This is a genomic window from Candidatus Woesearchaeota archaeon, from assembly GCA_016180285.1.
Taxonomy (GTDB): Archaea; Nanobdellota; Nanobdellia; order Woesearchaeales; family JACPBO01; genus JACPBO01.
Map to the genome: position 1 here is coordinate 1 of JACPBO010000003.1, position 54,529 is coordinate 54,529.

At 37.7% G+C, this 54,529-nt stretch carries 55 protein-coding genes and 1 tRNA gene; 29 read left to right on the forward strand and 27 right to left on the reverse strand.

Annotated features, from left to right (window positions below; all coding sequences use genetic code 11):
• Positions 1-117: 117 nt before the first annotated feature.
• From HYU07_00565 to HYU07_00575, 3 genes are read right to left on the reverse strand one after another with little or no spacing between them, the layout of a single operon-like run.
• Positions 118-819 (reverse strand): hypothetical protein, encoded by a 702-nt coding sequence (locus HYU07_00565; GenBank protein MBI2128708.1) that lies wholly within the window; start codon positions 817-819, stop codon positions 118-120.
• The gene (locus HYU07_00570) at positions 820-1,368 is read right to left on the reverse strand and encodes a CBS domain-containing protein (protein MBI2128709.1); all 549 of its coding nucleotides are present in this window, start codon (positions 1,366-1,368) and stop codon (positions 820-822) included.
• A gap of 11 nt (positions 1,369-1,379) precedes the next feature.
• Positions 1,380-3,302, reverse strand: coding sequence for a nucleotidyltransferase domain-containing protein (locus HYU07_00575; GenBank protein MBI2128710.1), 1,923 nt, complete (start codon positions 3,300-3,302; stop codon positions 1,380-1,382).
• Positions 3,303-3,478: 176 nt separating this feature from the next.
• On the opposite strand from HYU07_00575, the gene HYU07_00580 reads away from it, so the two are divergent.
• Complete coding sequence (locus HYU07_00580) at positions 3,479-4,270, forward strand: hypothetical protein (protein ID MBI2128711.1); 792 nt, start codon at positions 3,479-3,481, stop codon at positions 4,268-4,270.
• Between the two features lie 11 nt (positions 4,271-4,281).
• Here the strand turns inward: HYU07_00580 and HYU07_00585 are convergent, their stop codons facing one another.
• A complete protein-coding gene (locus HYU07_00585; GenBank protein MBI2128712.1) occupies positions 4,282-4,632 on the reverse strand; it encodes a hypothetical protein in 351 nt (116 codons plus the stop codon).
• Positions 4,633-4,642: 10 nt separating this feature from the next.
• On the opposite strand from HYU07_00585, the gene HYU07_00590 reads away from it, so the two are divergent.
• Together HYU07_00590 and HYU07_00595 are read left to right on the forward strand one after the other, a co-directional pair.
• The gene (locus tag HYU07_00590; protein MBI2128713.1) at positions 4,643-4,855 is read left to right on the forward strand and encodes a hypothetical protein; all 213 of its coding nucleotides are present in this window, start codon (positions 4,643-4,645) and stop codon (positions 4,853-4,855) included.
• Positions 4,856-4,891: 36 nt separating this feature from the next.
• Entirely contained in the window at positions 4,892-5,083 is a 192-nt protein-coding gene (locus tag HYU07_00595) for a hypothetical protein (protein ID MBI2128714.1), read from the forward strand.
• Between the two features lie 118 nt (positions 5,084-5,201).
• Here HYU07_00595 and HYU07_00600 read toward each other — a convergent pair whose 3' ends face one another.
• The 11 genes from HYU07_00600 to HYU07_00650 form a co-directional block, all read right to left on the reverse strand.
• Positions 5,202-11,159: a fibronectin type III domain-containing protein gene (locus HYU07_00600; protein ID MBI2128715.1), complete on the reverse strand. Its 5,958-nt coding sequence runs from the start codon at positions 11,157-11,159 to the stop codon at positions 5,202-5,204.
• The gene (locus HYU07_00605; protein MBI2128716.1) at positions 11,156-13,186 is read right to left on the reverse strand and encodes a hypothetical protein; all 2,031 of its coding nucleotides are present in this window, start codon (positions 13,184-13,186) and stop codon (positions 11,156-11,158) included. Before HYU07_00605 ends, HYU07_00600 begins: the two co-directional genes overlap by 4 nt.
• A 13-nt stretch (positions 13,187-13,199) precedes the next feature.
• Complete coding sequence (locus HYU07_00610) at positions 13,200-13,949, reverse strand: hypothetical protein (protein ID MBI2128717.1); 750 nt, start codon at positions 13,947-13,949, stop codon at positions 13,200-13,202.
• Position 13,950: 1 nt separating this feature from the next.
• A complete protein-coding gene (locus HYU07_00615) occupies positions 13,951-14,571 on the reverse strand; it encodes a hypothetical protein (protein ID MBI2128718.1) in 621 nt (206 codons plus the stop codon).
• Positions 14,555-15,139 (reverse strand): hypothetical protein, encoded by a 585-nt coding sequence (locus HYU07_00620; protein ID MBI2128719.1) that lies wholly within the window; start codon positions 15,137-15,139, stop codon positions 14,555-14,557. The genes HYU07_00615 and HYU07_00620 overlap by 17 nt, the downstream gene beginning before the upstream one ends.
• Before the next feature lie 203 nt (positions 15,140-15,342).
• Positions 15,343-16,269 (reverse strand): nucleotidyl transferase AbiEii/AbiGii toxin family protein, encoded by a 927-nt coding sequence (locus HYU07_00625; protein ID MBI2128720.1) that lies wholly within the window; start codon positions 16,267-16,269, stop codon positions 15,343-15,345.
• 107 nt (positions 16,270-16,376) lie between these two features.
• On the reverse strand, positions 16,377-16,964 hold the full coding sequence (locus HYU07_00630) for a hypothetical protein (GenBank protein ID MBI2128721.1): 588 nt from the start codon (positions 16,962-16,964) through the stop codon (positions 16,377-16,379).
• 85 nt (positions 16,965-17,049) lie between these two features.
• Entirely contained in the window at positions 17,050-19,488 is a 2,439-nt protein-coding gene (locus tag HYU07_00635; protein ID MBI2128722.1) for a hypothetical protein, read from the reverse strand.
• Positions 19,485-20,627 carry a hypothetical protein gene (locus HYU07_00640; GenBank protein MBI2128723.1) on the reverse strand — a complete coding sequence of 381 codons (1,143 nt, stop codon included), beginning with the start codon at positions 20,625-20,627 and terminating at the stop codon, positions 19,485-19,487. The genes HYU07_00635 and HYU07_00640 overlap by 4 nt, the downstream gene beginning before the upstream one ends.
• Before the next feature lie 6 nt (positions 20,628-20,633).
• Positions 20,634-23,663, reverse strand: coding sequence for a hypothetical protein (locus tag HYU07_00645; GenBank protein ID MBI2128724.1), 3,030 nt, complete (start codon positions 23,661-23,663; stop codon positions 20,634-20,636).
• A gap of 8 nt (positions 23,664-23,671) precedes the next feature.
• A complete protein-coding gene (locus HYU07_00650; protein ID MBI2128725.1) occupies positions 23,672-25,804 on the reverse strand; it encodes a hypothetical protein in 2,133 nt (710 codons plus the stop codon).
• A 144-nt stretch (positions 25,805-25,948) separates the two neighbouring features.
• Between HYU07_00650 and HYU07_00655 the strand changes: the two genes are divergently transcribed.
• From HYU07_00655 to HYU07_00670, 4 genes are all read left to right on the forward strand, one after another.
• Complete coding sequence (locus HYU07_00655; protein ID MBI2128726.1) at positions 25,949-27,496, forward strand: IMP dehydrogenase; 1,548 nt, start codon at positions 25,949-25,951, stop codon at positions 27,494-27,496.
• 8 nt (positions 27,497-27,504) lie between these two features.
• Complete coding sequence (locus tag HYU07_00660) at positions 27,505-28,872, forward strand: adenylosuccinate synthetase (GenBank protein MBI2128727.1); 1,368 nt, start codon at positions 27,505-27,507, stop codon at positions 28,870-28,872.
• Positions 28,873-29,226: 354 nt separating this feature from the next.
• Positions 29,227-29,880, forward strand: coding sequence for a nucleotidyltransferase domain-containing protein (locus tag HYU07_00665; protein ID MBI2128728.1), 654 nt, complete (start codon positions 29,227-29,229; stop codon positions 29,878-29,880).
• Positions 29,877-30,380 (forward strand): DUF4416 family protein, encoded by a 504-nt coding sequence (locus HYU07_00670; GenBank protein MBI2128729.1) that lies wholly within the window; start codon positions 29,877-29,879, stop codon positions 30,378-30,380. The genes HYU07_00665 and HYU07_00670 overlap by 4 nt, the downstream gene beginning before the upstream one ends.
• On the opposite strand, the gene HYU07_00675 is transcribed toward HYU07_00670, so the two are convergent.
• On the reverse strand, positions 30,369-31,241 hold the full coding sequence (locus tag HYU07_00675) for a GGDEF domain-containing protein (protein ID MBI2128730.1): 873 nt from the start codon (positions 31,239-31,241) through the stop codon (positions 30,369-30,371). The genes HYU07_00670 and HYU07_00675 overlap by 12 nt on opposite strands.
• A gap of 110 nt (positions 31,242-31,351) precedes the next feature.
• Here HYU07_00675 and HYU07_00680 point away from each other — a divergent pair, with 110 nt between their 5' ends.
• The 5 genes from HYU07_00680 to tmk all read left to right on the forward strand — a co-directional run bounded on the left by HYU07_00680 (position 31,352) and on the right by tmk (position 35,491).
• A complete protein-coding gene (locus HYU07_00680) occupies positions 31,352-32,185 on the forward strand; it encodes a PHP domain-containing protein (GenBank protein MBI2128731.1) in 834 nt (277 codons plus the stop codon).
• Positions 32,186-32,244: 59 nt separating this feature from the next.
• Positions 32,245-33,360, forward strand: coding sequence for a hypothetical protein (locus HYU07_00685; protein MBI2128732.1), 1,116 nt, complete (start codon positions 32,245-32,247; stop codon positions 33,358-33,360).
• A tRNA-Arg gene (locus HYU07_00690) sits at positions 33,338-33,410 on the forward strand. Before HYU07_00685 ends, HYU07_00690 begins: the two co-directional genes overlap by 23 nt.
• Before the next feature lie 94 nt (positions 33,411-33,504).
• Positions 33,505-34,869 (forward strand): hypothetical protein, encoded by a 1,365-nt coding sequence (locus HYU07_00695; GenBank protein MBI2128733.1) that lies wholly within the window; start codon positions 33,505-33,507, stop codon positions 34,867-34,869.
• 1 nt (position 34,870) lies between these two features.
• Complete coding sequence (gene tmk / locus HYU07_00700) at positions 34,871-35,491, forward strand: dTMP kinase (GenBank protein MBI2128734.1); 621 nt, start codon at positions 34,871-34,873, stop codon at positions 35,489-35,491.
• Here the strand turns inward: tmk and HYU07_00705 are convergent.
• The 3 genes from HYU07_00705 to HYU07_00715 all read right to left on the reverse strand — a co-directional run bounded on the left by HYU07_00705 (position 35,485) and on the right by HYU07_00715 (position 37,606).
• Positions 35,485-36,126: an HD domain-containing protein gene (locus tag HYU07_00705; protein ID MBI2128735.1), complete on the reverse strand. Its 642-nt coding sequence runs from the start codon at positions 36,124-36,126 to the stop codon at positions 35,485-35,487. The two genes, tmk and HYU07_00705, sit on opposite strands and share 7 nt — an antisense overlap.
• A 98-nt stretch (positions 36,127-36,224) precedes the next feature.
• A complete protein-coding gene (locus HYU07_00710; protein MBI2128736.1) occupies positions 36,225-36,827 on the reverse strand; it encodes an SMI1/KNR4 family protein in 603 nt (200 codons plus the stop codon).
• Between the two features lie 65 nt (positions 36,828-36,892).
• A complete protein-coding gene (locus HYU07_00715; GenBank protein ID MBI2128737.1) occupies positions 36,893-37,606 on the reverse strand; it encodes a radical SAM protein in 714 nt (237 codons plus the stop codon).
• Positions 37,607-37,753: 147 nt separating this feature from the next.
• Between HYU07_00715 and HYU07_00720 the strand changes: the two genes are divergently transcribed.
• The gene (locus tag HYU07_00720; protein ID MBI2128738.1) at positions 37,754-38,050 is read left to right on the forward strand and encodes a hypothetical protein; all 297 of its coding nucleotides are present in this window, start codon (positions 37,754-37,756) and stop codon (positions 38,048-38,050) included.
• Positions 38,051-38,188: 138 nt separating this feature from the next.
• Here HYU07_00720 and dut read toward each other — a convergent pair whose 3' ends face one another.
• Positions 38,189-38,611, reverse strand: coding sequence for a dUTP diphosphatase (gene dut / locus HYU07_00725; protein MBI2128739.1), 423 nt, complete (start codon positions 38,609-38,611; stop codon positions 38,189-38,191).
• Positions 38,612-38,765: 154 nt separating this feature from the next.
• Between dut and HYU07_00730 the strand changes: the two genes are divergently transcribed.
• Positions 38,766-39,515: a slipin family protein gene (locus tag HYU07_00730; protein MBI2128740.1), complete on the forward strand. Its 750-nt coding sequence runs from the start codon at positions 38,766-38,768 to the stop codon at positions 39,513-39,515.
• A gap of 11 nt (positions 39,516-39,526) precedes the next feature.
• Positions 39,527-40,192, forward strand: a complete 666-nt coding sequence (locus tag HYU07_00735; GenBank protein ID MBI2128741.1) for a hypothetical protein — start codon at positions 39,527-39,529, stop codon at positions 40,190-40,192.
• A 13-nt stretch (positions 40,193-40,205) separates the two neighbouring features.
• Here HYU07_00735 and HYU07_00740 read toward each other — a convergent pair whose 3' ends face one another.
• Positions 40,206-40,403, reverse strand: a complete 198-nt coding sequence (locus HYU07_00740; GenBank protein ID MBI2128742.1) for a hypothetical protein — start codon at positions 40,401-40,403, stop codon at positions 40,206-40,208.
• Between the two features lie 54 nt (positions 40,404-40,457).
• Here HYU07_00740 and HYU07_00745 point away from each other — a divergent pair, with 54 nt between their 5' ends.
• Positions 40,458-40,718 (forward strand): winged helix-turn-helix transcriptional regulator, encoded by a 261-nt coding sequence (locus HYU07_00745; protein MBI2128743.1) that lies wholly within the window; start codon positions 40,458-40,460, stop codon positions 40,716-40,718.
• Between the two features lie 99 nt (positions 40,719-40,817).
• Entirely contained in the window at positions 40,818-41,504 is a 687-nt protein-coding gene (locus HYU07_00750; protein ID MBI2128744.1) for a hypothetical protein, read from the forward strand.
• 116 nt (positions 41,505-41,620) lie between these two features.
• Here HYU07_00750 and HYU07_00755 read toward each other — a convergent pair whose 3' ends face one another.
• Positions 41,621-42,109: a hypothetical protein gene (locus tag HYU07_00755; GenBank protein MBI2128745.1), complete on the reverse strand. Its 489-nt coding sequence runs from the start codon at positions 42,107-42,109 to the stop codon at positions 41,621-41,623.
• 2 nt (positions 42,110-42,111) lie between these two features.
• Positions 42,112-42,345: a hypothetical protein gene (locus HYU07_00760; GenBank protein ID MBI2128746.1), complete on the reverse strand. Its 234-nt coding sequence runs from the start codon at positions 42,343-42,345 to the stop codon at positions 42,112-42,114.
• A gap of 118 nt (positions 42,346-42,463) precedes the next feature.
• Between HYU07_00760 and HYU07_00765 the strand changes: the two genes are divergently transcribed.
• Both HYU07_00765 and HYU07_00770 read left to right on the forward strand, forming a co-directional pair.
• Complete coding sequence (locus HYU07_00765; protein MBI2128747.1) at positions 42,464-43,561, forward strand: peptide chain release factor aRF-1; 1,098 nt, start codon at positions 42,464-42,466, stop codon at positions 43,559-43,561.
• Position 43,562: 1 nt separating this feature from the next.
• Positions 43,563-44,225 (forward strand): hypothetical protein, encoded by a 663-nt coding sequence (locus tag HYU07_00770; protein MBI2128748.1) that lies wholly within the window; start codon positions 43,563-43,565, stop codon positions 44,223-44,225.
• A gap of 144 nt (positions 44,226-44,369) precedes the next feature.
• On the opposite strand, the gene HYU07_00775 is transcribed toward HYU07_00770, so the two are convergent.
• Positions 44,370-44,945 (reverse strand): hypothetical protein, encoded by a 576-nt coding sequence (locus HYU07_00775; GenBank protein MBI2128749.1) that lies wholly within the window; start codon positions 44,943-44,945, stop codon positions 44,370-44,372.
• 129 nt (positions 44,946-45,074) lie between these two features.
• Here HYU07_00775 and HYU07_00780 point away from each other — a divergent pair, with 129 nt between their 5' ends.
• Positions 45,075-45,818 (forward strand): hypothetical protein, encoded by a 744-nt coding sequence (locus tag HYU07_00780; protein ID MBI2128750.1) that lies wholly within the window; start codon positions 45,075-45,077, stop codon positions 45,816-45,818.
• A 187-nt stretch (positions 45,819-46,005) separates the two neighbouring features.
• Here the strand turns inward: HYU07_00780 and glnA are convergent, their stop codons facing one another.
• Genes glnA through amt form a run of 3 tightly spaced genes read right to left on the reverse strand, consistent with a single transcriptional unit; the run spans position 46,006 to position 49,246 of the window.
• Positions 46,006-47,496: a type I glutamate--ammonia ligase gene (glnA, locus tag HYU07_00785; GenBank protein MBI2128751.1), complete on the reverse strand. Its 1,491-nt coding sequence runs from the start codon at positions 47,494-47,496 to the stop codon at positions 46,006-46,008.
• Between the two features lie 14 nt (positions 47,497-47,510).
• Positions 47,511-47,897: a P-II family nitrogen regulator gene (locus HYU07_00790; protein MBI2128752.1), complete on the reverse strand. Its 387-nt coding sequence runs from the start codon at positions 47,895-47,897 to the stop codon at positions 47,511-47,513.
• An 11-nt stretch (positions 47,898-47,908) separates the two neighbouring features.
• Complete coding sequence (gene amt / locus HYU07_00795; GenBank protein ID MBI2128753.1) at positions 47,909-49,246, reverse strand: ammonium transporter; 1,338 nt, start codon at positions 49,244-49,246, stop codon at positions 47,909-47,911.
• A 144-nt stretch (positions 49,247-49,390) separates the two neighbouring features.
• Between amt and HYU07_00800 the strand changes: the two genes are divergently transcribed.
• The 9 genes from HYU07_00800 to HYU07_00840 all read left to right on the forward strand — a co-directional run bounded on the left by HYU07_00800 (position 49,391) and on the right by HYU07_00840 (position 54,494).
• Positions 49,391-49,849 carry an Lrp/AsnC family transcriptional regulator gene (locus HYU07_00800; GenBank protein MBI2128754.1) on the forward strand — a complete coding sequence of 153 codons (459 nt, stop codon included), beginning with the start codon at positions 49,391-49,393 and terminating at the stop codon, positions 49,847-49,849.
• A gap of 54 nt (positions 49,850-49,903) precedes the next feature.
• Positions 49,904-50,758, forward strand: a complete 855-nt coding sequence (locus HYU07_00805; protein ID MBI2128755.1) for a stage II sporulation protein M — start codon at positions 49,904-49,906, stop codon at positions 50,756-50,758.
• 79 nt (positions 50,759-50,837) lie between these two features.
• A complete protein-coding gene (locus tag HYU07_00810; protein MBI2128756.1) occupies positions 50,838-51,083 on the forward strand; it encodes a hypothetical protein in 246 nt (81 codons plus the stop codon).
• Positions 51,080-51,478 (forward strand): type II toxin-antitoxin system VapC family toxin, encoded by a 399-nt coding sequence (locus HYU07_00815; protein MBI2128757.1) that lies wholly within the window; start codon positions 51,080-51,082, stop codon positions 51,476-51,478. Before HYU07_00810 ends, HYU07_00815 begins: the two co-directional genes overlap by 4 nt.
• A 61-nt stretch (positions 51,479-51,539) precedes the next feature.
• Positions 51,540-51,938, forward strand: a complete 399-nt coding sequence (locus HYU07_00820) for a translation initiation factor IF-5A (protein MBI2128758.1) — start codon at positions 51,540-51,542, stop codon at positions 51,936-51,938.
• Positions 51,939-51,940: 2 nt separating this feature from the next.
• A complete protein-coding gene (locus HYU07_00825) occupies positions 51,941-52,102 on the forward strand; it encodes a 50S ribosomal protein L40e (GenBank protein MBI2128759.1) in 162 nt (53 codons plus the stop codon).
• Between the two features lie 2 nt (positions 52,103-52,104).
• Positions 52,105-53,316, forward strand: a complete 1,212-nt coding sequence (locus HYU07_00830; GenBank protein ID MBI2128760.1) for a site-2 protease family protein — start codon at positions 52,105-52,107, stop codon at positions 53,314-53,316.
• Positions 53,317-53,364: 48 nt separating this feature from the next.
• The gene (locus HYU07_00835; protein MBI2128761.1) at positions 53,365-53,724 is read left to right on the forward strand and encodes a hypothetical protein; all 360 of its coding nucleotides are present in this window, start codon (positions 53,365-53,367) and stop codon (positions 53,722-53,724) included.
• 74 nt (positions 53,725-53,798) lie between these two features.
• On the forward strand, positions 53,799-54,494 hold the full coding sequence (locus tag HYU07_00840; protein MBI2128762.1) for a TrmJ/YjtD family RNA methyltransferase: 696 nt from the start codon (positions 53,799-53,801) through the stop codon (positions 54,492-54,494).
• The last annotated feature ends 35 nt before the right edge of the window (positions 54,495-54,529 follow it).

Consider the following 54,529-nt stretch of genomic DNA (forward strand, 5'->3'; position numbering starts at 1 on the left):
CAGTTTCCAAGCACTAGAGGGAGCTAATTGTTTCTTTAATTTATTTTTTTACCATTTCAATAGAAATGGAGTCAACTCACAAGAGTTGACTTAACCCTAACTTATTTAATGCGCCGCTTAACCTACTTGAGCAACATTTGTTTTTTCAAGCTGATTCTTTGCCAATTCAACTCCTTTTTCAAGAGCTTCTTCTAGGCTTTTTGGAAGCCTTGCATTTGCTTTGCTGAATTCTTTCACCAGAATAATCTGAGGCTCATCTGGTGTGAAAGTTGAAATGAAATTTGAAATCTTTGCCTCATCAAGACAAAGATACTGAATAATAACTCCCTCCTTCGTTGACAAATAAAACTCTTTAATGTTCGTTCTTCCTGCATAAATTCCCTTATTTGCACTAAGCCCTCTCATATCAAGACTTTTGACTTCTAACTCCCCCATATTAATGTCACACCCCACCACTAATTCTCTCGCATAAACATTCTTGGCCCTTAACCCATACATCTTGAGCCCACCACTAATCCTGGCGCCGTTTATATTAACACTCTTTTTAACATATAATTTGAACATCTCTACTTCACAGACATTTGAAGATGAAAGCTCAAAAGCTCCATTGACTTTGGCTTTGCTCAAGTAAAGACCTTTGGCATTTAAGCCAGCCATCATAACAATTCCACCAACTTTTACTTCATTCATATAAATATCGCCATTAACCTTTGAACCTTCAGCTAAAACATCACCAAGAATCTTATGACCGCAAATAAAAACTCTATCGCATTCTTCAGGAAATGCAAGATTTGTTATATTATCGCAGAATATTTTCATTTAACTCTCTTCCTTACAATCCATGCACATCAGGACGCCGTCAAGATTAGTGACTTTATCAGCGTATTTGCCGCATATCTGGCAGATGCCTTCTGACGGCTTTCGCTTGCTTAATGGCTTTCTTTCCTCCTCCCTTAATTCAAATTTTTCAACCAGCAGATCAAACAGCTGCGGCTCTATCTTGAGTATGTCTTTCAATGTCAGCAACCCTATGAATTTCTTGCCGTCAATAACAGGCAAATGCCTTATATTCAAGTCCCTCATTTTAATTAATGCATCAAAAATATCTGCCTCGGGGCTTATTGATGTCATGTCTGTTTCCATATATGCTCCGACTTTTGATTTAGATGCGTCTATGCCTTTCGCAACAGCTTTTCTTACAATATCCTGCTCTGTTATTATGCCCTGCAGCTCTTCATTTTTTTTGATTAGCAAAGCGCCAACATGCTTTTCATCCATTATTTTAGCGCAATCCTGCAGGCTTGCTCCGGAACTGATTGTAATCGGGTTTTCCGTCATTGCATCGCAGACTTTAAAGCCGGTTTTCATTTAGTTCACCTTCAATAGTTCACCATAACTTCGACATCCTTTCCGAAAAAGGACTTAAGGCTTTCAAATAATGGCTCTTTTATAAAAACGCGCTGAGGAATTTTCTCATTCACAAGGGCTTTTTCCATTTCTTCGATTGAAGACTCTTTTGCTGCGCCTAAGCTGCCATCTTTGTTTATAGCTGCTTTTGTAATTTCTTTTTGTTCGGCATCTATGTCGTGAATAACATACGCCTCTTTTTCAAGCAGCAGAACTTCTCCGAACTTTGTCCCATGCTTCACCCTAACCCTTGCTTTTTCTATTTCCAGGCCGCGCTTTCTCTGGATGTATTCGATCAGGAATTTTATGAAGGAAGCAGAATCTTTCTTTACCTTTTCCACTTCCACTTTTGACAGCTTCTTTTCATCATAATCTTTCTTTGCTTTTATTATTTCATTCAGTATTCTTAAAAATTTTGCAGGAATCTTCCCTTCAGCTATAAGCTTGTCCTCAAACATGCTGACAATTTCAACATCCGCAACTTTTTCAACACCCTCTAATTTTAAAATGTCCCTTATCATTGTTACGGTTGTATCATAAATGCGAACCATATCCTCTTCTTCCTTTATCTTTTCTATCTGGCCGAACAGCTTTTTTATTCTTTTAAGATAGTCTTCTGCATTTGTCAGCAGCTCGTCAAGCTCTTTTCCTGTGAGTGATTTTTTTGTGCCATGCTCAAGCTCTTTTCTTACCTGAATGTTCTTTTCTAAAAGTTTAATATACTTCTCTTCAAGCATTTTTTCCTTGTCAACAAAGATTTCCTTCATCAATGCAGGAGTTTCCTTCGGAGTTGGAGGCGGAACGCCAAAAAGCATCAGCGCGGCCTGGCTCGGAGTGAGTATTGCATAATAAATGTCTTCCATTCCCAGATCCTGCAGCCTGAAATGCACCCTTTTCAGCATTTCTTCGCCTGATGACATGAACATATCAATTGCCTCTGCGCTTGGCTTTATCTTGCCCATTTTCAATAATTGCTTCCACGGCATAAAGATGCCCCTGTCATAGAATGGAACGCCGTCTCTAAGCAGAGTAAATATTATTGGATTTGCCTCTTTCAAGCTGTCCCAAAAGTCTGTCAGAATATAAACCTGGATGTTCAGCTTGTTTTTAACTCCAGTTATATCGCCTGCCTCGATTCCCATGCCAATTATTATAGCCCTTAATTTGTCTTTAAGCTCAGCCCTTGTCATGCGCTTTACATCAGTGTCATCAATTACAACCCAGACATCAATATCAGATGTTTTTGTTGCCCTTCCCTGCACTAATGAGCCTGCCAGAACATATGAAACAATGTAGCGCTCGAATTTTTTCAGCACCATTGATTTATGGATTTCAGCTATTTTTATTGCCGAAAGCATTCCAAGGTCATAAACAGGGGCAGACATTGCAATCAACTGCAGCAGATCATATTTCGCGTCATAGCAGCTCTGCCATAGCTCTGACAGAATCACTATTTCAGGAGCCAAAGACTTGTCGACATCCTCAGCCATTTTTGTTATTATTGCTGAAAGTTTTGATGCCAATTCCTGCTTCGACATCTTCTGGCTGTCAGAATCATCAACTAAAACGAGAACATTTATTTTTTCACCGCCTTCTTTTTTCTCTTCCTGCTTTTCGCTGGTTTTTTCTTCTGGATCGATTTCTTCTCCAGGCTGCGGCTGAGCAGGCTTTTCCTCGCCTTTCCTCTGCGGAGGCAGCAATGCAATCCCCATTATGTATTTATCAAACTTTTTAAGAATTTCTTTCTGGAATTTGTCAATCTTTTCCTTTATTTCCTTTATCTTTTCCTGGGCTTCTTTCGGCAGGTTTTCAGGGATCTTTAATGCCAGCTCATTGTCTGATTTTTGCTTTTCTTCAGAATTTTTTTTATTTTCCTTATATTCTTTCTTTGCCATTAAAAGTTCCACCCTTAATCACGAAATAATCGGGTAATGTTTATAAATATTGTGGTTTTATTGATTTTGGGATTTTCATAATTTTATCTGCATAAAAAACAAAACATATATATAGAAGTGATGACTTAGGAATGGTATTAATTAAATTTAAAAATAATGATAAAAGGTGATGAAAAATGGCTAAGAAAGCAAAAACTGTTGATGATATCATTGCGAATATCCAGGGTGTTGTTAATAAGCCATTCAAAGAAAGAATCAAGAAATTTGAAGAATTTCACGCTCCAGAAAAACAATATGATCTGCTTTTTGCACAGCATGCCGAATATGTAGTTATGGGCAAGCCATCTGATAGAAAGTCATTTCCTGGTGCATATGAAGAGGCTTATAAGAAATTGGACACGATGCTTGAAGAAGATTCTTCAAAGTTGAAAAAAGAAGGCGATATCAGAGCCATTCTGGAAGTTTATGTTGATAAATTCTTGGAAAGAGCCATGGGTGAGAAGTTTAAAGATACGCTAGAGCAAGCAAAGAAAGAAGGCCTTTCTGAAGAAGATATCAGGGATATGAAAGGAAGCTTATTCAGTCAATATCACCCAACAAGAGAAGGGATTGTGAACCCACTAAGTAAGGAGTTCATTAAACAATTTGTAGGAAAAACAAAATTAGAAGCAATAGAAGCATTAAAAGGTTTAGCCGAGAATAGTAAAAAGCTTTATGCAAGCTACTTGAATGACAGCGCTACTGAGGGGCTGATAAAGCAATACGATGTACTCGATTTAACAAAACACCTAAAGCCTAAATTTAAAGAAGCAGGTTTTAAGCCAAGGGAACACTATCTTAAAAAACGTGCACACGAATTAGAAGCGCATTATGAGGCCTTAATAAAAGGAGCCGGAGAACAACTTCAAAAATACGGCTATGAAAAAATAACAAAGAAAGAAAACGCAAAAGACGGGAATGCTCACTAGCAGCAGCCAGATTATTTTTCTTTTTCCATTTCATTCATTATTCTAATCGAAAAAATCCTCGATACTGTCAAATAAGGCAAAAATACTATTAAAAACAGGATAAGTGCCAATAAATAACCTATTGTAAAAGAATAGCTCAAGATCAAAAAAACTAAAAAACCAATAAAGATTAAAATAAAATAAGCGGAAAAAGCGTATTTTATTCTTTTAATGCTGATTATAAATATTTTTTGGAATAATTCCAGCAATCCGTATTTTTGAATAAGCGAATAAGCAATGATTATAAAATAAAAAACTGCTAAAAAAACAATCAAGGAAATAATGAGGGTTGTATTCTGCGGAACCGCCATTATTGATGTCATGCTGCGGCGTATGGAATCAAAAGACACTATCAAAATCAAAGAGGCAGCCAAGAATAAAATAAAGCTGATTAAAGAAAACTTCATAAAAAAATTAAAAAATCTTGCCTTGATCTTCAGCATTTTATTCGCAATAAGCCAGCTTATTGACTGCAGGATGCACCATGCGGTAAATAAAAATAAAGCAAAAATAAAAGCCGACTGCATAATTGCATTCAAATTCTGATTCACCAGTGCATTTTGGGTAGAGAAATCAGGCTGAATGACAGATCCTGGATTGACCGAGATCTGCTGGGCAATTGCAGAGTACTGGTTCAGTATCGGAAGGAGTATTTTCAGCGAGTCGAATATCTTTTTAACTGCAAATCCAAGCGCAGCAAAAGAAGAGAGCAAAAATAAAAGATCAAGAAAAACCGAGAGAATGAATAAGGGGATATTCTTTCTTATGGCTTGAAATGTTGCTTTAAAGCTTCTTGTTAAGATGGTTGTGAGGGTCATTGTTAACTTCGGTTTATATGTGTTAATTTTAGTTTACATAATTTTTTGTTAAAAATTTTGTGATATTTCATGGTTTAAGAAGTTTGTTGGCAGCAGGTTTGGCCAGAATCGCATTTACCATTATCGGCTAAGTCAGTTAATTGCGTAAATGAAGCAGGACATACTCCGCTACTTTCAGTTGAAAGGCAAACTCCTTTTTTAGCAGGATTGCTCTTATCACTGCATTCTTTTTCCCAGACATAAGCTGTGATTGTATTTTGAGAAGTGTAGGGATTATTTAAGGATCCACCAATAACATGGCCTTGCAACGTATATTTTCCTGCCAGTACAGGCACCCAGAGAAGGGTTTTAGCGCTCCATTCTTTTTTTGATATTGATGAGCTTTGTTCTAATTGTAACGAGTCGGATATTGGACCTTTTACTGACATATAAGCTGAAGCAGAATCTTCTGTTGTTGTTATCTTGGCATTTTTTGCGTCATTTTTCTTTACTAAAATTGTTCCTGTCTTGTCATCTACTGTGAATGAGTTTATTATTGTTGGCCCTGTTGTTGAAGCAGTCCCTTGAGCAGAAGGATTGCATATCACTTTGAAATTCAATGATTTTTCTTGAATTGCTCCATTATATGTTGTTTTTTGCTCGGAAGGAACATATTGCCCCGTTGTATCGTCTTTTTTATAATCATATAATGCAAATACAGCATTCCATGTCTGCTCTTTGTTGTCGCACGTGAAAGTGCTTGTGGTAGTCTGGCTTGTTTGAATATGAGAATAAAATACAGTTGATGCGTCATTAGTTGGTTCCGAGTTTATATTTATCACATTATTGCCGCAAGTTACTTTATTTGAGCTTTTTTCGTAAGTGCATTTATTTGTAGTTTTTGATGATGGTGTGAAAATTGCAGTAGGGGTTGAAAGGTATGTGCCGATTTTGTATTCGAATTTTTCATTATCATTTTTTCCTGTATGGTAAATCAATTCGAAAGTATCATCACAGGTCATAGACTTAACAGATATTGAATTTGAATATGTGACTCCTGTAGGCACACCAACATTCTCGCATGTTTTCGTTGTTGAAGTCGGCGTGCTTGTTCTTTCAAACATCTCTTTCGTTATCATAACATCAGGCAATGTAAATTGATGCTCTTTGCTTTCATAAAGCAGCTGCGGGGGTTGGTTTGATGCTGCAGTGCCGCTGCTCATTTCTGAAATCACAACACCATTCTGGTTTGTTACAGTCCATCTCAGTTGTTTTGTATAAGAACAGTATTTTAAGCCATCACTGCAATATTCGCTTTTGCGCTCTGAAGCATCTCTAGGCAATTGCTGCGCTATATTGACTGATATTCTAAGATTTTCATCTTTTTTGAAAGGCTCTGCCCTTGCAGAAGGAGCTGGGTTAAAATACGCCTCTCCTGTGTTTTGGCCGATGCTTAATCTGCACAGATAGCTTCCTGTTCCTATGTCAAAGCTGCAGAATACTGGCGGCTTTCCGCCTTCCTGCGTTATACTGCATTCCTGCTTGTCTGTTCTCTTTGCCCCTGTGTTGTCAGTCCATGCCCATTCAAGGACAGCAGTATCATACCTTACTTTTGATTCTGTTAATGGAACATAGGTATCGCTGTCGAGTATCTGGCCTGCTTTAAGCACTCCTGTGCCGCCTTCTGCAGCAACACCCATAGTCTGCTCTGCGCTTACGCAGTCGCACTTTCCTCCTTCGAAATCATTTGTATCGCAAGTATAGCCGCTTGAGCATTTCAGATAAACCCTGTATGTTAAAGGGGAGCCTGCAACCAATCCGATTCCAAGATGATAGCTCCATGTTGTTAATCCAGATGGGTTGCTTACAGGATTATAGGAAACAAATCTTCTTGTGCATGGATACAATATCGGCTGGCTCTGTATATTAACAGATATGTTTTCATTCAGCAAAGTATTCACATCAAGATTCCAGTCTCCTGTAAATGCAAATAAGCAAATGGCATGCACCAATTTTCTTTCAGCAAACATTGTGCGCCATATTGTTGAGCCGCCGTATCTGCCAGAGACTGACTTCTGGACAGCTGTTCCTGCAGATGTCAATGCTCCTAAAAATCCGCCAATGCCGCCTTCAATCCTTTTTCCAAATCCGTTGCTGTACTTCTTTGTAAAGCATTTTATAACATCATAGATAAGATCGCACACATACTGCGTCAATACAGCCTGGCACACTCCTGGATTTCCGTCTCCTGTCAATAAGATTGTGTTGAAGCATGTCCTTATGGCATCCATCATGGATCTGTAAAGCGACAGATAGCTCGTGATCCCCGGCAGGCAAACGCATTGAATTGACCTTAACAAGCCAGAGGTCGGATCAACAATGTATTTCTTGTCTGTTGTGCCAATGGCCGATAAAATCTTGTCAAAAACTTCTTGTGCATCTTTGTTAATATCGCCGTTTCCAGCTACACCAGGAATTTGCCTGGTTTCTGCAGCAACAAATACATAATCTTTTTTGAATTTTGTTAATTGGGCATTGTAGGAAGATTGTAGATTGTTTTTGTCTATTACATCAACATCTTTGATTTCATTGACAGGCCTTAAGGGCTTAAATTCTACATCCTGCGTGACCTTGCTCGGCTGTCCTACTTGAACTGCTCCTTGTTGTGCAGTAACGTACTTTGTGTTATAATAACCTCTTTCAACAACAACATCTGTTGTCTTTCCACTGCTATCTGTTTTTTCCGTTATTCTGTAGAATATCTCTTTTCCAAGTGCTTCTGTGTCTTTTGTATCTTGTGGCCCTAATTCTTTATAAGTCCTAAGTCCCTTTACAAATTCTTCTTTTGGTTTTCCTTGCGGATCGCAGAATCCTGCTACAGAATTAAAGATCTTTCTCGGAGTTGTGCAGACCTTTGTATCTTCCGGATGAACTAAGCAATATGATTCTTCTATTTCATTAAACCCGAACTTAGGATAAGCTCCGCATGCAGAATCCCATTCGCGCATGTATTCAAAGCCGCAGCATTTTGGATCATAAGGATGAAGCCCTTTGCAAGCTTGTTGATTCTGTTGATCAATATAATTATCATATATTGTTTTTACTGTGTCTTTGCCAACAGCACTTTTAACAAGCCCGCAGTCGGAATTTGATTTAACAAGGTTGGCTGCGCTGCTTATGGTTTCTTTTGTACCTAAATCTGTAGCACCAAATATATCTTTGCCCTCTTTAACTTTTCCCTCAACATAATTCTGCAACGTAGGCGCAGCAGGGCAGAAGATCCTGTCGCAGATCAAATGCATTGTCTGCTCCCAGCCCATTCTTCTTTGTATTGCATCGCTGCAGGATTTACAAGCCTGATTCTTATCTTGCTCTTTGGCGGGATCAAATGCCTGATCGCACTGCCCTTGTTCTGCAACTTTTTTCATCTCATTAGCGCCAATAATGCCGCCAAGTATTGTTCCTAAGCCTCCTGAATACTCGCAGTTCCACTTTTCATTGAACCAGTTAAAAAAGGAATATGCCCAGGATCCCATGCAGCCGTAAAACACCCATGTCTTGACCTGATTTAATGGCTTCAGTATCATATCTATCAATTCTATTGTTGTATTCAGCAGTTCAACAGATGAAGTTAAAAATGCCTTTGGAATCTTGTCTGAAGGCGCTCTTCTGTCAATATTGACAATCACGTCCCAGCACTGCTTTTGGGTTAATGTCTGCGTCTGAGTTAAAGCTCCCTGCGTTCCCCCAACTCCCGGTGAGATGCTGTAGCCAGGCAAATTAGGATCGTAAAACCTTATTGTGAGCAGCAAAGGGATCTTAATGCAGCCAAGACCAGGAACAGGGCATTCGTCTTTTCTATGGTCGCTTAAATTATTTTCTTTCTGAAGCGATGTGTTGGCTTTTATTATCGAATCAAGCCTTTTTATTTTGAGAATAACGTAGCCTGTTCTTTTGTCGCTGCTCCATATCGCCTGCGAACTCTGCAGCCAGTCTTCATCATATTTTTCCTTCTGCTCTGCGCTTAACGGCATTATTTCCACAGTCGGGTTGGCTATTATATTTCCATTCTGATAGCCGCCCTGCCACCCTATCTGCGAAGTTATCCCAATCTGCGACATTCCAATAAGCATCAGTTTTGGAGTAAGCATATCAGGGGTTGCTTCGCTTATGTTTACCTGCCACCATGCCCCAAATCCGCACTGCGTGTATTTTATATCACCCATTACTGGTGAGCTTTCCCTTCCAACAGAATCCTTTGCAGTTAATTTTATCTTGTTTATATAAGCAGGCGAGTATTCTCCGCTTAATCCTGTTGATGGCGTTCCGGCTATGCCTGTTGTTTCATACTCATTTAATGTGCCTTCTTTTGTCAGGCTGATATCAACGCTGAAAGTTCCGTCTGATTCTGTCGCTTTTTCATATGAAGGGGATGATCCATCATCATAGTTAAGGTAAACATAAACAGTTGCATTTTTGTTCACCTTTCCTCTTATCGTAACATCGGGGATGTAAGACGGGCTTAATGATCCAAGGTTATTTTCAACTATTACAGGGGGGTTAGGATCAAACAAAGTTGCATTCTCATAAGTTGTCGTATGCCCGATATTGTCAATTGCCTCAATCTTTATCCTGTTGCGGCCATTCTGCAAAGCAAGGCCAGTTGAAAAATTGCCGAGCACATTGTTCAGCATGGTTTGCGGCGTTATGATATCCAACTCAACCACAGTAGGAAGCTGAGTTATTGTGCTGCCGCCAGCCAAAGTTGTAATATAAATCATTGCTGACTTCTGGCCTTCATTCCCCGAAGCATCAACTGCGCTGGCTTGGTATGTGTATGTTTTGTTTGTGCTGACAAGAATATCTAAGAAATAATTTGAGAACGTTGTTGCTATTCTCCCAACATCTGACCTGTAAACAGCATATTTGCTCAAGTCAGTTACATTAACAGTATTCCATGCGATCTTTATAGAACTGGCAGTTACAATGCTTTGTGAAAGATTTTCCACAGCAGGCGGCGGGGTTGTGTCAAAGCTTTCTGGGCTGACATAGAATTTTATTGTTGAATTCTTGTCAACTGTGCCGTTAACCTTTAATGTCTGTACCGGAGAAACCTGAGGAATTGGCGCTATGTCCAGGAAAGGGTAAGTTAAATCAACAGTTATGTTATAGCTTGCATCATTCTCATTTCCTGCAGCATCTTTTGCATGCAGCCTTATTTTGTTCGGCGAAACAGCAGGATCAAGCACAACAGCAGGGAACAAGAATGTTCCATTGTAATCAGTTGTCAGGGCTCTTTTCAGCGCATCATTCTGATAGAGCTGCACAGTTGTATATGCTTCTGTACTTCCGCCTATGTCAATCTGCGAAGATCCATGCAGTGCAGGGATTGTAGCATTGATGAAAGGCGGAGTTGTGTCAGCAGACTGTGCGACAAAGCTGAGCAGAGATGAGTTCGCGCAGTTATTATAGGCATCGCATGAATTTGCAACATAGAAGTATTGCGTATTATTTGTCAAATCTGTCAATTGCACATTATGCTGAGTAAGCATTCCGCCTGCGCTTACTTCAGAGCCAAGGCCAGTTGTTCCGCCATAATATATCTTTGAAGTCGAAGCTTCGCTTGTTGTCCAGCTTATTGTCGCAGTTTTCTCTGTTGTTGAAACTAAAATAGCCGATATAACAGGCGCAACGATATCACCTACATTGGTATAGAAATAATAATTGTCCCCGCCTTTTGTTGCGCTGTCGCTTCCAGCTGCTGATGTTATGCTGTAGTAATATTTTGAATCAGGCAGCAAAGCAGGCAATGTTACAGCATGCTCTGTTACAAGAGCAGCATCTGAAACTGAGAATTCCCTGTAGGAATAATTGCCATATTTAACCATAGAGTCTGCAGCAGCATCTGTATCCCATAAAATATCAGCTGAGCTTGAAGTGAGGTTTTTCACCCTGATGTTTGATATTGTCAATGCATTTGCAGAATAGGCTGGAAGGAACATCATTAAGGCTATTAAAAACAGCGCAATGATTTCTTTTTTGTTTGCTTTCATTTCAATACAGGCACCAGCTGCGTTTGATATTCTGGCTTCTCCAAGTCGCCTATTAAATTTATCTGATCGTCATTAGTTACAGGCATTGGAACCTTTTCAATTACATTGAACTTGATTTTTGTCTTGCCTTCCAAGTCAAGCTCGCTGACTGTCCATGTTCCCTTATAGCCGCCGATCATCTTCTCGCCTTTTGTTAAAATAAGGAATAAATTATAAGATGCACCTTCATCAAGAAGATCGATCTTTTTGTCAGACTCGGGCATTGCGCCGGCAAAGGGATATGTCCTATATAAATTATAGCTTCCATCCTCTAGCGACAGATATATTGTAACTGACTCATCATCTGCAAGCTGCAATTCTGATGCAGGCGCTGTTGTTTTTCGCTTTATGATTTCAAAGTCAAGCGATTTAAGCGCTTTAAGCTCTATTGCGAATGGGCTTTGTTCGAACTGCTTTATTGCTTTCAAATAGCCTGCTTTTTCTGCTTCTATGTTGCCAAATTTGCAGAATGAAGGAAGGGTTGTTATAAGCTGATAGCTCCCATATGCTTGCTTTGTCTGCCCCAGATTGCATCTGTATCTTCCGCATGTGAAGGATATATTGGCATCTTTTAATTCCATATTTGAAAGCCCTTCTCTTTTTCCGGTTGCTTTTATTTCAACCAGATCTGTTCCGCGCTGGCTGCAATATGCTGCGTCTTCTATTGGAGGATTGAATTCTGCAGGCGCAATTTCAGTTGTTCTTCTTGCTTCATTGCTTTTTACTATGACTGGAATTGCAAAATGGAATGAGAATCCATTGCCATTGAACGCAGCATCATCTGATATTATTGCTTCAACTGGATAAGAGACATCATAAGTGAAATGATAAATATTAACGCACATGAAGCTGAGGAATTTCTGCGATGTTTTCCCTGTGTTTGACTTAAGCAAGCCGTCTTTGGAAGGCCTGACATCCAAGTCAATGCCCCATATTGGCTGGTATCTGAAGCCAACTTTCAACTCGCTTGGCTGGGTTTTTGCATCCCAGAAATAATGGAAATAATCATATGCATCTTCAGGCAAGGGGGCAGAAGGCGCTTTAACGCTGCTTAATTCTGATGAAGCATCTGGAAATTCTGTAACGCTGAAAAGCCCTTTTTCTTCTGGCAGATATTTTATATTTGCTGCTTTTTTCTGAAGCTCGTCGTAATAAGCGTCATATTCCTCATACACTGACTCTGGCGCTGAAAAAGGAACATAATCTGTATTTTTTATTCTTATAAGCGGAGCAGTATAGTAGAGCATCCTTTGCAGCTCTGTTCTCACATCCAGAATATTCCATATAAGCTGGTCGCATCTGAAGTCCATCCCTGTCAACGGCGTTTTCGGGTTCATTGCAATCAAGCCAATAGTCATGTTTTCCAGTAAGCCGTTCTTGTTTTCTGCATCAAGGATTTTTTTTGCCAGCTCATAAATCTTTTTCAGCTTAACGTTAGAGTGCGCAGAAAAATCCTTTAATTTGGTCTCTTCTCCTGTTCTTGCATTTTTGATCTTGAGCCTGTAATCAACATTGATCACAACGTCATTTTCGGCGATCTTTGTCTGCGCAGTTGGCTGCTTTACTGTTTCAATATCAAAATCCTGCCTGAATAAATCCAAATCCTGTATGCAGCCATTAATATTCTCCTCAACATAGTCGCTTATCTGCTGCTCCATCTGCTTTTCTGGAGGAATATGCGAAGCAGCATCATAATACCAATACGGCACTTTGTAGGGGCCGAAGAAGACTATGTTCTTCGCAGGGTTGTTTTTTATTGAATTTGGCAATGCAACATAGCCGCCCTGCTGGCCCAGTCTTGCAATTGCATCCTGGCTGACAACATTGATGCAGGAATCTATGTAATTGCGGATTGGCGAAATGTAAGGCGGAATTACTTTGCTTGGAAAGAACATTGTTTTCTGGGCAAATATGGAGATAAGAGTGGCGGCAAATACCACAATTACTAGTGCAACTATCATGAAAACTGTTATCTGCGCTCTTTTCATCTATCCTCTTTTTTTAAGCACCATCAAGCACCATTGCTGTATAGCTTCTGAACCAGGCAAGGCAGTACAAAATCACTATTGCCGCGATTATTGATGCTGCCGGAATGCCCAGCAAGGCTATGGAGTTTGAAGCGTAAGCCACTATCCCCAATATAAGCGGGGCTATGAAAATATAAAGCTCTTCCACACCTAACTGCAATGCTGTTTTTATTGATTTAAATACTTTTCCTCTTTTTGCGAGCAATATGTACAGGATATTTGTGAAGTAGATTGCTAATAGGAATGCCAGCAGAAATAGGCCGATCATTATGCTTTCCCTGAACAATTTAAAAATTGCAAAAAACAAGAGCAAAAGCGCAGGAATCCATATAATATTTGCCAAAAAGAAGCTTATAAGGTATTTTAAATCTGGCTTTTTGCCTAATAAAACAGTGTAAACAATGCTCTGGAAAATTACAACCATGAAAAATGCAAACAAAGCGAATAAAAAAGCATACAAATACAGCGACTGGAAGAATGACTGCATCGCATTTGTTGTTGCTTCTAATTGGGTCAATGATGTTGTTGCGAGATCATCTATATTGTTTTTTTTGACTTCCAATGCCGCCTTGTCTATTCCGTACATAAGAAGATAGGCTGCATTGGCCAGCAGGAACAGGAGAATAAAGTCGAGAACCATTATAAGCATAAAGCGCGGCTTCGGAATAAAAGAGCGGAGTAATTTCCTTAACCAGCTTTCTGTCTTTTTTGTTGTTTTTGGCATTTTAATTTCTTTTTAATTCATCTAAAATCTTGCTCTTTTTAAGCTTTAGCTGCCTCGGGTTTAGCTCAAGATATTGCATGTCTTTAAAATTTCTTATTATTTCAATTAATCTGTATTTAAAATGTTCTATTTTGTATTTTTTGAGCAGCTCAAAGTATTTTTTAAAATTCACATCTGTAAAACACAATAAAGTCATGATGTCGATCCTGTCTTTTCCGCCCTTAACTGATTTTTCCCTGTCAATTTCTGCGCCTTGCTTCAGTATAAGCAAAACTTCAGGAATTACAACATTAAAGTTCTCTACTTTTGTGGAATAGCTCTTAATATCTTCCACAGGAATCGCCAATTTTGAGAAAAAAGGGGCATAAATATCAACATCAATCTCTTCAAAGCTTATTTCATATTTTTTAAGATTGTCATTCTTTTTCAGATTATAATTTTCCTTCAGGTATTCCAATTGCTTCAAATCTGTTAATGCTATATCGAGGTCTTTTGATTTATGCAGCCTTGTCCATAGATAAGCAGCCCAGCCGCCAATGACTATAAATTTGAATGGCTTTTTATTTAATTCAACAAGAATGTTCCAGCTCTTTTCCGTCAATAAGCTATTCCAGAATTCCATTTAACCGCTTCTCCAGGGCTTTTAAAAACTCCTTCGCATACCATTCTTTTAAATTCCACAAATCAGCAAATAACTGGGCTGTTGTTGAGCTTTTGCCATATTTATCTATGGCGTTGTCTTTTTTTAACACAAATAAGTTGGGGCTGTTGATGTTTTTTGGAAATCTTTTTTCAATTTCTTCATCGCCATAAACATAAACTTCTGAATAATCAGCAGGGACATCCTTGAATTTAAACTTATAGGCAGAATATGCACCATATACAATATTGTTGGGCATCTCAGATTCTATTTGGGTAACGGGCTTGTTGACCCGTGTTTTATATATTATATCTTTTTCGAAATTCCGTATACTTGCCCAATAATATAAAATCTTTTTTAAATCAATAATACGAAAACCTCTTAGCCGGATATCTACTGAATTCATCTTTACCAGCGGCTTTAAGGCAAGATTTACTGTGCTTAATGAGATCATCAAATTTTTTGATAGTTCGGACTGCGTAAAATTGTACTTTTTCTTTTCCATAAACTGGTACAACATTTCCCTGTATACGAATTCGATCTTTTTCACGATTTAAATTAAAAAGTCTTTATTTATAAATCTTTCGATTTTATAAGAAAGATATTTAAGTTAGATCATAGTAACTTAAAGTTACTATATAGAAACTAACAGTATGAGTGAGCTTTCGCTTTTTGGTGAAAGGTATAAAAGTAATCGATAGAGTGTATAATTTACCAATCTTCCCAGGAAGATGTTTAAGGGATTTTTTATATTTATAGCTCCATTTCGATTTCTTTAAGGAATTTTTGCAAAAATAGCCTGAGCCTTGCTGCAAAATCTTCAAACTCTTCTTTTTTCAATTCCTGAACTATTAAGTGCTTTACTTCATCATAAGAAAAATCAATATTGCCGGTTTTTTCCCTGATTAGTATGAGGCTCTCCTTGTATTTTCCATAATATTTGGTTGCGAAAGCTATTTTTTCTTTTGCCTCTTCTGCCAAATCTTCCGGTTTTATCTTGAATCTTTGATAAATAAAAAAAAGATCAATGGCATCTCTTGATTTTTTGGCTTTTCTTGTAACTAAAGAGCGTATCTTTTCTGCTGCAATTTCTTTGATATCATAAGCAAGAAGCTCCCTTTTTTCATAAAAAACAATAAGCTCCTGAAAGTAAATCTTTTCCTCGCTTCTTAGGCTCTCTTTTATCAGGGAGAGCGTTTCCCTTGATTTTACTTCAAACTTAATTTTTTCCAGAAAGTTAATTTGCAGCTTTATGAAAGAAAAGGCGCCTGTAAAAACCGACTCGTACCAGACTTTAAATGTAACAAGCTTGTTATTGCTCCCTATCTCCACATATTTTCGGTCAGCCTTATCAAAAACAAAATTTAAGCCAATAGCTTCAAGCTGTTTTCCAAGATCATTTATCTTCTCCTTGCAAAGTTTCTTTATCTGGTTTGTAGATTTGTTCTCCAATAATTTTTGATTTGCAAACGTAAAATCCAAATCTTCCGAAAATCTGAAATAATCAAAATAGATTTTTGCCAGGCAGGTTCCCCCTTTGAAAATGTACTCCTCAAGATTTAATTTTGATAAAAGCACATTCAGGTAAAAATCCTTTTCAATAAGCTCAAGAGAGGCTGTTCTTGCCTTCTCGCTGATAAACAGCAGAAATTCCCTCAGCTTAGTTTTGCTTATTTCCATTGTAAAATCTGATTCGCCCTCTTTTCTGTTGTACTGAAAAAAGTTGAAAATTTCTCATTTTCAACTTTTTTGGCATATTGGAAATTAAGTTATAAATAGGAAATTTTTTACTTAATTTCCAATAATCTGCCGTATCTGGGCAGATATTTTAAAAATATTTGCTTGCTGAATTTATATTCCTTCAGGTCAATGCCCCTTTTTAAGTAAATGAAGTCCAATAATGTTTTTTCCAGATCGCTGTAATTTAAAAAAAGCTTATTTGAAGTTTTTATCCTTTTAAGCCCAAAAAAAAGGGAGGGCTTTACTTTAATGAAAAGAAAGCTTGTGCCGGCAATTTTCATAGGCTTGAGCCTGTTAAACTTGTCATTGATAACATAGTTTACTGGAAAGACTTCATGTGTAAGATTCAGGAATTTTAATGCTGAATTCAGCCCAAAATACCATTTTACTCCCTTAAGCTTCAACCCTGCTGACAATAATTCATACGGAGAGTATCCGATTCCATTGAGCTTTTTTTCTTCATAGCTTTTAAGGTAGTATATCCCCCTGAAGATAGTTGCCAGGTAGCCTTTGTTCAGCAAAAGTTTTCTTAAAGAGAGCCTGTTAAACCCGTACTTATCGGCAAGGCTGTCTAAATCTCTTCTTAGTATAATCTTGCTTTTCATCTCTCTTAAGGCAATCTCTGTTTTTTTCATATTACATTTCCACCTTTTAGTTGAAATATGATATACTATTTAAATGTTTTGTTTTACTTTAAATCAGAACTATATGAAATTATGTTTACCAATCTTCCCAGGAAGTTGTTGTGCCGCCAGTGGTTGTTGTGCCTGTTTCTGCACCTGTAAGCACTACTCCGCTTGATTCGGGTATTGCGTTGCATGTATTGGAGATATCGCCTGATTCAAAGACAATGCAGATTGTATCATAATAACTAAAGCTGTACTTTGTGATTATTGCGTCTCCGGTTAGAGAGAATGATTCGCCTTCATTAAGGGATTTTGTTTCGTTAAAGATTGGCTTGTTAAAATTCGAGCTGCTGACATAAATGTTGAACTTTGTATCATCTTCAACTGCCTTGACATAAGCGGATATTTTATATAAGTACTGGAATGCATTCTGCGTTATGTTTATTGTTGCATTTTCAAAAGGAACAGCAGGAGACCTTTCTGCGGATACTGTAGCTGCTGCCTGGAAAACTCCCGGTGCAGTTTCAACCATTGCAACATTTGACGGAACTGATTCAATGCTTGACTTGCATATCTCGCTTGTCCAGTATTCTGTGCCTAGATAGGCGCTTGCAAAGAGCTTGTCAACATTCTCTCTCCATTCATTCAGCTGATCATCACCCCAGATCAATGATGAGAATCCCGACAACCCGGAGAATTTTGTGAGAGCAAAGTCAAGGCGGCCAAAGAAGTCGCGCACTGCTCTCTGATTTTGAGCTGTATCTGCTTCTGCCATTATTTCGGCTTTCTTTTTATCATCCCCACAATTGCCTTTACAGTCCGTGGCTTTTCCATTTTCAAAAGTTACAACAGCAACACCTGACGGGATAGTGCTAACTCTTCCTGTAGTATCAACAACACCATTCAAATCAATATTATTCAAATTTGCTCCGCTAACATAAAAATACTGCGTTCCAGGAGCTCCGCTGAATATAAGGTTAGATGTATCTGCATATATATCGGCATATTTCGTATAACTTATCATTGCAGCAGTTTCAACACCATCTTCAGTATAATAAGAATAGTCATAATTTATTTTTCCGATTTCTTTGCCTGCGACATCTGTAATTGTCCCTGTATGTGATGTGTGGGTTGTTTTCTTATCAGGATATTTATCTTTTTCTTTTTGAGTTTTTAATTTATTGTAATCATCAACGCTGATTGAATTGCCTTGAGCATCATAATAGCGGGTCTCGAATATTTCTGTTATTGAAATATGACTATTTGCATTTGAATTGTCTGTTGTCACTCGCCTTATTGGCGTTGTTCCATCGCTGGCCATAAACGTAACTGTTGATTTCTCATCAGTTTGACCGCCATGGGTTATAGTTGCTGTTCTTAAATTAGTTCCGTCTTTATTTATTACGCTTAATGTATCAGTACCAGTAGCTGTTACGATATCGCCCGCCGCCGTATTTACTCCAAGACTGCTATAAACACCAGGAGTCATAGTAGCCATGACCATACTACTGCCTTCCCAGGTCATTATAACAACAGACCCTGCTGTGAAACTCTTGTCTTTATCATTAAATTTGTAGTTTTCTGTTACTGTTGTGGCGGTTCCATATTTTGTGACTTTTATAACTGTTCCATCATTTGCAACTGGATTCCAGTTACTGCCATCATATTGCCAATAGTTTCCATCAGTTGTTTTCATTACAGGCGTTACTCCATCTGAAGAAACATAACCTGCGTCAGAAGCCCCAACATGACCAGCCGTAAATGTATTAATGTTTTCAGTTTTTTTAGCTTCTGCGTTTAGAATAGTTGACCTCTCTTTTGCAGCTATTTGTGTAGCATAAACTGTTGTATCGCCCCCTACTATCATGTAGCCAATAACTTTATTAGCATTATCTTTAACTTCTTTGACATCATAAGTTGGTGATTTCGCTGTTGCGCCTTCAGTAGTTGTCAAACCAGGTATGTACACGTTTTTATAAGCAGCACTTAATTGCTCATCAGTTAAACCTGAATCATGGTTTGATTTTTTAAAGTCTGCTTCTGATATCAGTGTTGTTGTTTTTACTATTACTGCCTCTGGCGCTACTTGTGTTTGTATATCTGATTTTTCGTTTATCGATTCTGAAGCTGCCTGATAAGTGGGCTGTAAAAAATTAGCCAACCTAACATCTCCTTTTTTATAGGATTCCCATTCAGACCATCCCGTACCGCCATCAGTACTATATTTTATGTTGTCATTATTGCTATATGTACCTGCGTCAGATGTATCCACTAGTTTTTGAACTCCTTCTTTGAAATCTAAGTATTTTAATGTAGTACTATCTGAATACTCTTTGTTATCTTTACTGTACAACCATTTTCCGTCAGAACTCCATTTATAATAACCTTCCATATAAGTCCATCCCCTGCCTCCAGTAAACCCAATAGCTGCATCATATCGAATAATTATTTTATCAGTCCCGATAACATTACTTAAACTAACCAGCCAGAGTAACAATACAACTGCAACCACCGCCGATATTGTCTTTTTCATTTTTTTAAGCTATACATCGCCCTTCCGATCTCCCTGATTTCGCTTGGTTTAAGTTTTGACAAGTCTATCAAATTTTCAGGTATATCTGGATGCACGTCTTTATAATCTTTGTTAATGGAGATTATATTTTGAAATCTGTTTCTCAGATTTTGCTCTGTCCTTAAGTATGAAGAGACCATGTTAAGGGCATCAATTGCAACTTCTCTTGTGGCTATTCCATCATCTTTCTCAAAAGCATAAAAATAAAATAAGGGCATAAATGCAGCAGGCCCCAGTGTTCCATGATGCAACCTAAATCCAATTGCACACAAATCTTTTGTCTTATCACCGGTGCCCCTTTCTGATTCATCTATTATGAAGTGATAGACTGCCTCCCATATGTTGTCTTCTATAAACTGATTTGCTACGATATTTATAAACTCATCTTTGCCTCTTGCTAGTTTGCTTGTTCTTTCATAAAGTTCCAGAAAGTCTGGTTTTATAAATTCTTTGTAGAAAAGTTCATCAAAACTCCCTTTTTCTTTCAATAATATGTCAGGCGTGTCTAGCAATGACCATGCTCCATCACCTATCGCCATATAACCGCTTAAATCGTGTACAATGACTCTCTGTTCAGCATCGTAACAAACGGGAAGTAAGGCTGCTGCATTTGTTTTGGGGCTTCTTAAAATAATGTGAGTGTAGCTGACTAATTTATCTTCAATTGTCAAACTCTTTTCTTTTTTCTCTATGATAGTTCCAAAAACAACCTGTGGGCTATCGTTATGTTTTGTTTTAATACGGGTTACAAATAAGTATTCGCCAAAGTCAGCCAGATACATGTTGATATCTTCTAAGCTCTTTGCATTCATTCCAAGATTATTTGTCGAATATAGCAGGTCTGTAATTATTTCATCATGGCGTTTTGTGCGCTTTTCGGATATTTCATCAATACTTTCTTTCTGAAGCTCTGCAATTTTTTTTAGCAACTCATCATGCTCCTGCTGATTCATGACATATTTTCTTTGCATTTCCTGGCCAAGTTTAGTTTTTAATTCTTCCCCCTTCAATGCCGTTGGGACCAAGGATAGAACAATTCCAAAACATAAGGCACTTATGGTCTTTCTTTGCAAATTTGATGTTTTTATTGTTTCATTCATTTTATCTCAAATCTCCTTGCAATAATCCTTGTCTGTCAGCTTCCATCCTTTGCCAATTGACTTGAAATCTTGTATAATATCGCCTATTAATGAAAGTGTGTCAGTTATTGTACAAAACATATAACCTGGGCCTGAAGTTCCGACTAATGGCTTACAATACCACGCTGCAAGTGTCCCTAATAAACTCAGCGGATCAGACAGCATATCCTTAATCATGCCCATATAATAATCAAACATTGCAGTGTAGGGAAATACCTTAAAGATTTCTCCTACAAAATACTTGCATGTTTCCTGGCTTTGGACTGCATCACAAGCGGAAATTGGAATTCCCTGCGGCACTTCATTCTTTAGGCAGTCTATGTACTGGCATTTTATCTGCCTGTATTTTTCAAGGTTATATATGATGCCAGGAACGCAGAATGTCAGCATACTCAATACAATGCTGTCTTTAGGATTCATATAGCCTCCAGGGTCTCTGCCTGTAAATTGCCCTTCATAGCTAAGGGGAGTTTTTCCAGTCCAATCATGAAGAAAATCGCCACCCATTTTTCCAATTATGTTCTCGCTTGTCCACTTTTGATATTGTCCAATAATATTTTTATCGCCATAATAAAGATTGCAGGAAACGAATTTGCAAAAGCCATCCAATAGATCCGCCGCGCCTTTTAAACCAGTTGATGAAATCTCGGTTGTTGCATCAGTTTTTGCCTTTATTATACTGGTGACGCCTATAGGAATAAAAGACAGAGCAGTTGTGATCTTGCCAAGAGCTTCCAATAGCGCTTTTAACTTTCCGAATGTATACAGCAATCCGCAGATCTTCTCCGCATAATAAAGAAATTTCTTCAATGTGCTTATCCATTTATTGCCCACAATCCAGTTGTCTTTTTCTTTCTTTATTTTATCCTCAATGTTCTGCCCGAATTCGCCAAGATCGCTTTTATAGAAATTCACAGCCAAGCTCAGATTCTCAACTTCAGGGTAGCCGGCTATTGTATTGCCGACCTGCGACATTATGTTAAGCGAACAGTTATAGGTTAGCTCTGTAAGATTGTCTGCTGTTGCTGCAAACTGCAGTAAAACATAAGGGTTTGTGCTCTGCTCTGCGTTTATCAGCGAAGGAGTTTCAGACAAATAATTTGTATCGCCAGCGCAGCTTCCCAGCTCCATGCTAAGAATCTGCGCATCTGGGTTTAAAGCAGTCAAAGGAATGCTGAAGTACATCCTCTGCTCGATAAGGTCCATCACGCCCAAGTCAAGCGCATAAGGCATTGCCACTACATCTCCGACTTCCCAGTAATTCGGAGAAGTTTCATTGCCAACAGCAAGAATAACAATCGGGTAAGAATAAAGCAATGAATTTCCAAAGGGATCTGAAAAATTAAATTTCAAATAAGCTGACAAATAGCCAGATGCAACTGCTGAAGTCTGCCATGAGCAGCTCCATTTTGAGCTTCCTAAATCAACACATGCGCCCGGCTCAGCTTCCCCTAAGCCGATGCCTGAAAAATTAGCATTTGCATTTAAATCCTTGTCTTCTGTTACATTAACAACAATAGTCAATAAATCCCCTGATTTTGTATAGTTATGGCTGCCCAAGGCATCATAGGATGATGCAATTATTGAATCAAGCGAAGGCGTTAATAAGTCTGCTTTTACTGTTCCATAAGTAAGGCCAGTGTAAGCATTGCCTGACCTGTCCTTTAAATCGCCGTAGATCAATATCTTGCCTTCAGCATTGTTTGCGAGCGTTGAAGTTATATTGTACCAATAGCAATTCCATGTTGATCCGGATACTGTGCAGTTGTTTGATTTTACAGACGCCCCCCCACCAATAGCGCTTAAGTCAAGATAAACAGCATCAATGCCGGACTCTGCTTCTGTTATTGTAACCTTCAATGTATTATAGCCGGAAACAACATAGCTCGTGCTGTTATGCATATTGGTTGTCCCAATGAATGTTACATCAGGAGCAGTATTATCAATCCCAAAAGTATATGTTATCTGCTCTGTCTTTGCATTGCCTGCGCCATCAACTGCTGTTACATTTATGACCTTAGTTGAATTTGCCGTTACAATCCTGCTGTTCCAATAGCATGTGAATGGCCCTGGCCCAGTGCAGCTGTCTGCTGTAACTGACGCAGCATAGCTTGGATTTATTTTCGACAAGTCAGCTGAAACAGTTGGAACTGTTCCTGAATCATCATTAACATCAACTGAGATGGTTGCTGAAATTCCTGCAGCAGGGATATAATAAACTGAAACATCATTGCTTTTTATTGCGAATGATGCTGCGTCAATCGTAGGCGCGCTTAAATCAACAGATAATGTCTTGCATGAAGCAGATGATGAAAAATTAAATTTGTCATAAGCAGTTATGCAGACTGAAACATCGCTGCTTGCTGCTGCCAGCTGCGAGGAATTAACGCCGAATGCGCCTGAAACAGCGCATAATGATGAATTCAGGATTATTTTCTGCAAAAACGCATTATTGCCGTAAACATCAATATTGTTTATCCCTGAGCATTTTCCGGAGCATGTTGAATCGGCGCATGCCGTGTCATTTATAGAATAAGAAAAAGAAACATTTGCTATTCCGACAGATGTCTGTGCTGCGCCAAAAGAGGAAATAATTGGAACTTGGTTGTCCACTGTTATCTGGGAAGCTTGTGTTGCCTGCGAAACATTAGCATCATTCCATAAATAAAGCGTTACAGTGTAGCTTTTCGGAGTTATCGGGAATTGTGTGGAAGAGTAGCTGCATTGGAACAGCCCGCCGCCTACATTAACACAATTTGAAAAATTGTCAGTTCCAAACCTGACCTGATTCGGGGTTATATCAGAATCTCCGTCAAGATCTGCCTGGGCGGTTATTAATGTTTTGTCATCTTGTCTTCTATATCCATTAACGCCATCCTTGCCGCTTATTGTATAAACAGAAAAGCTTGTTGCAATTGCATTTGCGCTGTAAACAGGGATGAGAATAATCAAAGCTATCATAAAAAGGGCAATCGAAACAATTTTCTTATTCAACATTTTATTTTTTACTCCCTGCTGAAAAGCGGCTCTAATTCAGGCCTTCTGTATTGCGCGCTATAATCAGATGTTTTGCCCATCTGCTCCAGATCCTCAATGTGCCTGAAGCTGTAAGGATCTGCCTGCACTATATAAAATGTCACAAGATTGCTGCTGTCAAGCGAAGCAGCATTCACATTCCACAGCCCTGTTTCATTATTGAGCATAAGGCCGCCTGCTGTTACGCCGTCTTCTGCTTTGAACTTAACTTCAGGGATCGTATATTCAATATCGTCATGAAATAATCCTCCGCTTTCCTTTCTTGTTTCCTTCGGTATTGTTATTGCATCGTATAATATATCGTTGACTGTAACTTCATATTTCCCCGGAATCAGGCTTATCTCAAATGTTTCACTGATGTTTTTTCTAAACTCAGATGCCTGCACAAAATCAACATCATATGCAGAATTAACTCTGCTGAGCACCAGGCTTGAAATTTCTTTATCCGACAGGCTTAAAGGATTTGTATTCAGCACCCAATCTCCGGCTGCATTTTTCCTAAGCACTTTCTTCTTTATTGTAAAGTTCAATGTCCTATAAGGCTCCATGGATATTTTAACTGCTTTGTCTTCATTAAGTTTTGTATCCAAAGCAGACAGAGGAGAGTAATAATTCTCTTTCGCAAATGAAACAAGCCCGCCTGTGCAAATAGGAAACTTTGCATTTAATATTCCGTTCTCATCTGTGCTTCCGATAAAGCATGCATTTTCACCGCAGCCATAGCTTATCTGGGCATCTTTCAAGGCGGCTTTTGTTTTTGCATCTGTAATATTCATCGTTATATTGCCCGAATTTCTCTGATTTTGATTGCAGAAAAGCGACTTGCCAACATCTTCCTGTTTTTGCGCCGTATAGCTTTCGTTGAATGCTGCATTATTTCTTATATTCGCTTCAAGAGCTATCCAGAAAGTATAGCCTCTTTTATTCAGGTCATTCGGGCTTTTGATTTCAACAACAACAGGGTAAGAAACATCATAGTAGAACTCATACTGCTGCATTCCGAAATTGAAGCTTTTAAAGCTGGTTGATGCTGATGCCGGAGTTATAAGCTCGCCTTCGCTGTTTATGTCAAAGTAAATCGGCCAGCCAAGGTAATTGAATCTGAATGAAAGGCCATTTGAAATTTCAGGAAGCACAACTTTATTGTAAAGCGCATCCTGATAGCCGCTGCCTGTTGTTATTCTTTTATAAGCCAGTGATTTATTGACCTGCATTAAAGGAATATAAGCCATTAGAATTCCTTCGATCTTGTTTTTTGTTTCTGTTTTTGTCCAATATGTGCTTGGGCCAAAATCAAACCTGTACTCAGATATTGTAGGAAGCTTTGACCTGTCAACATCTGAGAACGCTGAAATAAGATTCATCGTGTATCTCTCAAGATATCCGAAAACAGGCTCCATCAATGCCAAATTCATCGCAGCATCATAAACATTTTTTAAATTTACAGGGACTTTGGCATTAAAATGCTGCATTGCATTTGTTGTTTGCTTCTTGATTGTAAGAGGGTAATCAACTGCGATAATGACCTGGTCTGTTATCAGCACTTTTGCATCTGCATTGGCAGTCGGCGTTATTGTAAATTCCGGGCTGAATGTTTTGTAATTATTTAGGCATTTTGGGAGTTCCCTGTTCACATATCTTTCAATCTGGGCTTTTATTGAAGTGCTGCCTTCCTCAAGAGGAGGAATCTTGCCAAAGCTGAATCGGCAGTTGCCGGAGCATGCATTCGGAGAGGTCATATAATACCAGTAAGGGATCTTGAAATTGCTGCCAGGAGAAAAGGCAACTGCATCTGATTCTGTCGGGTTGTTTGTCATTATGAAATATTGCGTATTAAGCAAATAAGAATCATCTAAGCTGATATAGCCGCCATGCTTTCCTATTTCCACAACAGCCTCTTCACCCAGCTTTGCAATGCACGATTCAGTGAATGTCCTTATTGGCTCAAGCTCTGCAGGAATCTGGTCTATAGTCGGCTTGAATTCTTGTTTTTTTTGTCCGACAAAAATAAGAATCCCTGCTGCAATGACGATGATCAGGCCGATTATTATAAATACTGTTATCTGGGCCTTTCTGCCTGAAAAACCTCTTTTAATGGGCATTTTTAGTATTAGCGATAACCTTTAAGATCACTATATATAGTTTTCGGTTTTGGCTGGCTTTGATTTTCGTCACCAATATGCGGCGATGAAAAATGGAAAAGTATAAAAAGAAGTCAAATTAAGCAAAATAGAGGTGGGGTTTGATTGGCTAAAGTCAGTAAAAAAATATCTGAGAGTTTAAGTGAATATCTTGTTTTACCAGACTGGGTTAAGTGTAAACCTGCTGATGTTTCTCTGCAAACTAAACTTGGCGATTCTATTGAGTTGCAATATCCCTATATGACTGCAAGGATGCAGTGTGTTGTTGGCCCAGATATGGCTGTGGCGGCTGGAAGAAATGGCATATTAACTATGATTCCAAAAAGTTTGAGAGATGAAGACAAACAGGCAATTCTAGATGAAAACAAAAATGCACGTCTGCAGAAAGGCGACGTAGAATTTCAGGAAAACCCCGTGGTTGCGATGTACGACTCAACACTCGAAGATGTCATAAAGCAAGTTAACAGAACAGGACATTCCGTTATTCCAATCGTGGATAGAAAATCGAAGATATATGGGGTTTATATTCATGATCCTGATAAGCCTGCAGTTCCGCCATCTACTCCAATAAAAGAAGTAATGATTCCATTACGAAAGAGTTGCTCTAGAGGCATCCCGCATTTGGTAAACGGCGAAAATAAATGCAAGATAAAAGAGATTATTTCGAGAGAGGACAAAAAATTCCTCCCCATAGTAGATGTAGTAAAGGGAGATAAGATTCTAAATAAAATAGCTTTCTTGCAAAAATATGACACTAATTTTATCGGCATGTCAATAACGACAGGAAAAGATTGTAAAAAAGAAATTGAAAAATGGGGACCTTATGTTGATACTCTAACAATAGACTCTTCAAATGCTTGCTTCGATGATGCCATTAAAATTCTTAAATATGCTAAGAAGAGATTTCCCGACAAGCCATTCGGCGTAGGCAATATCGTTCAAGGAAAACATTTTCTAATATTTGCTGAGGCAGGCGCTGACTACATTTTTGGCGGCATGGGTGTGGGCTCTATTTGCAGAACAGGCAGCAAAAGAGGAAATGGCCGCGGCCAGTTTACTGTAGCAGAAGAACTTGCAGAAGCTAGAGACCGCTATTACAAAGACAAAAGAAGATATGTTCAGCTTGTAATTGATGGCGGCATTAAAACAGTTCTGGACATGACAGTTGCCCTTGCTTTTGCTGATTTCATTATGATGGGCAATTATTTCAACAGGTTTTATGAGGCTGCGGGAAATAAACTTGGCGAAGATAAAAATCTTACTTCTGAAGAAAATAGCATAAAGTATGTTGAAACATGGGGGGAAGGTCATCCAAAAGCTTGGCTTTTGGGTATGGCGGGGATGGGTTATGCAGAAGCTTATGATAAAACTAAGCTAAAAAACATTTCAAAGGCAGTAGAAAGATATTTGCATTCAAGCTTTGCAAGCTCAACAATTGAAGGAGTTACAGGTGTTGTAAAATACAAAGGTAGGTTGAAGCCTTGTGTAGAGTATGGCGCCCGCTATATAAGAACAACAATTGCAAATGCAGAAGCAGCAAATTTGGAAGAGTTTAGGCAATTGGCAGTGGTAGAGAAGGCCTCAAGAAAAACATTAGAAGATATGTATCCTCATGATATTTTATATGAAGATAAAGAAGAAAAAGAAACTTAAAATTAAAAATGCCAAACACAATCGTCGTAGGACTGCAATGGGGAGATGAAGGCAAGGCGAAAATTCTGGATGAGTTAGTCCAAGAAGCAAAACAGATCAACAATAAAAGAATATGGGTTGTGAGATTTCAAGGAGGCCCAAATGCAGGCCATACAATGTACATCCCTATGCCTGACGGCAAGCTTATACGATTTGTAGCTCATGCTGCACCAAGCGGCTTGACTAGTAATTCAGAAATAGGAATAGGCCCTAATGTTGCTTTTGACCCTGAAAGATTCATAAAAGAAGTTGAAGAAGCAAGAAGTGTATTTGGTTATAGTGCCGGAATTCATATCTCAGAGAGAACAGGAATATTGTTTGATTATCATAGAAAGCTAGATGCCTGGCAGGAGAGCTTAAGAACTGGCGATTCAAAGATAGGAACAACAGGTTCAGGAATTGGGCCTTTCTATATGGACAATGCTAACAGGGCAACAAGAATAACATTTGCAGAGTATGTAAGTGACAATTTCCATGATATATTATCAAAAGTCCTGGAACAAAAAAGCTATGAGCTAGTAGCAGCAAGAATATCCAGCTTGGTAACTGGCAAATATATTGATGAGTTGATTGCAGTACACGATCCTATACGAAAAGAATTAAGAAAATGTGCCTGTGAACTTGAATACAGATTAAGGGAAGCATTGGAAAAAGGAGAAAATATAATCCTTGAAGGAGCTCAAGGGTCAATGTTGGATATTGATATGGGAACTAATCCAGACCAAACTTCTTCTCACCTTTTAGCTACAGATCCACTAGGAGGGTTAGGCTTGCCGAGAAAGGCATTCAGGATATATGGCGTTGAAAAACTTTATCCCACAAGAGTTGGCGAAGGCGTTATGCCAACATTGGCAGAAGATGATTTTGGAATTGAAACCCAAAGAAATGCAGGAGAAGCCGGAGCCACAACAGGGAGAAAAAGAAGAGTGGGCTATCCTGATTGGGTTATAGTAAAATATGCTGCAATGATTAATGATATAGATGGAATTTATTTAACAAGGGCGGATAATGTACAGGATAAAAACATAAAAGTCTGCACAGCCTATGACGCCAATGGGAAAAGAACAGAAAAGGTTCCTTCAAAATTAGAAACCGTAAATCCAATTTATTCTAATAAAATTTACAGATGGCACTTATGGGATGGTCCATCTGATTTATCAAAGCCCGAAGAAGTTGACAAAGCGCTTCATGACAAAAGAGCAGCTTATGTTAAAGGCGGATGTGAAAGCCTTCCTAAAGATCTGAAAGAATACATTGTCGATCATGAAAGATATATCAAAAACCCCATTATCGGCATGTCAATAGGTCCGGCAAGAGGAGAAATAGTTAAACTATAACCCCGAAACATAAATATGTCAAAAACTGCCCATCATAGATGGGGCGGCATGTTGCTACGTTCATAATATCAGGTGGTTAATTGGAAATGTTCACATTTCAAATTTGCTCAAAAATGTTGCATTTTTGACATTTGAGCATGCTCAGAATTTTCCACATACGAAAAAGGTTGGCTTTCTGCCACCAGTCAAAGACTGGATGGAAAATTCTGACATTCATATAAAAACCCAAAATTCTCTGTGTCAATACTAACAGAAAATGTTGTTATTGTTAACAGAATAGTATGTTAAGATTAACGGAAAAATATGTTAATATTAACAGAAAGATTTAAATAGCCGGGCATCATAAGATAGAATATGACAAAAATGAAAAAGAATGAGATGTTTTCATATATCGGTGATTTTTTATCTGTTTTGTATTTTAAAAAGGATTTTTTAGATAAAATAAATAATGTCATATTGTTTGGCTCTGTTGCCAGAAAGGATTTTGATAAAGACAGTGATATTGATCTTTTTATTGATGTAAAGAATGTTGGAGAGATTAAAAAAATAGAAGAGCTTGTTGATTCGGCGCTCAACGAGTTCGAAATAAGAGCAAGGGAAGTCTGGCATATACGCAATATTAAAAACCCAATAAAATGCGTTATCGGGGCACTAAAGGACGAAAAGTGGAGGGAGCTTAAGAAGGAGATTCAGTCTTACGGCATTGTGCTTTATGGCAGCTTCAAAAGCGGTTATGAGAATCTTGAATCGCACAGCTTGTTCGAATACTCGCTTAAGGACTTCAAGCAGAAAGACAGGGTTGCTTTCTTGAGGAAGTTGGTAGGATATAAATCAAGTAAAAAGAAGAAAACATACGTTCACGAGGGGATGATTAAAAAAATAAACGGATTAAAGCTGGAAAATAACAACATAATAGTTCCATCAAAAGAAGCCGTTGTTGTGCAGAAATTTTTTACAAAGAAGAAAGTAACACCCAAGATTACAGAGATTTGGGTTAGAGAAAAATGAAAATTATCACAGCCCATCCGGCAAAGCTCTTCATCGGCATCATGTTCTCGGATAAGAAGCTCTATAGCAATGCTGTGAATGATCTAAAATCCAGATTCGGAGATATTGAAGCTGAAAGCCATGAATACGAATTCTCAAAGATAACCGATTACTATGCAGATGAAATGGGCAAGAGGATTTTAAAAAAATTTTTAGTTTTTAAAGATAAAATAGATAAAAACAAGCTAGCGGATATAAAACTTATTACAACAGAGATCGAAAAAAAATATTCAAAAAACAATAAAAGGCGGATTAACCTGGATCCTGGCCATTTAACAAGCAATGCCTTGGTTCTGGCTTCATTCAAGAAAGGGACAAATTACAAGGAGCAGATAAGCGAGAGGGTTTATGCTCATAAAGTGCTGGAATTCAAAGAAGGGAAAGCAATCGCATTCTGGCATACGTTTCCGGATTATAGAACCAAAGAAAACCAAGGGTTTTTTATACGTTTAGTTTTTTGAACACACAGATCTTACCCTGTTTCTTCCATCTTTTTTAGCTAAATAATTACCTAAATCTGCCGCTTCTTTCAATGCCTTGGCGTCATGCAAAATGTTTTCTCTTTTGCCATGGGGAGTGTAATATGTGTTTGTAGTTGCAACACCGATGCTGGCAGTTAATCCTTCCAGCCGTTGCGGCATCCCTTCTCTTTTCTCCATGGTCGGTATTGGCTCATAACTATTGAAAAATCCGTTGAATGTTTGTTCTGTTTTAAACCTCAGCCTTTCACCAACAATTAATGCCTCTTCAAATATTGTATTTGGTAAAACTACATAAAATTCTTCTCCACCTTCTCTGCCAGTCTGAGCTTCCATACTTATTTTTTTATCAATGGAGAATCTTTTTAACTTTTTATCAAGAAAAACATGATCATACCCCCTTAAATTATTTGGCAGTATTTCTTTTACTTTTTCAAGAACAAGATCTCCACATTTATGGCCATATATATCATTAACCAGTTTGAAGCAGTCTAAATCAAAGGCGATTAAAGAAACAGGAGCCACTATAATTTCTGATTCCTTGACTACAGCATCTAGATACATATTAAGATATTTTCTATTAGGAATGCCTGTTAAATAATCCTGAAATGCTGCGGTTTTTAAGACTTTGTTTTCTATTTCAAATGTTTTTTGTCTTTTTAATGATGTTTTATGGTGATCAACAATAAGATTATTTATGGCATCTATACCTTCTTGGCTCATGCCTAAGCTTATCGAGGTTGTTAAAATATCTAATGCCCTGTGAAAAGAATCGGCCTTATAATTAGCTAATATGTTCTCAATCGTACTTATTACCTTTTTTTCCTTGTCTATCAATACCATCTCTCCTATGTAGTTATCGCTACTATTTAAATCTTTCGGTTTTATTGTCACTTTTAAGTGGTTATTTAAAATAATAAAACTTTATAAACAAGCCTCTACAACAAAACTGCATGCTGATAAAGGCAAGAGTTGACTTCAAAAAGCCCAATTTTAAGGCGCTGAAAAGAAAGAAATTCACAGCTGTCGACATGCATGTTCATTCGCGCCATTCTGACGGCATAAACAAGGTTAAAAGCATTCTAAACAGGGCCAAAAAGCTCGGAATTGGAATCGCCATAACAGACCATAATGAAATTAAGGGCTCAATAGAAGCGCACAAAAGCGGAAAAGTTCTCGTCATTCCTGGCATTGAAACAAGCTCAAGCGAAGGCATTCATGCATTATTTTATTTCTATACGATAAAAGACCTTAAGGGTTTTTATAACAGCGTTGTTCTTCCGAACAAAGTGAGGAGGGACTTCTTTTTAAGAATAGGCATAAAGGATATCGTGAAGGCATCCTCTGAGTTCAAATGCATAATGGCAATTGCGCATCCTTACGCCCCCGGCTGGACAGCTATGTTTAATAAGGTTCACAGCAAAATTGTCAATAAAAAGCTGATAAACTGCTTTCACGCAGTTGAAGTTTTGGCTGCTTCGAATTTAAGAAAAAGAAACCTGAAGGCATTGGATCTGGCAGAAAAAATAAAAAAGCCGATAACTGCAGGATCAGACGCCCACACATTGAGGGAACTGGGAAGGTCAGTCGCATATGTAAAAAAAGAGCAAGGTTTAAATGGGTTCTTGAATTCTATCATAGATAACACCAACTTTGTTGTTGGAAAAGAGAGGAGATTTTTGCCCAATGCAGCCTCGCAGACGCTTAAAGTAAGGAAACATTTAAGAAAGCCTTATGTCCTGCTTAAAAGAGGCGTAGGGTATTTCAGGGCAATTTCAAGAAGGTAGTGCCCCTATAGTTCAGCCTGGATAGAAAAATTTAAATATAAGGGCACCACTCCAACATTATGAGGCTGCTTTTATCAAAAGATTCAAGAAAAAGGTTGTTTTATTTTTTAAAGAAAAAGCGCAATGCAAAAAATTTTTCAGATCTATCAAAGAAGATAAATGTTTCACTTAAAACACTAAAAAAATGGATGTATGCTGAACTTTATCTGCCCGATAAAATAATTCCTAACGATGTTGGTCCGTTGGAAATATTGGACAAACAAGAAAACAAGTGGGGAGCCATAAAGGGGGGTAAAACTGGAGGAAAAAGATGCGCCGAAGTTATGAAACACAGGCTTGGGAAAGAAGCATATTCTTATCTAATGGCACAAAGGGGTAAAAAAACGATCAATACGCTTTATAAAAGATATAAAAAAGAAGATTTAATGAAACTGATTTTTAATGGCAAAATGAAGAAACGAGAACTGCAAAGCAAGAAATTAGAGCAAGAAAACGATTCTTTTTTCACCAATAATAAGGTTATTTTTGATTTAGAAGAGGTCAATTATAGTAAAATTGATAGAGCCAAACATATTATGTTTCCAAAAGAAATGACAAAAGAACTTGCAGAAGAAATCGGCATACATCTAGGAGATGGCTGTATGTCATATAACAAAAATTATTTTTCAGTGAAAACCAACAAAAAAGAAGAAAGATATGTCACTGATTTTTTATTTCCACTATACAAAAAATTATACAATCTGGACCTAAAATTAATGCGATTAAGAAGTGTTTCGGGATTTGAAGTTTATTCAAAAGCTATTTGCGAATTTAAGAATAAAATTATTGGTCTGCCCTATGGAAAAAAAGTGGAAAGAATAGAGATACCCCAATCCGTGTTAGAGACAAAAAACAAAGAGGTATATCGCTCACTTATAAGAGGCTTATTCGACACTGACGGCAATGTATCGGTTATTAGAGGAAATTACCCGAGAATATCGATAACGATAAAGTCTAGAAAGTTAATTGAGAAATTAAATGATATATTAAGAAAAATGGGATTTATTCCCTATTCAAATAGCGAGTACTTATCATTAAATGGCCCAACAATGTTTAAAAAGTGGCTAAAAGAGATAAATTCAAATAATCCGAAAAATATCAACAAGCTAAATTGGGCGAATAGTTTAGTTGGATAGAATTCGGGTTTGCGGAACCCGAGACCGGGGTTCAAGTCCCCGTTCGCTCATTTTTATCATTAACGAAAGTGAGATAGCTTGTAGGGCGTTTGAAAGCGAATAACATTTAAATACATATGTGCATTAATAATTAAGGGGGCAATAATGAAGCTAGTTGCAATCGGCTATGACAATTTCCTTAAAAAAGATGTAAAGAAGATAAACTTTGAAAGCAGCGATCTCCCTAAAGTCCAGCTCTTCAATACAGCCGATGTAATAGCAGGCAATCCTAATTCCAACATTGCGATAGCATTTGTTTACAACTGGAAAACAGATAATGCCCCTGAAGATATAAGAAATCTGTTTCAAAAGCTGTCGAATTATGCTGCGCTGACTGGCTACTGGCGCACTACAAACGGAGCAAGATATGCATTTGCAAATATTCTTGCAAACCCAAACATAAACAAGATTTTATTGTTGGTTTTTGAAAATGAAGATAACGGCCATCTCTTAGCCGATGCATTAAGGAACTTCTGGAAAAATGGAATTAATGAAAACAACGTGATAATCAGCTCAAAAGCCCCGAATCCAAAATTCGAGCAGGTTCCGAAAGAAGCATTGGAAAGAATAAGGCAGCAATCCGACTTATTAATTTTAAAGAATATAAAGGGCAATTATGATGAAATTGAGGCCTTGTTGAAAGAATTGATCCAGGAGCCGGAAAATGCAATCAGCTTAAATGAATTTGAAAAATTAAGTTTAGAATTCCACTCAAACACGATAAAGAACAACATGCTTTATGATGATGGCGCAAGGTTTGAAAAGCCTTTTATCCTGGACCTTTCTACATCAGCCCAGAATGTCAGGTTTGAGCAGAAGAATTTGATTGCATCTGTTGGGCAGTCAGTGCAGGCAAGCAATCTTAAAGATGCCTTGGAAAACACAGTGGCTTTCATCTTAAAAAACGGCTCTGCAATGCTTGATCAAAGAAACATTATAACAATGGAATGCAGGTCGATAGCAATAACCATATTAAACCCTCTTGAAAAAATCCCGGACAATTTTTCAAAAGAATATCTTGACAAATACCTCGACGAATTCCTTAACGGCAGGGGAGAGAAGCTTGATGAATTCGTTTATACGTATCATGAAAGAATATTCAAAAAATGGGGCAACCAGCCTGAAAAAATAATTGCTCTGCTAAAGCAAAACCCAAATACAAGAAGGGCGTTAATAGCATTATGGGATCCTGATGACGATCTGGGAAACGAAAGCCCGCCGTGCCTTGACTTCATATGGGCGGTTATAAGGGATAATTCCCTTGAGCTTCATGTTGTTTACAGAAGCCACCATATTGCAACTGTAACAGAAGACGGAAAATTATTGCCCGGGGAAGGCGCTTTTGTCCCGAATATTTATGCAATTGCTTCATTGCAGCATACTATGGCGAAAGCCTTAAATATTAAATCCGGCCCATTAGTTTTGACAGACTTCAGCGGGCATCTGTATGTCAGCAGAATAAAGTGTTAAAATGCAAAAAGGAATCTTCATTGTTTTCGACGGAATGGACGGAACCGGCAAAAGCACAAATCTTTACAAGTCAGCAGAGTATATATTTGAAAAGACAAAGCAGTACACTCATTTATTATTGACCAGAGAGCCGACTTATTCTCCTTACGGGCAGGAATTGAGGAAAATGCTAAGAGAGGAAAAAGATCCGCTTAAAAATGCCAAAATGTGCTTTGAGCTTTTCATAAAAGACAGAAAGCACCACATTGACAATATGATCTCTCCTGCGCTTAAATCAGGCCAGATTGTTCTTATGGACCGCTACAAGTATTCAACAATTGCATTCCAGCAGACTCAGGGAATAGACAAGAAAGAGCTGATCGAAGCAAATGCAAAGTTCATAGTTCCTGATCTGGTTATAATCCTGGATCTGGATCCTGAAGCTTCATTGGTCAGGATAAAAAACAGAAGCGAAACAGAGAAATTTGAAAATCTTGGATTCATGAAAAAGTTGAGGCAGAATTTTTTGAATTTAAAAAAAGATCTTTCAGATGAGAACATAGTGATCATAGACGCTTCTAAGACGAGGGAAGAAGTTTTTAATGCGATAAAGAAAGAGTTGGATAAAGTGCTGCCTTATTGAAAAATGCCTTTATTGTATAATTCATTGATAAAATATTTTTGATCTGGATTATTCTTTAAAATAAGTTTCTTTGCCTCTTCTTTTTCCGGTAATCGCGGGTTGCCGGGATTGAATTTATCGTTCTTCCTGTGCGTCACAGCATCATAAAAATCAATAAGGCCCAATATTCTTGCGTAATACAGTATATTAGATTCAGAGCCTCTGCAAAAATTTATTTCTGAATGCGGGATATTTTTTGGGTAGCCTTCGCCAACATAACGATGATGGAAAAGCAGTATTCTGGCAGAAAAATCATGGATATTCTTCAACAATCTATAGCCGTCTATCGGATGCTTTTTCAATTCTTCCATATCCTTTTCATCAAATCCTGCTATCTTTTTAAGAGATTTATAATCAGTAAGCGCCTTCCCAACATCATGCAAAAGGCCCGAATAAAATAAGGCCTTGGGATCAACAACATGCGTGTATCTTGCTACTTCAACACCTTTTAATCCAACTCTTGCGGAATGCTCGTATGTGGCTTCATCCTTATTTCTGATCAAAGCAACATATGTTTGTATCGAATGCCGCTGTTTATTGGAAATCTTCAATTCTCTGAAAGTTCTATTCAATTTTTGTTCAAGTGATTGCATCATTTTAGCACTTCATAAATCAAATTGCAAACCCTCTCTGCTGCCTTTCCGTCTGATGACAGCTGTTTTCTTTTTCATGGTATTTTGCACAAAAAGCGCATCTATAAATCATATAATGGTCCGGTTAGGTTAGACTCAGGATATTCCCTGACAGGATTAAAACTTGGTCTGCACCAATACATAGAACCATCAACGTCTAAAGTTTCTTTTCCAAATTGAACTTTATCAACGGTTATTTTTGAACCTTGAATCATACTGTATAAGAATTCTCCAAAACTTTTTGCAATTACTTTTGTCTCTCCATCTTCATGAAAAGTGTCAAGTATGTCTCTTCTATTGCCATCTTTTGCTCCTGAGGGAGTTTGCAGATTTATCGATATGGGATTCCCATTTTCATCAGCTATAGGGTAGATTTTATCGTGCTTTCTTTCTCTTCCCGCAGCATCAACAAACTCAAGAGTGTGCCTTTTAAGGTCATTAAGCCCATAAAATTCCAACCCAAACAATTTACCGCCATTTGAATACTTTAAGATGGCCTTGTAATCTTCGGGAAGTGTGACTCCATATTCTTTCTCAAAATCTTGGATTTTAGAATCAGATGCGCCCTTATTGAGAATAATATCTGCTCTTTCTTTACTTAACTTTGTTATTTCCACCAATACATCATCTATTGAAACTTTGTGGTATAAATCAGTTTTTGCCATTCGTCTATAGACGAACCCGCTAGTATTTAAATCTTTCTCTTTTTTACAACTTTAGAGTAATAAAACTAAACCTCAATCCTCAAATTCGGGTTTTTCTTCAAACAGTAAGCTTTCAGATTTTCAAGAAACTCTTTAGAGGGCGATTTGATGTTCTCAAATTTTGGATCAGCAGTCTTCTCATCCGAGCTGAACTGCTGCAATCTCCACATGCAGTTGATGTCTTTTATTTCATCTCCAATTCGCGCAATATCCTCTTTTTTATAGATAAGCGAAGGCACAATTGTTGTTCTTATCTCAACATCAACCTTCGATTCGCTCTCCTTCAGGATCCTCAGGGTTTTCCTGATGCTTTCAATTATTTCTTTTGTTTTTTTAAAAAAAGTATTTGATCTTGTTGCATTTTCAAATATGCTTTCAATCAAAGGGGCTTTAAGATCTAATTTTATCGCATCAACCAATTTTTTATTGATTAATTCTGCCATAACATCCGGATTGCTTCCATTGGTTTCGAGGATAATTTTTTTATTTGATTTTTTGCAAAAAGACATTAATTCAGTTAAAACATCTTTCTGCAGGCACGGCTCTCCGCCTGAAAAAACAACATAGCCCGCTTTATTTTCCTTAATGTCTTTTTTTATGATTTTCAAGTCATTCAGAAACTTTTTGTCAAAATTTATCAATTCAGATTTATTGCAGAACGGGCATTTAAAATCGCAGCCTGCAAAATTAACAGTGCAGAGATCCTTCTTAGCAACTATATCGCTGATGTACCCCTCCATGGCATATAGAAATAGCTGTTTGTTTTTATAATTTATTGTTTTTCTGTTTTAATTCGTTCTTTATTTTCTCAGGAATATTCAGCAAAAACACAGCCTTTATTCACTTGGTAAAACATCATCTTTAAATATAAGATAAAAAACACAAATATGATGCAAGATATTTTTAAAGAAGGATTAAAGGATGGGGCATATATAGGCATCTTGGGCGGATTATTAGCAATGACTATCACAGCATTGCTTAGAAACCCTGATGAATTTAATAATTTAGAGTTGATTCTAAGCTCACTTAAAACAATCACTTGCACAACAATAGCTGGCTCTGCTGGAGGATATACTGGAACAGCAATAGGTTATTATAGCGATAAACTTGCTGAACACACAAATAAGCTTACTCAGAGATACAGGCAAAATAATTTAAATGCAGATGTTAATCATTTATTTTGAAATCAATTATTCTTCAGTTGTTTTCTTAATGTCATCTTTCTTTTTGCCAAAAAACCCTTCTAATGTCTTATTGCTCACTATTGTCTTGTAGCTTATCTTTTTTGCCTTTTCTTTGTCCTTCATTAAAATCACCTCTTTTTACAGCCCTGTGCTTCCGAATCCTTTCTCATTCCTTGCTGTCTCATCCAATGCTTCAGCTTCTTCAAGTTCAGCCTTTTCAACTTTCTGCACAAGCATCTGGGCTATCTTCATTCCCTTTTTAATCATAAAATCTTCCTTGCCAAGATTAACCATTACAACCTTTACCTCGCCCCTGTAAGAAGAGTCAATAACTCCGCCTTTTGTCTTAATGCCGTGGTTCAGAGCAATTCCGCTCTTGTCCCACACTAATCCGACATAGCCATTTGGAATGGCAATCTGCACTCCTGTCTTGATCGCAGCCCTTTCGCATACTTTCAGAATAAAATCCTCATCAGAGTAAAGATCCAGCCCGGCATCCCCTTCATGCGCGTATGAAGGCAGTTTTGCATCTTTGCTTAGCTTTTTTATTTTTATTTTCATAGGAGAACAAAAATAAAGCATTGAGCTGCATTTAAATACATTATCAAAGTTTAAACTATAGTATGGAAAAACTAGGTTGAAGTTTAAAAAAGAAAGCAAACATTTAAAAATAAGCATAACTCCATAACAAAAATCAAACAAAGAGGTGGTCTAAATGCCATATTCGCTATATGTCGCAGGAACAATAATCTTCTTTTTCTTATTGTCTGGAATTAAGCTGCTATACCAGTATGAAAGGGGGGTTGTTTTCACTTTGGGAAGATACAGCCATGTTAAAAATCCCGGCTTAAGGTGGGTTATGCCTGTAATCCAAAATATGAGAAAAGTTGATATCCGCATTAAAACTGCAGATATTCCGCGCCAGGAAGTTATCACAAAAGACAATATTCCGCTTCTCGCAAACACAGTTGTTTATTTTAAGGTTGAAAAGCCGGCAGATGCCATTATAAAGATCGAGGATTTTGAGTATGCTGTAAAGCAGTACACGCAGGCTGCATTAAGGGATGTTATTGGCAACTCAGAGCTTGACTTTGTCTTGACAGAGAGGGAAAAGATAGCAAGCAGCATTAAAAAAATAGTTGATACAGAAACCTCTGGCTGGGGCGTTGATATAGAATCAATAAAAATACAGGAAATAGAGCTCCCGGCTGAAATGAAAAGGGCAATGGCAAAGCAGGCTGAAGCAGAAAGGGAGAGAAGGGCAGTCATTATTGATGCTGAAGGAGAGCTGAAAGCTTCGGAAAATCTGAAAAAAGCCTCTGACAACTTATCCAAAAGCCCGGCTGCTGTTCACCTTAGAACCCTGCAGACTATACGGGACATTGCAGCAGACCCATCAGAAAAAATTGTTTTGTTTCTGCCTTCAGATACAGCAGGCCTGATTAAAAAATTCACCAAGAAATAGGAGGCGCTTAAATGCTGGAGCAAAAAACCCGTTATTTACAGATAGCTTTCAATGATGATCTGGCATTAATAAACAGGATTCTCCCTGCAATCCCGGAAGATGACAGAATTCTGATTGAAGCAGGAACTCCCTTTATCAAAAGAGAGGGTTTTGCAGGAATAAGAAGAATCTCTGAAATATGGGGCGGCAAAATTGTTGCAGACCTGAAAACAATGGACGGCGCATTAGAAGAAGTTGACCTTGCCTATAATGCAGGAGCTTCTGCAGCAACAGCTCTGGGAAGCGCATCAGCTGAAACAACAAACTTATTCATACAAAGGTGCAAAGACCTTGGTTTAGACCCGATGATTGACATGATCAATGTCGAAGAGCCTTTGAAAGCCATATTAAAGCTAAAGCAGCCTCCAAGAGTTGTTATCCTCCACAAAGGCAGAGACGAAGAAACTACAAGGGGCAAGCTAATACAGTACAAGCACATAACCGGAATAAAGAGCAAATATGATGTTTTAATCTCTGCTGCCGGAGGTGTTGATTTAAAAGAAGCAAGAAGCGCAATCTTCAACGGCGCAAATATTGTTGTTGTGAACATCGTATCTGCAGCAGACCCCTGGACCGGGATCAGGTCAGACGAGAATGTTGCTGAGATAGCAAGGCAGTTTTTAAGGACAATTGAATAAAATGACAGCATTCTCATTTATGCTTTAAAAGAGCATGAAAATGTTTTTTATTTTCCTTTATTATAAGCCAAATCATAATTATGGCAAGAAAGATCAACCCAATCAGAACTATCAAGTTAACCTCTCCTTTATGTGCGATTAGCTTGTCCTGAATATCTAAATACTCACATCCTCCTGTAAGGCATTTATTTGCAATTTCGTTTACATTCATTTACATCGTTATAACGATGTAATACTTTTATATAAACATTACTCTTTTGGACGCATGTCTGTATTCAGGTTTAAAGAGCTAACGTGCATGTTGGGGATATTGAGGATATTAAATAAAGGCAAATCCACTTATTCTGATATGTACAGGTCAACTAAAGTTTCTCACACAACTTTACAGAGGGCATTGAAGAATCTTGCCAGTAAAACCCTTGTTCTAAGGCGCAATAAGGGGCATATGCTGGTTGATTATGAGATCACAGATAAAGGAATGCTTTTGTTGGAGCATCTGGAAAAAATAAAGAAATTGGTTGATTAGGTTTCTAGCCAGATATTGCGCATAATATTAGTTCGATGCTCAATTGCAAGTCCGCAGAAAAAAGAATAATTTTTATATAAGTACGGATATTCAAGTCATATGGTTAAATATAGAATGACTTTATTAAGTGTTTTTATGATTTTTTTAGTTCTGCTTTCTGGATGTGAATCTGCTATGCAATCAGGTTTATTTTCAGGTACAAAAATAAAAGATATAATTGCGGATTACTCAAAATTTGAAAATAAAAATGTAACATTAAATGCAATTCATCAAGGCTATGCCTCACGGTATAATTCATTATTAAACCACGATTATAAGTATGTCGTTTTTGAAGATAAAGATGGTTATCAGATTGATGCTTTGTTAGATATCAAGAATAAAGATTATGTAGGTAGAGAATATAAAATAAAAGGAACCATCAAAACTTTAGAATTATGCCAATGTATGATTCAAGATAAATTTTTTATTAGACTACTAACTATGGAAGAATTAATGACTTATGGAAATACCAACCCTAACATTGGGACTGAAAAAATATTAAATATATCTGATTGGTATAAGTATCAACCTACTTCACAATACAATCCTGAAGGAGGCGTGGATGATTTACCACAATTAAATGGATTAACATTTTCCGATATATGTATTGGAAAAAAGACATCACATCCTTATACGACTAAAAAAATTCCTGCGGATACAACATTTTGGTGGATAAGATATTATAAATGTGGAGAACCAAATAAAGAGTTCTATTATCTTCATGTTTATGATTTAGAAACAAGTTGATAATTAACTTTCGGCGGACTTGCAACTCTTCGGACGAAGTTTGACCACACTACATCTGGAAAAAGAGTTTAACAAGAATTTCATATGTTAAGTCCAATCGCTGACTACGGGCGTCCCTAGAATAATTTTTCAATATCTTCTTTTACCCTCTCTAAGGTTTTTAATGCATCTGCCGGAGTAATAACTGGTGGAGAAGTCAAATGTGAAAAAGAGTTCCTTAATTCTCTTGAAATATCATAAATAAATTTATCTTCTTTTTTAATAATACCTTTCTCTGCTAATTTCATAACTACTTCTTTAAACGACACAAAAATTTTAGATTCTCTAAAAAGTTGATTATACTTATTTCGTAGAGCTGATTCTAAAGAAAGAAGAGCATAATGATTGGAAATTGTGAAAAAATAATAACGAAAATAGCCAAATAAATACAAATCTTTGGCTCCGTTAAAAACTCGTTTGACTTCTTCAGGGATTTTTGAACTTAAAACAATAGTAGATATATGTTGTTGTAAATCTTCCAATTCTATACTTTCTGATTTACCTTCTTTATCAATTTTTACAAAAGCATCAAAAATTTTGTCTTTTTTAAGTATCTCGGACATCATGATCATTTTTTCTTTTTAGACCATGATTCGATAGCGCCATTAATAAAGCATACCGTTCCTAACAAAAAGAAAATATATGGAAATGGGGCAAATACTTGTTGCCTTATACATGAGATAGGTTCTTTTTCAAAATTATAACCACAATAAGTGTTCCATTGAAGGCCGATACCTGCAAGAATCATACCAAGAATCATAAATGCTATTCCAAAGACAGACCATTGACTTGCTCTCATCATAAATTAAACATATATTGAGCTTTAAATATATTTCTATTTTTGGGGCACCAAATTATTTTTTTACTTAATAATAAACAACATACAAACTTTTATAAATCCCTTCTCTTTCTTATCGCCTATGGCAGATGCAAAGCTGAAATTCAAGCTGAAGAAAGTAATAAAGGAATTAGATCAGTATAGAGGCAGGCATACAGAATTAGTCAGCGTCTATGTTCCGCAGGATTATGATCTCAACAAGATAATCCAGCATCTTGACCAGGAAAAAGGCACTGCAACAAACATAAAGTCAACCTCTACAAGAAAGAATGTTATTGATGCATTGGAAAGAATGATCCAGCATTTAAGGCTTTTCAAAAGAACCCCGGAAAATGGGTTGGCTGTTTTTTCAGGCAATGTAGCTGAGAGGGAAGGCCAGAGCGACATAAAAGTATGGAGCTTGGAGCCGCCTGTTCCTCTAAAGATAAGAATCTACAGGTGCGACAAGGAATTTGTTTTAGACCCGTTAAGGGATATGCTTGAAATAAAAGAAGTGTATGGCCTTGTTGTTTTAGACAGAAGAGACAGCACAATCGCCATGCTGAAGGGAAAATCAATTATTCCGCTTATCAGAACTCATTCAACAGTGCCTGGAAAGTTCAAGGCCGGGGGACAGAGCGCAAAAAGATTCGAAAGCAACCGTGAATTGGCAGCAAAAGAATTCTACCATAAAGTTGCTGATTATATGAAAGACCAGTTCTTGACAAAAATAACTGAATTGAAAGGCATCTTAGTAGGCGGCCCTGGCCCGACAAAATATGAATTAGTAGAGGGCGATTACATAACAGGCGATTTAAAGAAGAAAATAATTGCAATAAAAGATATCAGCTATACAGATGAATTCGGCCTGCAGGAATTGCTTGATAAATGCCAGGATATTCTTGCGCAGGAGGGCATTGCAGAGGAAAAGGCAGTAATGGCAAGATTCTTTGAACTGCTGGCCACAAAGCAGGGAATGACAGGCTATGGCAGGGAAGAAGTTACTAATGACCTGAAAATGGGCGCAGTTGATGTTCTGCTCCTGTCTGAGGATTGTGAAGATTCTGTTGTTGAGGAATTTGAAAAAGAGGCAGAGAAAGTAGGCACAAAAGTAATGATGATCTCAACTGAAACAAGAGAGGGTGTGCAGCTTAGAGACATAGGCAAGATAGCCGCTATACTGAGATATGAAGTGAGGTAAAATGGATCTCATTACGGAATCCTTCAAAAGGCTTTGTCCTGAAAAAGAGCCCGGCTTTAGCCCCTCATTAAAGTATTCAGGAAGGTTCAGCGGCTATAACGCAAATATAAGGTTCAATAAGCTTTCAAATAAGCTTGAAATAAGCCTGAGCAAAAAATGGAAAAAAATTGATGATGAAATCCAGATCGGCCTGGTGCAGTCCCTGCTTCTTAAGATTTTCAAAGATAAAAAGAATACGGCAAATATCAATATGTACAATATTTTTATGAAACGGATCCACATAGCCATTCCAAAGGTTTATTCCGATCCTGCTCTTGATGAAAGCTTCAATAGAGTGAATGAAAAATATTTTTTCAGCCTTATTGAAAAGCCGAATCTAAAATGGGGCTCTCACTCAAAAGCAAAGCTGGGCTGCTATGATTATGGCAGCGACACAATTACAATAAGCAGGGTGTTTGAAAATAATATAGACCTTCTAGACTATATCATGTATCACGAAGCGCTGCACAAGAAGCACAAGTTTGAAAACAGGAATGGAAGGAATTATTCGCACACTAAAGATTTCAGGCTCAAAGAAACTGAGTTTGAGAATGCAAAAATAATTGAAAATAAAATCTCAAGATTAATAGCAAGAAGAAGGGTTTTTGACTTCATAGGATTTTAATGGGGAGAAAACTTTAGAGATATATCTGCTGAAAGAACAAAAACTACGGATTAATCGATCATTACTGATTCTCTCGAACTTTTGGAAATCCTTTATCTAACAACTTTCTTGTATTTGCTATGGCCTCGTTCACTTTTGTTTCCCCTAGCCCTGTTTCTTGCATTGTTGCTGTTTTCCAATATCATACTTTTCTAAAAGATAGAAGAGAGCTTCTCTTCCTCTCAATATATGAGGCTTTTTGCTAGATCTGATTTCATTGGCTTTTCGCGAGTAATGCATAAACCGAAATAGAGCAGTTAAGGCCACTGGAATTCCAACCACAGTTAAGACAGAACAGAAATATACGTTTTTGCAAATTTTTTTTCTTTTGACATTCCTTGTATAATCCCTAAATGTTTCTTCGTCAACATCTTGCCAAAGTGAAACTGCATGCCCCCATTCCTTGTAATATAAGTCTGCATCCTCACCTAATTCTACACCTATCTTCCTAGTTTTATCATAGAATAATCTATGGATATCCATATCTAAGGTACTTTTTATCGTTCCAACTAGTTCGAAGTTATCTTTGGTATAATTATAAACAACTTCCTTCGCTTCTCTCTCTAAACCCTTGACAGTGTCATTTACTTCTCTTAATACTTCATTTTGTTCAGCAACTGTCCTGGAAAGATCATCTTTTCGCCCATACGCTTCTCTCAATCTTAATGTTAAATTTTCCATTTTCTTTTACCTCATTCAATCTATGTTAGTTATTATGATGAAGTAGTAACTAAAAGTATATAAATCTTTGTTGTTTATTTTGAACTACAATAGAAAGATTTAAATAAATGCTCAAATATAAACAAAATAATGAACAACGAAGTATTAAAAAACATTGGGCTTTCTGATCATGAAATAAAGGTTTACCTTTCTCTTCTTAGATTAGGGAGCGTAACAGCAACAAAAGTAGCACAAGAAACAAACACTGATAGAGCCACCACATATAGATTCTTGGACTCACTAATCACCAGAGGTTTAGTAAATTATGTTATCCTCAACAATGTTAAATACTTCAAAGCAGTTCATCCGAAAAAAATAAGTGAAGATCTAAAAAATCTTAAAGAAAGTTATGATCAGGTTTTGCCAGAATTGGAATCATTACTGAAATTACCCAGAGAGGAAACAAAAGTAGAACTATACAAGGGAAAAGAAGGTCTTAAAACCATCATGAAAGATATTCTTAGAGAAAAGAAATCTTATACTTTTATTGGTGAAGTTGAAAAATTTTTCACAGAATTATCTCCCTACATCATACAATGGTTGAAACGTGTAGAAGAAGCAAAAATAAGAGGTAAACTTATTTGTATAGAGGGGACATCATTTAAAGTAGCAAAAACAGAACAATATAAATTAATATCTAAAAAATTTATTTCAAGGGTTTCCACATGGACATATGGTTCTAAGACGGCCTTATTTATCTGGTCTAACCCTTTATTTGGAGTTTTGATTGATAATGAAGATGTTACTAAAAGCAATTCATTACTATTCGATTTTCTATGGGGTTTAGCAAAAAAACCTACAAAACAACATGAAAATAAAACAAGATTGGAATAAACATTTTCTCCCCATTAAATCCTGATTTTTTGGAACTATGGTGCCTATTCTTTCTGCACGGTAAAAAACAACTTCTCGCTTACTGACGTTCGCTCGACCTGTACATAAAGTGCAGGCAACATAACGGCGATAGGCAGAATATCTCGTGTTTTAAAATAACATCATTAAACAAAATAAAAAAACAAAATTAAATATCAAAATAAAGGTAAAACTCATAAGGATGCGGCCTTATTCTGATTGGGTCTATTTCCTTTTCCTTTTTATACTCAATCCATACATCTATGACATCTTTTGTAAATACCCCTCCTTTCAAGAGAAACTCATGGTCTCTCTTTAATGCGGCAATCGACTCTGTTAAAGACCCCGGAACTGTGGGAACTTTAGCTGCATCTTCTGGCTCTAACTCGTAAGTATTTTTATCTAAGGGCTCGCCCGGGTCAATCTTATTCTGTATGCCATCCAGCCCGGCCATAAGCATCGCAGAAAATGCAAGATACGGGTTACAGCTGTTATCAGGCGGCCTGAACTCTATCCTTTTAGTCTTAGGATTTTCTGTGTAAACAGGAATGCGTATTGCAGCAGAGCGGTTTCTTTGCGAATATGCCATATTGACTGGAGCTTCATATCCGGGAACCAGCCTTTTGTAAGAGTTTGTAGTGGGCGCGCAGAATGCCATTAGCGCAGGCGCATGCTTTAATAGCCCTCCGATATAATATTTGGCGGTCTGGGAAATTAACGCGTAGCCGTCTGCATCAAAAAATATATTTTTGCCATCTTTCCACAGGCTTTGATGCGTATGCATTCCAGATCCGTTATCGCCAAACAGCGGCTTGGGCATAAATGTTGCAACCATATTGTTTTTCTTGGCAATATTCTTTACTATGTACTTGTACAGCAGGCATTTATCAGCCATCCTGACAAGGCTGTCAAACCTCATGTCAATCTCGCATTGCCCTGCAGTCGCAACTTCATGATGATGCACTTCTATGCCGATGCCTGCTTTTATCATCGTCAGGATAATGCTGCTTCTCAAATCCTGCAGCGAATCATGCGGCGGGACTGGAAAATACCCTTCCTTGTATCTGGGCTTATAGCCGAGATTCGGCTTTTCATCTTTGCCAGAATTCCATTCTCCTTCAACAGAGTCTATAAAATAATAGCTGGAATTTTCTGTCTGGTCAAACTTTATGTCATTGAAGATGAAGAATTCCATTTCAGGCCCCCAGAAGCTTTGGTCAGCAATGCCTGTGCTTTTTAAATATTCCATAGCTTTTTTTGCAATGTAGCGGGGATCGCGCGTATAGGGCTTTTTAGTTATCGGGTCATAGATATCGCAAATAATGCTTAAAGTCGGCACTTCGCATATTGGATCAACAAAAGCAGTTAAGGGGTCTAAATGCAGAATCATATCAGATTCCTGAATCTTCTGGAAGCCCCTGATGGAAGAGCCATCAAATCCAATCCCTTCAAACCAAATGGACTTGACAGGATCATCGATTTCTGCAAGCTCTGAAACAGGAATGGAAAAATGCTGCCATAAGCCAGGCAGGTCGTTAAATTTTAGGTCTATGATTTGAATGTTGTTGTCTTTAATAAGCTGCTCCACTCTCCGGATATCTTGCTCCTGAACTTCGCCATTCCACCGCGAAGAATTATTTAAAGATGCATTTTTTGGCATTTAGCTCACCATTTTCATTTTTGTAATTTATTAAGCTCTTCTGACTCGCCGCCAATTGCAGCAACGCCCCTCTCTCCAGTTCTTATCCTTATGCAGTCTTCAAGGTCCACTATAAAAATCTTTCCATCGCCAACCTTGCCTTCTTTGCCATTAGTTCTTGCTCCTTTTGTAATTGCTTTAACTGTTTTTTCAACATAGCTTTCATTTACTGCGATAAGCAGCATAACTTTCCTGTGCAATTCCACTTCTTCAATAACTCCCCTATATTCCTCTATAAACCCCTTTTGCTGGCCGCAGCCCCTTACGTCTATCACAGTCATCATATGGATTTTTTCCTTAAACAGCTCTTCTTTTACATCCCTTAGTTTTTCCGGCCTCACTATAGCGATTATTAATTTCATTTTTCACCACTCTAATCATTTGCAGCTGATATCGGGAAATCAGCATAGGCTTCTGCATTGTGCTCTGACAAGTCCAGGCCTTTAAGCTCGTCTTCTTTGCTTACCCTTAATCCAATTATCATATCTATCAGCTTAAAAAACAAAAGCATGCTTCCTAAAACAAATACCGCTACACTAACCACTCCAACAAGCTGGCTAATAAGCTGGCCAAATCCGCCTCCAAAAAATAGCCCGTTAACTCCGCCAAATTCTTTTTGCGCAAACAAGCCAACTGCCAAAGTTCCCCATACTCCATTAACTGCATGGCATGATACAGCGCCTACAGGGTCATCTACCTTAATTCTGTCAAAAAATGCTACTGCAAGAACATATAATATGCCTCCTATTGCCCCTATTATTATTGAGCTTGCTGGACTGACATTCGCAGTTCCGGCAGTTATCGCAACTAATCCGCCTAGTGTTGCCCCTAATGTTAATCCAACATCCGGCTTTTTATATTTTATCCATGTAAAAATCATTGCGCTTACTGCAGCAGCGCATGCTGCCAAAGTAGTTGTAACTGCAATTGCTGCAATGCTCCAGTTATTTGCAGATAATGTTGAGCCTGGGTTAAAGCCATACCATCCAAACCACAAAAGGAAAACTCCTAAAGCTGCCAAAGTCATTGAATGCCCTTTTATTGGCTTGATTGTCTTGCCTATATATTTCCCTATTCTTGGGCCTAATATGATTGTTCCAGCCAAACCAGCATATCCTCCAACGCTATGCACAACTGTTGAGCCTGCAAAATCTATAAATGGCATTGGCAGTTTGCTCAGCCAGCCGCCACCCCATATCCAATGGCCCACCAAAGGGTAGATTAGTGCTGTAATAAATACAGTATAAAATATATACCCAATAAATTTAATCCTCTCGGCAACTGCCCCGCTCACTATTGTTGCTGCTGTTGCTGCAAAAACAACCTGGAACATCCAAAAGGCATACTGCCACATATCAGTTCCTCCAAAAAAGAAGTTGGTTTTGCCAAAAAATAAATTTCCAACTCCAAACATTAACCCAAAGCCAATAGCCCAGTATGCTAGCGCGCCACAGCAAAAATCCAAAAGGTTTTTCATCATTATATTACAGGCGTTCTTTGCCCTTGTAAAGCCAGTTTCAACCATTGCAAATCCTGCCTGCATCATAAACACCAAAAATGCAGCTATCAAGACCCAAACAAAATCAATAGACTTTGCTGTCTTTTCCAATGTTATTTCTTGCGCAAAGGCGTATGAAGGCAGGAGAACAATAAAAAGAGAGCAGATAATTGCGCCAATCAGTATTTTTACGGTTAATTTTTCTTTTATCACATCAATCCCCTTTTTGATGAAATCTGAAAAATTTCAGATGTTTATATACTTTTTCATCAGATTATTAAACAAAAAGCTAAAAATATCAGAAAAATTTAAATATATGTTTAGTTATATCATAAAAAATAAACGAAAAATAAACAAATGTCAAACTCAAAAATTGGGCTGGATAATGTAGATAAAGAGATAATAAACATCCTGATAACCGACCCCAGATTGTCATACCGGGAAATAGCAAAAGCCGTAAAAGTTTCAGCTGCTACTGCAATGAACAGGATAAGAAAACTGGAAAAAGAGAAAGTAATTAAACGGTATACAACAATACTGGATTATGATGAGATCGGCTTTGACGTTGAGGTTTTAATTGAAATAAGGATATCCAAGGGAAAATTATTTGAAGTCGAGAAAAAAATAGCCAGCCACCCCAATGTATTTGCCGTTTACGATATTACCGGGGATTTTGATGCCTCCATCTTGGCCAGATTCAAAAACAGGAAGGAAATGGACAGCTTTCTTAAAAAGATACAGACGTATGATTTTGTAGAGAGAACATTCACAAAATTCATTCTTCATACGATCATGGAAAAAGAAATCAGCCTGTAATTTTATTTGTCAAAACAAAAATGTTTATAAACTACCTTGCTCACATTCAAAGCCATGTTAGAAGAGCTTTATTCGCTTGATTTTATTGAAAGGCATTCTATAATCGCATTTGTAATGGGTCTTGCCTATTCTGTGATCGGCATTGGAGCTGCCCTTATCCTGTTTCCTGAGGATCCTGCTATTGTTGCTGTGGCATTTACATCAATAATGATGCTGCCTACATTGAGGAAATTGCTGAAGCGCGAGGAAGAAAATGAGAGCAAGAAAGAAGGCTTCAGCTTGTTTGGATTTTTCTTTGAGCATAAGGCCCTGTTCAAGGTCTACACATTTTTATTTTTAGGCATTTTACTGTCATTCTCGATTTTTGCCTTGATTCTGCCGAGCCTTGCAACAAACCACATCTTCAGGAATCAAATAGGCGTGCTTTATGGAGCTACAGCCGGCGGAGCAATATTCAGCTCAGGCTTGTTTAAAGACATTTTTTTCAACAATCTCGGCGTTTTAATATTGTGCTTTATCGCTGCCTTTATCTTTGGCGATGGAGCAATCTTCCTGCTCACTTGGAATGCCTCTGTGTGGGGCACAATATTTGGGAATCTGGCTAAAACAGCTGCCTTGAATGCGGGCCAGAATCCGTTCATCTACTTTATCGTTGTTTTTGTTGTTGTTTTCCCGCACATGATATTGGAAGCATTCTCTTACTTCTGCTCAGCTTCAGCAGGCGGAATAATATCAAAGGCAATAGTTAAGGAAAGCTTTTTCTCAGAAAAATTCCTCAGGATAATAAAGAACACACTGATCCTGTTCGTATTCGCAGTCATAGTTCTGGTCATTGCTGTATCGATTGAAACTTATGTTCTCGGCAACGTAGAAGTCTATAAGATAATAATTCAGAGGAGCTTTTTATGAAGAGTATAACGGTAATCTTCTAACAAATTTTCATTAAAAATAGTAATATTTAAATACTAGTATTACTTTATTACCTTATATGGGAGAAGTAAAAACTATAAAGGGAGTGGATGCTGATAGCTGGAGCTTTTTTAAAAGCATTGCCGCCAAAAATAACATGAAGATGGGAAAATTATTTGAGAATATGGTGGAAGCATACAAAGAAAAATCCAGCAATGCATGGGATAAAATATTAAATCCAGGGTATAAGATTAGTGAAAAAGAAGCGGCGTATATGAAAAAAGCGATAAGGAAAATCAGAAAGGACATTGGGTTCAGGGCATGACGTTAGCATTGAACAGCTCCATATTGATGAGCATTGAAAAAGGAAATGCTGACATTAAGAAAAAGCTAAAGGAGCTGTCAGAGAAGCATGAGGGGCCGCCAGTTATAACTTTCATTACATATTTTGAATTCTTAGTGGGCATACAGGAGAGAAGCGCTAAAAACAGGGAAAAGGCTTTGTCTTTTATTAATGAATTCGGGGTTTTAAAAATCAATAAGGAAACAGCCCAAATTCTGTCTGATTTAAAATACAAGTATGACGAAAAGGGAATAACCCTGCCTTTAGCTGATTTTTTAATTGCAGCACAGGTAATCGAGAATAATATGCTGCTTGTAACAGCTGACAAGGATTTTGAAAGGATAGACGAGCTAAGAAAAACGGTAATAGCCGAATAAAATCCAAAAACCTTATAAATAAAACAATAACTTTCATGCTAACCAAAAACAAGGTGATATGATGGGAGAGATAAGGCAGGCAAACGCTGTTTCAATGAAGAAAGGCAATTACATAATAATAGACGGCGTGGCATGCGTTGTCAATGGCACGCAGACTTCAAAGCCCGGAAAGCACGGCCATTCAAAAGTAAGGATTGATGCTGAAGGCATCTTGGACGGCAAAAGCAGGCAGATTGTCATGCCTGGCCAGGATATGGTTGACATCCCCATAATAGACAAAAGGACTGCTCAGGTTCTTTCAATACACGGCGATGCTGCCAATGTTATGGACTCTGAGACTTACGAAACTTTTGACTTAAATATTCCGGAAGAATTAAAGGGCCAGGTTACAGAAGGCGTTAATGTGCTTTACTGGACTGTTTTGGATGAAAAGGTCATGAAGCAGATAAAAACAGGTTAAAAATGGTAAAATTTCCAGAAGCTGATATGAGAATTTTCCGCAACAAGTTTGTATGCAGGAGATGCAACACTGTAATCAGCTCTTCAAATCTGAAGATAATTGCTGGCAAGATCAAGTGCAGGAAATGCCATGGAAGGGCATTCAGGCCTAAAAGGAAGAAATAAGAATGAATATTGCTGATATTGTCTCAATAAGCGCGTTTGTATTGCTGATGGCTTTCTTCTTATATAAGAAAAGAGATAAAATTGCCATTGAAAAAATTATTTATCCTGCGCTTTACATGATTATGTACAGGACTTCTTTCGGCCTTAAATTCATGAACAGCTTTGCAAAAAAGCGCAGAAACCTTGTGCAGTTTTTAGGCTATACTTTTATCGGCCTTGCTTTTTTAGGCATGGTTTACATATCTGTTGCAATAATCATTGTCATAATTATGTTTTTAATAAAGCCCGCTGCTGTTGACACTGGCTTTGTGCTTGTTCTGCCCGGCACTTCAATCCCCGGCATCGGTTATTTATCGTTCTGGTACTGGATCATCTCAATTTTCATACTTGCGCTTGTCCATGAATTTGCGCACGGCATTGTTGCAAGAGCGCATGATCTTGACCTTAAAAGCAGCGGCTTTGCTTTTCTCGCAATATTCCTGCCTGTAATTCCTGCTGCCTTTGTTGAGCCTGATGAAAAAAAATTAGTCAAGCGAAAAGACATTGTGCAGTATTCTGTATTTGCAGCAGGCCCAATGGCAAATCTTATCTTAGCTTTAATTATCTTTTTATTGATGCCATATGTGTGGAACCCGTCTGCTTATGCCCCTTTTGAAACGAAGATTACGGAGGCGGTTGGCTTTTCATTCTCTGTCCCGAATGCAACAGCTCCAAGCGCAATTGCCGGAATAGAGTCAGGCATGGTTTTCAATTCAATAGACCATGTAAATGTTACTGATTCAATGCTATTCTTAAGAACAATGCTCAGCCTTAGGCCAAACCAGACTGTTGTTTTGGAAAGCAATAATAAAACGTACACTGTTGCAGCAGCAGAGCATCCTGATTTGAAAGGGGCGGGTTATTTTGGCGTTAACTTGAACAGCATAAAGAACGAAAGAAGGATAAAGAACGAATACAAATCAATTTCTCCTGCTTATTATTGGTTTAAAGGCCTGTTCAAATGGCTTTTCATCCTGAACTTTTTGATCGGCCTTGCCAACTTGCTGCCTCTCGGCGTAGTTGACGGCGGAAGGATGCTGCAGGTTGCATTGCACAATATAATGAAAGACAAGAAAAAAGCAAATAAAGTATGGGGATTCATAACATTATTATTTATTCTGCTGCTTGTTGTCGGTTTAGCAGGCCATTATCTGAAAGCCTGGGGAGTGTTCTAACGTTTTAAAATAAAAATATTTAAATATGGGAGATAAATTCATTACGCTATGGGCAAGCTAGTTAAATTGACCGAGAGAATTGAACATCTGGCCAGAAGGCTGGGAAATGTTTATGATGTAAAAATTGGTTTTATTGCTATGAGCCACTATATCAATTCATGTTATGATCTGGTCAATAAAGGAATAATGGAAAGAGAAGCAAAGGCAATGATTAACTTTGATTATGATGGGATAACGAAATCAAGTGCGGATCTTCTCAGCATAGAAAATAATTTCAATCACGAATTTCCAAATTCATTCTTTGGAGAAGTGGGTGGTTTGGCATATTGCATCTCCAGAATCAAAAGAGTACGTAAAGTTTGTGAGCATTTTGAATCTATTGACTACAAGCTATCCATTCTTCAATAATTTCTCTCAATGCACGATTGTATAAGAGTTTCCAACCAACAACATTTAAATAACCCTTCTTATTCCCCTAATCCATGTTATCAATTGTCTTAATCGAGCCAGAGTATCCGTCCAACATCGGCGCAATTGCCAGAGCCATGGCTAATTTTGATTTCAATGACCTTATCCTGATCAGCCCGAAATGCAATCATCTGGATAAAGAAGCCATATTAAGGGCAAAGCACTCTTCATCGAAAATCCTGAAAAATGCGAAAATAAAGAATTTTTCTTATTTAAACAGCTTTGATTATCTTATCGGAACAACCTCGAGAATAGGCACAGATTATAATATTCCCAGATCTCCTCTGAATATTGATAAATTTCTGAGTATTTTAAAAAAAATAAACACTAAAAAGTCAAAAATCGCATTATTGTTCGGCAGAGACGGCGCTGGCTTAAACAACAAAGAAATCCAGAAATGCGACTTTATCGTCGCAATTCCCTCTTCTCCAAAATACACGGCATTGAACATAAGCCATGCTGCTGTTATTTTGCTTTATGAAATCTTCAAAAATTCAAAAAACAGCAAAATAGGGGAAAACATAGCTTTTGCCAACAAAAAAGACAAGGATGTTGTTTTGAATTATGTTTATAAGGCATTGGACAAAATGACTTTCCAGACAAAAGCAAAAAAAGAAACTCAGAAGAAAATCTGGAAAAGAGTTATTGGAAAATCAATGCTAACAAGAAGGGAGGCATTTGCTCTGTGCGGCTTCTTTAAGAAAATATAACCACCAAAAAGTGATAAAAAAACGAAAGATTTATA

Bases quoted from the DNA above. Each gene is read 5' to 3' on its own strand.
- HYU07_00565 (MBI2128708.1), bottom strand. From the start codon at position 819: ATGAAAATATTCTGCGATAATATAACAAATCTTGCATTTCCTGAAGAA.
- HYU07_00570 (MBI2128709.1), bottom strand. From the start codon at position 1,368: ATGAAAACCGGCTTTAAAGTCTGCGATGCAATGACGGAAAACCCGATT.
- HYU07_00575 (MBI2128710.1), bottom strand. From the start codon at position 3,302: ATGGCAAAGAAAGAATATAAGGAAAATAAAAAAAATTCTGAAGAAAAG.
- HYU07_00580 (MBI2128711.1), top strand. From the start codon at position 3,479: ATGGCTAAGAAAGCAAAAACTGTTGATGATATCATTGCGAATATCCAG.
- HYU07_00585 (MBI2128712.1), bottom strand. From the start codon at position 4,632: ATGACATCAATAATGGCGGTTCCGCAGAATACAACCCTCATTATTTCC.
- HYU07_00590 (MBI2128713.1), top strand. From the start codon at position 4,643: ATGGAATCAAAAGACACTATCAAAATCAAAGAGGCAGCCAAGAATAAA.
- HYU07_00595 (MBI2128714.1), top strand. From the start codon at position 4,892: ATGACAGATCCTGGATTGACCGAGATCTGCTGGGCAATTGCAGAGTAC.
- HYU07_00600 (MBI2128715.1), bottom strand. From the start codon at position 11,159: ATGAAAGCAAACAAAAAAGAAATCATTGCGCTGTTTTTAATAGCCTTA.
- HYU07_00605 (MBI2128716.1), bottom strand. From the start codon at position 13,186: ATGAAAAGAGCGCAGATAACAGTTTTCATGATAGTTGCACTAGTAATT.
- HYU07_00610 (MBI2128717.1), bottom strand. From the start codon at position 13,949: ATGCCAAAAACAACAAAAAAGACAGAAAGCTGGTTAAGGAAATTACTC.
- HYU07_00615 (MBI2128718.1), bottom strand. From the start codon at position 14,571: ATGGAATTCTGGAATAGCTTATTGACGGAAAAGAGCTGGAACATTCTT.
- HYU07_00625 (MBI2128720.1), bottom strand. From the start codon at position 16,269: ATGGAAATAAGCAAAACTAAGCTGAGGGAATTTCTGCTGTTTATCAGC.
- HYU07_00630 (MBI2128721.1), bottom strand. From the start codon at position 16,964: ATGAAAAAAACAGAGATTGCCTTAAGAGAGATGAAAAGCAAGATTATA.
- HYU07_00635 (MBI2128722.1), bottom strand. From the start codon at position 19,488: ATGAAAAAGACAATATCGGCGGTGGTTGCAGTTGTATTGTTACTCTGG.
- HYU07_00640 (MBI2128723.1), bottom strand. From the start codon at position 20,627: ATGAATGAAACAATAAAAACATCAAATTTGCAAAGAAAGACCATAAGT.
- HYU07_00645 (MBI2128724.1), bottom strand. From the start codon at position 23,663: ATGTTGAATAAGAAAATTGTTTCGATTGCCCTTTTTATGATAGCTTTG.
- HYU07_00650 (MBI2128725.1), bottom strand. From the start codon at position 25,804: ATGCCCATTAAAAGAGGTTTTTCAGGCAGAAAGGCCCAGATAACAGTA.
- HYU07_00660 (MBI2128727.1), top strand. From the start codon at position 27,505: ATGCCAAACACAATCGTCGTAGGACTGCAATGGGGAGATGAAGGCAAG.
- HYU07_00665 (MBI2128728.1), top strand. From the start codon at position 29,227: ATGACAAAAATGAAAAAGAATGAGATGTTTTCATATATCGGTGATTTT.
- HYU07_00670 (MBI2128729.1), top strand. From the start codon at position 29,877: ATGAAAATTATCACAGCCCATCCGGCAAAGCTCTTCATCGGCATCATG.
- HYU07_00675 (MBI2128730.1), bottom strand. From the start codon at position 31,241: ATGGTATTGATAGACAAGGAAAAAAAGGTAATAAGTACGATTGAGAAC.
- HYU07_00680 (MBI2128731.1), top strand. From the start codon at position 31,352: ATGCTGATAAAGGCAAGAGTTGACTTCAAAAAGCCCAATTTTAAGGCG.
- HYU07_00685 (MBI2128732.1), top strand. From the start codon at position 32,245: ATGAGGCTGCTTTTATCAAAAGATTCAAGAAAAAGGTTGTTTTATTTT.
- HYU07_00695 (MBI2128733.1), top strand. From the start codon at position 33,505: ATGAAGCTAGTTGCAATCGGCTATGACAATTTCCTTAAAAAAGATGTA.
- tmk (MBI2128734.1), top strand. From the start codon at position 34,871: ATGCAAAAAGGAATCTTCATTGTTTTCGACGGAATGGACGGAACCGGC.
- HYU07_00705 (MBI2128735.1), bottom strand. From the start codon at position 36,126: ATGATGCAATCACTTGAACAAAAATTGAATAGAACTTTCAGAGAATTG.
- HYU07_00710 (MBI2128736.1), bottom strand. From the start codon at position 36,827: ATGGCAAAAACTGATTTATACCACAAAGTTTCAATAGATGATGTATTG.
- HYU07_00715 (MBI2128737.1), bottom strand. From the start codon at position 37,606: ATGGAGGGGTACATCAGCGATATAGTTGCTAAGAAGGATCTCTGCACT.
- HYU07_00720 (MBI2128738.1), top strand. From the start codon at position 37,754: ATGATGCAAGATATTTTTAAAGAAGGATTAAAGGATGGGGCATATATA.
- dut (MBI2128739.1), bottom strand. From the start codon at position 38,611: ATGAAAATAAAAATAAAAAAGCTAAGCAAAGATGCAAAACTGCCTTCA.
- HYU07_00730 (MBI2128740.1), top strand. From the start codon at position 38,766: ATGCCATATTCGCTATATGTCGCAGGAACAATAATCTTCTTTTTCTTA.
- HYU07_00735 (MBI2128741.1), top strand. From the start codon at position 39,527: ATGCTGGAGCAAAAAACCCGTTATTTACAGATAGCTTTCAATGATGAT.
- HYU07_00740 (MBI2128742.1), bottom strand. From the start codon at position 40,403: ATGAATGTAAACGAAATTGCAAATAAATGCCTTACAGGAGGATGTGAG.
- HYU07_00745 (MBI2128743.1), top strand. From the start codon at position 40,458: ATGTCTGTATTCAGGTTTAAAGAGCTAACGTGCATGTTGGGGATATTG.
- HYU07_00750 (MBI2128744.1), top strand. From the start codon at position 40,818: ATGGTTAAATATAGAATGACTTTATTAAGTGTTTTTATGATTTTTTTA.
- HYU07_00755 (MBI2128745.1), bottom strand. From the start codon at position 42,109: ATGATGTCCGAGATACTTAAAAAAGACAAAATTTTTGATGCTTTTGTA.
- HYU07_00760 (MBI2128746.1), bottom strand. From the start codon at position 42,345: ATGATGAGAGCAAGTCAATGGTCTGTCTTTGGAATAGCATTTATGATT.
- HYU07_00765 (MBI2128747.1), top strand. From the start codon at position 42,464: ATGGCAGATGCAAAGCTGAAATTCAAGCTGAAGAAAGTAATAAAGGAA.
- HYU07_00770 (MBI2128748.1), top strand. From the start codon at position 43,563: ATGGATCTCATTACGGAATCCTTCAAAAGGCTTTGTCCTGAAAAAGAG.
- HYU07_00775 (MBI2128749.1), bottom strand. From the start codon at position 44,945: ATGGAAAATTTAACATTAAGATTGAGAGAAGCGTATGGGCGAAAAGAT.
- HYU07_00780 (MBI2128750.1), top strand. From the start codon at position 45,075: ATGAACAACGAAGTATTAAAAAACATTGGGCTTTCTGATCATGAAATA.
- glnA (MBI2128751.1), bottom strand. From the start codon at position 47,496: ATGCCAAAAAATGCATCTTTAAATAATTCTTCGCGGTGGAATGGCGAA.
- HYU07_00790 (MBI2128752.1), bottom strand. From the start codon at position 47,897: ATGAAATTAATAATCGCTATAGTGAGGCCGGAAAAACTAAGGGATGTA.
- HYU07_00800 (MBI2128754.1), top strand. From the start codon at position 49,391: ATGTCAAACTCAAAAATTGGGCTGGATAATGTAGATAAAGAGATAATA.
- HYU07_00805 (MBI2128755.1), top strand. From the start codon at position 49,904: ATGTTAGAAGAGCTTTATTCGCTTGATTTTATTGAAAGGCATTCTATA.
- HYU07_00810 (MBI2128756.1), top strand. From the start codon at position 50,838: ATGGGAGAAGTAAAAACTATAAAGGGAGTGGATGCTGATAGCTGGAGC.
- HYU07_00815 (MBI2128757.1), top strand. From the start codon at position 51,080: ATGACGTTAGCATTGAACAGCTCCATATTGATGAGCATTGAAAAAGGA.
- HYU07_00820 (MBI2128758.1), top strand. From the start codon at position 51,540: ATGGGAGAGATAAGGCAGGCAAACGCTGTTTCAATGAAGAAAGGCAAT.
- HYU07_00825 (MBI2128759.1), top strand. From the start codon at position 51,941: ATGGTAAAATTTCCAGAAGCTGATATGAGAATTTTCCGCAACAAGTTT.
- HYU07_00830 (MBI2128760.1), top strand. From the start codon at position 52,105: ATGAATATTGCTGATATTGTCTCAATAAGCGCGTTTGTATTGCTGATG.
- HYU07_00835 (MBI2128761.1), top strand. From the start codon at position 53,365: ATGGGCAAGCTAGTTAAATTGACCGAGAGAATTGAACATCTGGCCAGA.
- HYU07_00840 (MBI2128762.1), top strand. From the start codon at position 53,799: ATGTTATCAATTGTCTTAATCGAGCCAGAGTATCCGTCCAACATCGGC.